Origin of the sequence: Burkholderia sp. Ed8 (assembly GCF_040761425.1) — a bacterium.
GTDB lineage: Bacteria > Pseudomonadota > Gammaproteobacteria > Burkholderiales > Burkholderiaceae > Burkholderia > Burkholderia seminalis.
Window position 1 is genome coordinate 509282 of sequence record NZ_CP142885.1, and the last position, 54673, is coordinate 563954.

The window sequence follows — 54673 nt, forward strand, 5'->3', positions numbered from 1 at the left end:
CCGGCTTGCGGGCACGCCGGCGCCGCCGAACGCGCCGCCGGTCCCCGGTATTCCCCGGCCCGCGCCGTCCGCATATCATTCGCACATCGCGCACCTGCAGGCCGCAGGCGCGGCATACAGGGATTCTCGATGGACACCAAACGATCGCGGCCGGGGCTCGTCGCCGCGCTGCTCTGGGCGGCGCTGTATCTCGCGACCGGCTACATCTCGCACGAGTTCAACGGCCCCGTCCGGCTGACGGGCTATATCTGGCTGCCGGCCGGCGTGACGGTCGGCGCGTTCATGCTGCGCCCGGTGCGCGACTGGCCGACGCTGGCCGGCGCGTTCCTCGTCGGCCAGCTCGCGCTGACCGCGATCGAACACGGCAGCCTCGTCAACGCCGTGCTGTTCACGGTCGACGAGGTCGGCGCGGCCGCGCTGGCCGTCTGGCTCGTGCAGCGCGTGCGCTTCTCGCTCGAAGGGCTGTACTTCCTGCGCTCGGTGATCCTCGCCGGGCTGATCGCGGGCGTCGTCGGCGCGATCGGCGGCGCGGCGTGGTACACGACGGTCAAGGGCGCGCCGTTCTTCGACGTGTGGTCGGTGTGGGCCGCGTCCGATTTCGTCGGCGTGCTGCTGGTCACGCCGGTGCTCGCGTCGTGGTCGCGTTTTCGCGCGCACCGCTCCGGCGACCACGAGCGCTTCGACCTGATGCTCGGCATCGTCGCGTTCGCGCTGCTCGGGCTCGTCGCGCTCGCGATCTTCGACGGCGACACGTCGCGGAAATTCGGCACGGGCGCCGGCTTCGCGCTCACCTATGTCCCGCTGTTCCTGGCCGTTGCGGTCACGCTGCTGCTCGGCGGCCGCGCGGGCTCGTCGTCGGTGCTGGTGCTCGCGCTGATCGTGATCGAGCAGACCGCGCAGGGCGACGGCCCGTTCTCGTCGTTCCACGAACACTACGGCAGCGCGCTGCTCGAAGCGCAGCTTTATCTCGCGGTTGCATCGCTGCTGGTGCTGGCGGTCAGCACGCTGAAGACGACCCGCGAACGCGTGCACGAGCATGCGGCGGTGCTGCAGAACAACATGGAGCTCGCGCTCGCGAGCGCCGGCCAGATCGCGTACGTGCTCGATCCGGAGTCGGGCCGGATCGACTGGAGCGGCGACGTCGAGCGCGTGTTCGGCGTCGGCGTCGACGCGTCGCAGATCGCGAGCGTGCCGCTCGTGCTCGAACGCGTGCAGCCGGGCGACCGCGAAGCACTGAGCGACTACTGGAACGCGGAGATCGCGGGCGAGGACCGCGCGTCGCTGTCGCTGCGCATCGTGCTGCGCGACGGCGGCACGCGGACGATCACCGACCACGGCGCGCCGCTGCTCGATTCGAACGTCGACGTGACGGTGGTCGCGGGCGTCTGGCAGATCGAGCGCGTGTGGCCGGCGGACGAATGAGCGGGCACGCGTCATGACAGGGCGTACGGGCGTCCTGCTGATCCATGGGCTCGGTGGCACGCAATACGATCTCGGTTCGCTGCACAAGGCGATGCGGCGCGCGGGCGCCGACCCGCACATGATCACGCTGCCGGGGCACGGCACGCGCCCCGAGGATCTGGTCGGCGTGCGCGCGGAGGCGTGGCTCGACGCGGTGACCGAACAGTATCGTGCGCTGGAACGCGAGTACGACACGCTGCATGTCGCGGGGATGTGCATGGGCGCGCTGGTCGCGCTGCTGCTGTGCCACCGCGTGCAGCATGCGCGCGGCCGGCTCGCATTGCTGGCCGCGCCGGTATTCATCGACGGCTGGTCGACGCCGTGGTATCGGTCGCTGCGGCACGTGCTGTATCGCGTGCCGGGGGTGGCGGAACGGATGCGCGTCGAGGAAGGCGATCCGTTCGGCGTCAAGAACGCGACGATCCGCGCGATCGTGAAGAAGAAGTTCGAGCGGCAGGACGGTTTCCACTATGCGTGGGTGCCGCTCGCGTGCGTGCGGCAGGTCGACCGGATGCGCGACTGGGTGCGCGAGGCCGCGCCAGGCACGCCGTGCCCGACACTCGTGCTGCATGCGCGCGAGGACGAACTGACGAGCCTGCGCTCGGCCGATTTCCTGCTGGAGAAGATGCCCGACGCGCGCGGTATCGTGCTGGAAAACAGCTATCACATGATCTGCGCGGACAACGATCGCGACGACGTCGCGCGGCACGTGCTCGAATTCTTCGGCTTCGATCCCGTGCATGCGGTGAGCCCGGCGATGGCGCGCAGGCTGGGGCGGCTGGAATCCTGATACCTGCTCACGCCGCTTCCGGCCGGCGGGCGAGCCGCTCGCGGACCGCCGGCGACGCCAGGCATGTCGCCACCGCCTCGTAACCGGGCGCGCCCGGGTAAGGCGCCACCCGTGAAGGCGGGCTGTGATTGGCCGGGCACAACAGGATGGTTTCGTCGGGGCCGACGGCCGCCAGGTCGAGGATCGCCGACGAGCGCGTGAGCAGGAACAGCGGCCGCCTGCCGGCGGCGGCGCGTTCACGCAGATGGGCCATCAAGGCCAGTTGCGTGGAACGGTCGAGATCCTGCTCGATCATGTCGACGACCAGCGTGCGCGGGCCTTCCGCTTCGAGGTTGACGAGCAGCGCGGTCAGCGCTGCCGACGGCGTGGCGCCCCTGTCGGCGAGCGAGGTCAGCGCTCGGTCGACGCACGACTTCAGCGCTGGATCGGCGCGCACTGCCGCGCATGCCGCCGCACAGTCGTTTTCCAGCCGATCGAGCCCCACGAACACCGCACCGGGCAGCGCGTCGGCCAGCCGAAGCGCGAGCCGCGTCTTGCCGCTTCCCAGCGAGCCGATGATGTAGTTCAGCGGCCGGATATCGCGACACTCGAACCATTCGCCGCCCCACGGCCACGGCAGGCTGAACGCGACGCCGGTACCCGAATCGTCGAGCAGCCGCGTCAGCTCGCCGCCGGCAGGCATCCGGCCGCGCGCGAGGCCGGCGCGGATCGCGCGCACGCGGTCCATCTTGCGCACCAGATCCTGAACGCCGCGATCGAGCGCGGCTTCGTGTGCCGCCAGTGCGGCATCGAGGCTGCGCGCATCGCCGTCGAGCACGTCCGCCACCTGCGCGAGGCTGAGGCCGAGCTTGCGCAGTGCCGCGATGTCGGCGGCGCGGGCGAGGTCGTCCGGGCCGTACGCGCGGTATCCGGCCGGCGTGCGCTCCGGCATGACGAGGCCATGCTGCTCATACAGCCGCAGCGCCTTGGTCGAAACACCAAGCTGCGCGGCGGCCGCGGATGCGTTCAAACGGGGCGTGGACCTACCCATCCGTCACCTCTTTGCGGTCGATTGGTTGCGTCCAGCATAAAGGCGACCCCAAGGGCCGGGTCAAGCGCGATGGCGCGGCCGCTCAGTCGGCGGCCGCGAATTCCTCCCGCAACGCCCGATACAACCGCCGATACCGCGTGAGCCGCCCCGCCAGCCGATCGACCGACGCCGAATCGGGCGCGACCGTCTCCGTCACCGGCGGCGCGACGCAGACTGCCTCGAGCGGGTCGCCCGTCGCCGCCAGTCGCGCCAGACGCGCGGCGCCGAGTGCCGCGCCGACGGCACCGTCCGCATGACGCTGCATCGCGAGCCCGGTCGCATTCGCGCACAGCCGCGCCCAGAACGCGCTCTTCGAGCCGCCGCCGATGAACGACACCGTGTCGAGCGTCGTGCCGGCCGCACGCAGCGCGTCGTAGCCGTCGGCCATCGCGAACGCGACACCTTCCATCACCGCATAGGCGAGGTCGTCCGCGTCGTGCTCGTTGGACAACCCGAAGAACACGCCGCGCGCATGCGCGTCGTTGTGCGGCGTGCGCTCGCCGCCGAGATACGGCAGGAACAGCGGCGCACGCGCCGGATCGGCGTGCTCGGCGCGCGCGGCCAGCGCGCCGGCGGTCGTGCCGTGCGCGCGCGCGAGCCAGTCGAGGCTCGCGGCGGCCGACAGGATCACGCTCATCTGGTGCCAGCGTCCTTCGATGCAGTGGCAGAACGCGTGCACCGCCGCATCCGGGTTCGGCGCGAAGCGGTCGTTGCCGGCGAACAGCACGCCGGACGTGCCGAGCGACAGGAAGCCGCTGCCGGCGCCCGTGACGCCCATGCCGACCGCCGACGCCGCGTTGTCGCCGGCCCCGCCGGCGATCGTCACGGGCCCCGCGATGCCCCATTCGCGCCGCAGCGCATCGCGCAGTTGCGCGGCCGGCGCATTGCCTTCGACGAGGCGCGGCATCTGCGCGCGCGACAGCTCGGTCGCGGCGAGCATCCGGTCGGACCAGTCGCGGCGCGCGCAGTCGAGCCACAGCGTGCCCGACGCATCGGACAGGTCGGACACGAATTCGCCGGACAGGCGCCAGATCAGGTAATCCTTCGGCAGCAGCACCTTGTGCACCGCGCGGAACACGGCCGGCTCGTACTTCGCGAGCCACAGCAGCTTCGGCGCGGTGAAACCCGGCATCGCCATGTTGCCGGTGATCGCGCGCGACTCCGGCACCAGCGCCTCGAGTTCGACGCATTCGGTGCCGGCGCGCGTGTCGTTCCACAGGATCGCGGGCCGCAGCACCTGGTCCGCGCGATCGATCAGCGTCGCGCCGTGCATCTGCCCGGACAGCGCGATGCCGCGCAGCGCGGCGAAGCCGGCCGGATGCGCGGCGCGCACCGACGCGATCGCATCGAGCATCGCGTGCCACCACGCCTGCGGGCTCTGTTCGGACCAGTGCGGATGCGGGCGGCTGATCGACAGCGTGGCCGAGCCGGTCGCGAGGGGCACCGAGCCGGAATCGGTGAGGAGAACCTTGACCTCGGACGTGCCGAGATCGATGCCGAGAAATGTCACGTATGAAGCGTCCTGTCTGGGGCGCGCGGCGGCGCGCGTCGCGGGAGCGGCGCGTCGTCGTCGCGGCCGTGCGGTTCGTTGAGGCGATGCAGCGCGCGGAACTTCGACGGCGGCACCTGTTTCATCGCGAGAAACTGACGGTTGAAGTTCGACAGGTTGTTGAAGCCGACCCGGTAGCAGATGTCGGTCACCGTCAGGTCGGAAAACATCAGCAACTCGCACGCCTCGTTGATGCGCAGCCGGTTCAGGTAGCGCACGAACGACGAGCCGGTATGGCGGCGGAAGAACCGCGTGAAGGTGCTGACGCTCATGCCGGCGAACGCGGCGACGTCGGTCTCGCGCAGCACGCCGGGCAGGTTCTGCTGCAGGTACGACAGCACCTGGTTGATGGTCGACGACATGTAGTGCTGCGCGTCGCTGCGGTAGCCGGGGCCCGCGAGCACGCGCCGCTCGCGGCACGACGACAGCCGGTCGAACAGCGACATCAGGATCTCGACGCGCCGGCAGCCGTGCGCGTTCGCGAGCTCGAGCATCAGCGGCGCGACCTCGATGCCGATGCGGTCGGGAAACTGCACGCCACGCGCCGCGTCGTCGATCAGGTCGATCACCGGCTGCAGCTCGCTGAACGCGCCGACCATCTTCTCGATCGCATCGCGCGAGAACTGCAGCACGACGTCGCGCGACGGCACACGCTCGCCGTCGGGGAGTTCGCTGACCCAGTTGTGCGGCAGGTTCGGCCCGGTGACGATCAGGTTGCCGGGGCCGAAATCGCCGATATGGTCGCCGACGAACACCTTGCCGTGCGACGCCTGGATCAGATGAATCTCGTATTCGGGATGAAAGTGCCACTTCGCGACCGAATGCGGATAGTCGTGGACCCACGCGCGGAACGATTCGTCGCGGTGGGTGGGAACGATCTCGAGATCCGGGTTCATCGTGTGCTCCGTCGGGCGTGCCGGCGTGCTACGAGCGGGACATCGACCAGCCCGTCGCGGCAGGCGGCGTGGCGCGCGTCGCGGCCGCCGGCGGGGCCGCGTGCGCGATCGGGTTCGCGTCGGGCAGCGTGACGTTGCGCTCGGTGCCGGCGTCGAACAGGTGCAGGGCTGCTTCGTCGAAGCGCAACGCTACCACGGCGCCCGGGGCCGGTGCCATCGGGGCCGGCACGAGGGCCGCGCATGGCTGGCCGTGCCAGTCGAGCGTGACGAGCGCCTCGGCGCCGAGCAGTTCGACGAGTTCCACGGTGCCGGTCAGCGCGAGCGTGCCGGGGGTCGAATCGCTTTCGGCGACGAGCCGCAGGTGATTCGGGCGGACCGCCACCTTGACCTGCTGGCCGTCCTGCAGCCGCGCGAAGCGCGACGACGCGAGCGGCCAGCGCGTGCCGTTGCAGTCGAGCACCACGGTCGCGCCGTGGCGCCCGATCGTGCCGTCCGCGAAGTTCATCGCGGGCGTGCCGACGAACCCGGCGGCGAACACGGTATGCGGCTGGCCGTACAGCTCGGCCGGCGTACCGATCTGCTCGATGCGACCGCCGCGCATCAGCACGACGCGGTCCGCGAGCGTCATTGCCTCGAGCTGGTCGTGCGTGACGTACAGCGTCGTCGTCTTCAGCCGCCGGTGCAGCCGCTTGATGTCGCCGCGCAACTGCGTGCGCAGCTTCGCGTCGAGGTTCGACAGCGGCTCGTCGAACAGGAACACGGCCGGCGTCTTGATCATCGCGCGCGCGATCGCCGCGCGCTGCTGCTGGCCGCCCGACATCGCGCGCGGGCGGCGCTCGAGCAGCGCGTCGAGGCTCAGGATGCGCGCGACGTCGCGCACGCGGCGGTCGATCTCGTCGGCCGGCACCTTCAGGCGCCGCAGGCCGAACGCGATGTTGTCGTACACCGTCATGTGCGGGTACAGCGCGTAGTTCTGGAACACCATCGCGACATTGCGCTCGCGCGACGGCAGGTCGTTCACGACCGCATCGCCGATCACGAGTTCGCCGCCGGTGATCGCCTCGAGGCCCGCGATCATCCGCAGCATCGTCGACTTGCCGCAGCCGGACGGGCCCAGCAATACGATGAATTCGCCGTCGGCGATCTCGAGGTCGAGCGGATGCAGCACGGCGGGGCCGCCGTCGTAGTGCTTCGACAAAGCCTTGCAGGTGATCTGGGCCATGGCTCAATCCATTTCGATCTGAATCTTGACGTCGCGCGGCTGGCCGCTCGCCGCTTCCTCGAACGCGCGCACGCCTTCGGAAAACGGGAACGTGCGCGAGATGAACGGCTTCACGTCGATCGCGCTGGACGCGATCAGCGCCAGCGCGCGCGGGAAGATGTTCGCGTAGCGGAAGACCGATTCGATGCGGCCTTCCTTCGCCTGCAGCGCGACCACGTCGAGCGGCACGGGGGCGACCGGCATGCCGATCAGCACCGCGCAGCCGCCCGGGCACATCAGGTCGACGAGGCCCGCATAGGCGTTCGCGCTGCCGCTTGCCTCGAACACGACGTCCGCGCCCCAGCCGCCGGAGGCTTCCGCTACGGCGTCGGCAAGCGGCCGCGTGCGCACGTCGACGGTCGTGACGGCCGGGTTGCCGGCGAACAGCGCGAGCTTCTCGGGTACGACGTCGGCGAGGATCACGCGCGCGGCGCCGCCCGCGAGCGCGCCGAGCGCCGTCATCGCGCCGATCGTGCCGGCGCCGATCACGACCGCGAGGTCGCCCGGCTTCATCGCCGCCTTCTTCGCGGCCTGCAGGCCGATCGACAGCGGCTCGACGATCGCGCCTTCGGCAAACGACACGTTGTCGGGCAGCCGGTACGTGAACGCGGCCGGGTGCACGACGAACGGCGTCAGGCAGCCGTGGACGGGCGGCGTCGCCCAGAAGCGCACGTCGGGATCGAGGTTGTAGAGCCCGCGCAGCGTCGCGGGCGAATCGAGGCGCGGCACGCCGGGCTCCATGCACACGCGGTCGCCGACGCGCAGGTGCGTGACGGCGGCGCCGGTCTCGACGACGGTGCCGGACGCCTCGTGGCCGAGCACCATCGGCGCGTCGACGCGAAACGGGCCGATGCCGCCGTGAACGTAGTAATGCACGTCGCTGCCGCAGACGCCGACCGTATGCACCTTGATCCGGACATCGCCGGGGCCGACCTGTTGCGGCAGGTCGATGTCGCGCAGCGCGAGCTCGCGCGTGCGTTCGAGTACGAGCGCTTTCAACGTTTCCTCCTTATTTTCCCTTGACCATCGAATTGAGCAGGCGGCTCAGCATGCCGACGAACACGAGCGGCGGCAGCGCGAGCAGCACCGTCGACGCATTGATCACGCCCCACGGCACTTCCTGGCCGAGCGACGTGAACGCGGACGCGACCACCGGCAGCGTCGCGCTGCGCGACGACGTCAGCGCGAGCGCGATCATCAGTTCGTTCCAGACCAGCACGAAGCTGAACACGATGCCGCCGAGCAGCGTGCTCGCGCACACCGGCAGCGCGATATGCCAGAACACCGCGTACGGGCCGTAGCCGTCGAGCGCGGCGGCTTCCTCGATCTCGCGCGGCAGCCGGCGGAACACCGGGATCGACAGCCACGTGATGGTCGACAGCGTGACCAGCAGGTACGTGACGATCATCGACAGCTTCGTGTCGTACAGCCCGAGATCGACCCAGATCGCGATCAGCGGCAGCGCGACCGCGACCGGCGGCAAAAAGCGCAGCGACAGCAGGAAGAACTGGATGTCGCGCTTGCCGCGCACCGGGTAGCGCGCGATCGCATACGCGGCCGGCACGCCGAGCACCGCGCCGATCAGCACGGCCGCGCCGACGATCGCGATGCTGTTGCCGAGCCCGATCAACACTTCGGGGCTTGACAGCACCTGCTCGTAGTTCGCGAGCGTCGGCGTGAAGATGAAGCGCGGCGTCGGCGTGACGATGTCGAGCAGGTGCTTGAGCGAATTGAGCACGGCCCAGAACAGCGGAAACGCGGCGACGAGCAGGATCGCGCCGGCGATCGCGACGGTGGAAACGGCGGCGGGGCCGCGGCGAGCCATCAGTCGTCCCATTTGTTGACCCTCTTCCAGATGAGCGTGAAGACGAGCGTGGTCGCGACCATCATCAGCACGGCCATGCCCGACGCATACGACACCTTGCCGGCGAGGCCGATGCCCTGCTGGTACGCGTAGAGATCGAGCGTCTCGGTCGCGATGCCGGGGCCGCCCTTGGTCATCACGTAGATCAGGTCGAACGAACGCAGCGACTCGACCATCTTGATGAACACGAGGCTCACGAGCGGCGCCTTCAGCATCGGCAGCGCGATGTACGCATGCACCTGCCACGTCGTCGCGTAGTCGAGCCGCGCGGCTTCGAGCGGCTCGGGCGGCAGCGTCTCCAGCAGCTTCAGGATCACGACCGCGAAGAACAGCCCCCATTGCCATACGTCGACGAGCGCGACCGCGTACAGCGCGAGATGCGGATCGGCGAGGAACGCGGTGTTCTCGATGCCGAGCGTACCGAGCAGCCAGCTCAGGATGCCGGTGAGCGGCGCGTACATGAACTTCCAGATGAACGCGGCCGACACGCGCGGCAGCAGCACCGGCATGATCAGCACCAGCGACGCAAGACGGCGCCAGCGGCCGTGCACGCGCTCGAACAGGAACACGGCGAGCGCGATTCCGACCAGCACCGCGCCGGCGACCGTGACGACTTCCCACAGCACCGACACCTCGATCGCGTTCAGGAAGCGGCGGTCCGACGCGAGCCGGACGAAATTGCGCAGGCCGACGTATTCGCTGTCCGGGTAGCGCAGCACGCGGTTGCGCAGCGCGAGGTTGATCGCGGCGACGGTCGGGACGAGGCTCAGGACCGCGAGCAGCGCGAGCGTCGGCGCGAGGAATACCCACGGCAGGCTCGTGCGGTCGCGGCGCGCGCGGCCGTGCCGGGCCGCAGGAGGGGAAGGGGCAGGGCGGACGTCGAGCGCGCGCCCGCCCGCGCCGTCATTTGCGAGCGCCATGTTCGAGCGCATCCTTCGCGTACTGGGCCGCGTCGTCGAGCGTGCCGCGGATATCCGTCTGCGTGCCGGTGAACACCTGTTCGAGCGCGATGCCGAGGTTGTCGCCGATGTCCGGCCACTGCGGCGTGCGCCAGATCGTCACCTGCGTGACGGGGTTGGTGTCGTTCAGTCCGGCCTGGATCTGCGGCGCGACGTGCTGCTTGAAGTACGGGCTGCCGATCGTGCTCGAGCGGTTGTAGTCGCTGAACACGCCGTTGCGCAGCCGCGCCTGTTCCTGGTCCTTGCTGGTCGCCCACGCGATGAAGCGGCCGGCGGCCATCCGCGTGCAGTCGTCCTTCGCGCCGACCGCCGAGATCGCGAAGCCGTGGCCGTACGCGGCCGACGGCAGCGGCGCGGGCGGGCGCGTGTAGCCGACCTTGCCGGCCACGCTCGACTTGCTCGCGTCCTCCATCCAGTCGGCGAACGGCGTCGATTCGATCATGAACGCGACCTTGCCCGAGCGGAACGCTTCGAGCGCGTTGCTCCAGTCGTAGGTCGCGGCGCCCGGCGGCGCGTACTTGAACAGGTCGCTGTAGAGCTGCGTGGCCTTCACGGCGGCCGGCGAGTTGAACGCGGGCTGGCCGCCCTTGTCGGTCCATGCGCCGCCCATCCCGAGCATGAACGGCGACCAGCGCCACACGTTCATCCCCGAGCCGCGCTGGCCGCGCGCGACCCAGCCGTACAGCTTCGGCGGCGCGTTGAGCTTCTTGATCGCGGCGACGAGCTGGTCGAGCGTCTTCGGCACCGGGATGTGCGCGGCGTCGAGCAGGTCGCGGCGGTAGAACAGGAAGTCGCCGCCGCCGATCAGCGGCGCGAAGTACGCGACGCCGTTGTAGCTCGCGACCGCGCGGCGGCCGGGCAGGAAATCGTCGTAGTCGTATTCCTTCGGGTAGTACTTGAGGAGCGGCACGATCCAGTTGGCCGACGCGAATTCGGCGACGTTTGCCTCGTCGACGTAGTAGATCTGATAGGAACCCGCGCCGGTCGACGCGTCGAGCCGCGATTTCGCGCGACGGTCGTTCTCGCCGAAATAGCTGATCTCGACCCTGGTGCCGCTCTTCTTCTCGTAGTCGGCCAGCGACTTCTCCATCACCGACAGGCCGAGGCTCTTCTGCGCGAGCACCCGAAGGGTCGGCACCTTGCAGGCTTGCGCGGCCGCGACGCCCGGCAGACAGGCGCCGAGCAGCAGGCCGGCTGCGACGATTCGCATCTTGTTCACCCGTGTCTCCTTGATTCTGCTTGTTCGAATGCCGTCGATGACGGCAGGAACAATGGTGTGACGCGGGCGATGCGATCACCACATCAAAAGAGTTTGGAAACCGATACTTTTTGCTCAGGGTCGGTCGTGCGATGCACAAAATGTGGTGGTCGGGCGGGAAGCGGGCCGGAGCCGGGCCGGTGCCGGTGTACGTGTCCGGCGCGGTGCGCAAGCTCGCGATCGCCCGGATCGAGGAACTGGAGGCGCTGCGTCACGCCACGGTCGGCACGCAGCTGAAATTCGATCGCGCCGGCGCCGTGCGCGCGGTGGTCGTGCAGGGCGCCGGCGGGAGAGGAACGGTGTCCGTGACGGAGTACACGGTGCTCGGCTTCGGCCCGCCGCTCGAACAGGTTGGACGCGAGCGGTGCGCATGAGCGCGTAACGGCGCCGCGTTACGCCGGGAAGCGCTCGCGGTCGGATGCCGGCACGAGGTTGTCGGGCCACTGCAGCTCGAAGCGCGTGCCGCCCGCGCCGGTCGGCACGCAGATGGCCTCGCCGCGGTGCGCATGCGCGATCGCCGCGACGACGGCGAGCCCGAGGCCGGTGCCGCCGGGTTGCGTATCGTCGATCCGGCGGAATGCCTGGAACACATGGGGCGCGAAATCGGCCGGGATGCCGGGGCCGTCGTCCTCGACGCTCAGCCGGCACATGCCGTGCTCGACGCGCGTCCGGATCCGGATCGCGCCGGGCACCGCATGGCGGCGCGCGTTCTCCAGCAGCGCCAGCAACGCCTGGCGGATGCGGACCGGGTCGCAGCACATGCGCCGCGTATCGAGATCGAGCTCCGGATGCTGGCCGGCGGCCTGCAGCGTGGGCGCGAACACGTCGACCACGGCGCGCACGTCGGCGGCGAGGTCGGTGTCGCGGATCTCGATGCTCAGGTGGCCGCTGTCGGCGAGGCTGACCACGCGCAGATCCTCGATCAGCCGCGTCAACCCCTCGACCTGCGCGAGCAGGCTGCGGTACAGCGCTTCGTTCGGCGTGAACACGCCTTCGGCGAGCCCCTGCAGCCGGCCGCGCAGCACGGTTACGGGCGTGCGCAGCTCGTGCGCGATCGCCGCATTCCAGAAGGTCTGCTCCTCGGTCACGCGCTGCAGCTCGCTCGCGAGCGCGTTGAAGTTGTCGGCGAGCAGCGCGGCTTCGCGCAGCGAACGGTCGCCGGCGACGGCGCGCGCGCGGAGGTCGCCGCGCGCGACGCGGCGGATGCCGTCCGTCACCGAGTTCAGCGGCACGAGGATGCGGCGTGACAGGTTGATCGCGACGACGACCGAGATCAGCAGGCCGACCAGCGTGGTCGAGACGATCCACACCCACTCCGGTCCGCTCGGGAGCCAGCTCTGCGGCTTGAAGTACTCGGGCGAGTACTGGTACAGCAGGTAGTAGAACGCGTAGGCCGTCACGACGATCAGCACCGTGATGCCGAACGCGATCGCGCCCATCGTCAGCGCGATCTGGCGGCTCAGGCCATCGAGTTTCACTCGCCGCTCCACAGTTTGTAGCCGACGCCGCGCACGCTGGCGGGCACGCCTTGTACGCCGAGGTCGTCCAGTTTCTTGCGCAGCTTGCTGACGTGGCTGTCGACCGTACGTTCCAGCGCATCGCCTTCCGGCAGGCAGGTGGCCATCAGCTCGGCGCGGCTGAACACGCGGCGCGGCGCGCGCGCGAGTTGCGCGAGCAGCTTGAATTCGGTGAGCGTCAGCACGAGCGTGTGGCGTGTGCCGCCGACCTCGACCGTCGCTTCGTGGTGTTCGAGATCGATCTCGAACGGCGCGGCGCGCAGCACGCGCTGTTCTTCCTGGCGCGAGCCGGCCATCGACCGGCGCAGCACGGCCTGCGCGCGCGCGACGACTTCGGCCGGGTTGAACGGCTTGACCACGTAGTCGTCGGCGCCGATGCGCAGCCCGGTCAGCTTGTCGATGTCCTGGTCGAGCGCGGTCAGCATGATGACCGGCGTGTCGCCGCGATGGCGGATCTCGGCGAGCACCTTCCAGCCGTCGACGTGCGGCATCTGCACGTCGAGCAGCACGAGGTCCGGCTTCAGCGACAGGTGGAGTTCGAGCGCGCGGCGGCCGTCGGCGGCGTGCACGGTGCGCAGACCGTTGCGCGCGAAGTAGGCGGTCAGGATCTCGGCGATCTCGGGCTCGTCCTCGGCGATGAGGACGAGCGCTTGCGCGCCCTGGCCGGCGCCGGGAGATGAGGAAAATTCGGGCATGGCCACTCGTTCAGATCCATCGGGGTTCCATCGAGTCGCCATACTACCGCACGGTCCGGTCGATCGAACGAAGGCGGGCAACGCGCCCGGAACAGGTGGGCGAGCGTGCAAGCGTGACGCACGGCACCGCGTGTGCTGCTACGGTTTGCTCGCGTGTGTAAAGAAGTCACGACGGAAGTCCTGGCGCCGGGACTGGAACGCGCGTGCTCATGCAACGGGCACGCGCGTTCGTGCGTCAAATCCGACCCAGCAGCACCAGCACGACGACGATGACGACGATGAGCCCGACCGAGCCCGATGGCCAGTAACCCCAGCTTCGGCTGTGCGGCCATGCAGGAAATGCGCCGATGAGCAGCAGAATCAGAACGATGATGAGGATCGTACCGAGCATCGCATCCCTCCAGAATTTATTCGACACGGTGCTGTCGCAATTTGCGTACCGCGCCGCCGGGGCCGATGCGTCCGTGGGGCGCCGCTGCCGCATCGGACGATGCGCGGCGGGCGGCCGGGATTACGCGCCGGCGTCCGTGTCGGTGGCGTCCGGCCAGAGCAGGGCCTGGGCGACGACGACGTGATCGCCGTTGAAGGTGGCGGCGGGCGATCCGTACAGGCGATAGCCGAGCGCCAGTGCATCCGATACACGGTGGCAAAACGTGGCGTCGTCCTTGCCCGTCAGCAAGCGATAGCGGGGCAGGTCGTTGGGCGGGGAATGCGACATGGTCTGGACTCCTGTGAAGGGGGCGGATCGGGCAGTATAAGTCGGACAAATCCGGGGCCGCCCGCGAGGGCAGGTGTATTTCCGTCATGAATGTCGGTTCATTCAACAAATAAATTTCAAAAATGCTGCCCCGCTGGCTATGCTGAATCCTTCACTCAGGCGGGCATGCGATGGCTGAACTCTTTCTGGTACGGCACGGGCAGGCATCATTCGGCACCGACGACTACGACCGACTTTCCGCTGCCGGCGAGCAGCAGGGCGCGTGGCTCGGCGAATACTTCGCGCGGCAGGGCCTGACGTTCGATCGCGTGATCCGCGGCACGATGACCCGCCACGCGCAGACGGTCGACGCGATCCTGCGCGGGATGGGCCGCGAGGGCGTGCCGGTCGACCGCCATCCCGGCCTGAACGAATACGACTTCCACGGGCTGTTCGCGGCGGCCGCGAGCGACTATCCGGACGTCGCGCGGCTGGCCGCCGGCTCGATGAAGGAGCACTTCCGCGCGCTCCGGCAGGTGCTGCAGCTGTGGACCGAGGACAAGCTCGGCGACGCGGCCCCCGAAACCTGGTCGCATTTCCAGCAGCGCGTCGCCGACGCACGCGCCGCGATCCGCGAGGGCGGCGGTCAGCGCGTGCTCGCGGTGAGTTCCGGCGGCCCGATCGCGGTGACCGTCCAGCAGGTGCTCGCGGCACCGCCGTCGAGCGCGATCGCGCTGAACCTGCAGATCCGCAACAGCAGTCTTTCGCAGTTTTTCTTCAATGCCGATGCGTTCCACCTCGCGTCGTTCAACGGCATCCCGCATCTGGAGGATCCCGAACGGCACGCGTGGCGAACCTACGGCTGACCCACGAACGATCGCGACGATGACGAACCCTTCCCAGCAACTCGACGTAGCCCGCCTGACGCGCTATCTGGAAACGCATGTGCCGGGCTTCGAAGGCCCGGTCGACACGGAGAAGTTTGCCGGCGGCCAGTCGAATCCGACTTTCCTGCTGAACGCGAAGAGCGGCCGCTATGTATTGCGCCGCCAGCCGCCGGGCGAACTGCTGAAGTCCGCGCACGCGGTCGACCGCGAATTCCGCGTGCTGACCGCGCTGTCGGGCACCGCGGTGCCGGTCGCGCGCCCGTATCACCTCTGCGAGGACCGCGACGTGATCGGCAGCCTGTTCTACGTGATGAGTTTCGAGGACGGCCGGATCTTCTGGGATCCCGCGCTGCCGGAACTGCCGCGGGCCGATCGCGCGACGTGCTACGACGCGCTGCTGCGGACGATGGCCGCACTGCACGACGTCGATGTCGACGCGGTGGGCCTGGCCGACTACGGCCGCCCCGGCAACTACTTCGAGCGCCAGATCGGCGTGTGGACGAAGCAGTATCGCGCGGCCGAAACGGGGCGCCTCGACGCGATGGAGACGCTGATCGACTGGCTGCCGAACGCGTGCCCCGAGGATACGGGCCGGCCGGCGCTGGTGCACGGCGATTTCCGGATCGACAACCTGATGTTCGCGCATGACGGTTATCGCGTGCAGGCCGTGCTCGACTGGGAACTGTCGACGCTCGGCAACCCGCTCGCCGATCTCGCGTATTTCTGCATGTGCCTGCGGCTGCCGTCCGGCGGGCAGGTGCGCGGGCTCGCGGGCCAGGATCGCGCGGCGCTCGGGATTCCCGACGAAGCGGCGATCGTCGCGCGCTATTGCGAGCTGCGCGGCATCGCGCCGATTCGCGACTGGCACTTCTACCTCGCGTTCAGTTTCTTCCGGCTCGCGGCGATCGCGCAGGGCGTGAAGGCGCGCGCGCTGCAGGGCAACGCATCGAGCGAGCAGGCGCTGCGTGTCGGCGAAATGGCCGGCCGGCTCGCCGAACTGGCGGTCGGCGTGATCGACGCGCATCGCTGAGCGCGCCAGGGTCGCCGGGCGGCGACACGACAATCCAATCAATGGAGGAGCACAGCAACATGGCAACGAACCTGTTCGACCTGACGGGCAAGATCGCACTGGTGACGGGCGCAAGCCGCGGCATCGGCGAGGAAATCGCGAAGCTGCTCGCGGAGCAGGGCGCGCACGTGATCGTGTCGAGCCGCAAGCTCGACGACTGCCAGGCCGTGGCCGACGCGATCGTCGCGGCGGGCGGCCGCGCGGAGGCGCTGGCGTGTCACGTCGGGCGCCTGGAGGATATCGCCGCGACGTTCGAGACCATTCGCGGCAAGCACGGGCGGCTCGACATCCTCGTGAACAACGCGGCCGCGAACCCGTATTTCGGGCATATCCTCGATACCGATCTCGCCGCGTACGAGAAGACCGTCGACGTGAACATCCGCGGCTACTTCTTCATGTCGGTCGAGGCCGGCAAGCTGATGAAGGAACACGGCGGCGGCGCGATCGTCAACACGGCGTCGGTCAACGCACTGCAGCCGGGCGACCGGCAGGGCATCTACTCGATCACGAAGGCGGCCGTCGTCAACATGACGAAGGCGTTCGCGAAGGAATGCGGGCCGCTCGGCATCCGCGTGAACGCGCTGCTGCCGGGGCTCACGAAGACGAAGTTCGCGGGCGCGCTGTTCGCCGACAAGGACATCTACGAGACGTGGAAGGCGAAGATCCCGCTGAAGCGCCACGCGGAGCCGCGCGAGATGGCCGGCACCGTGCTGTACCTCGTGTCGGATGCGGCAAGCTACACGAACGGCGAATGCATCGTCGTCGACGGCGGCCTGACGATCTGAGCGCGCGATGAAAATCGACAGCTACGCCGGGCAGGCCGTCATGATCACCGGCGCCGCGAGCGGCTTCGGCGCGTTGCTCGCGAGCGAACTCGCCGCGATGGGCGCGCGGCTCGCGCTCGGCGACCTGAACGGCGACGCGCTCGAACGCGTGGCCGCGCCGCTGCGCGCGGCCGGTGCCGACGTGATCGCGCAGCGTTGCGACGTGCGCGTCGAAGCGGAGGTGGCTTCGCTGGTGCATGAGGCCGCCGCGCGCTTCGGGCGGCTCGACGTCGGCATCAACAACGCGGGCATCGCGCCGCCGCTGAAGGCGCTGATCGATACCGACGAAGCCGATCTCGACCTGAGCTTCGCGGTGAACGCGAAGGGCGTGTTCTTCGGGATGAAGCATCAGATCCGCCAGATGCTCGCGCAGCGCGAAGGCGTGATCCTGAACGTCGCGTCGATGGCCGGGCTCGGCGGCGCGCCGAAGCTCGCCGCGTACGCGGCGTCGAAGCATGCGGTGGTCGGGCTGACGAAAACGGCCGCGCTCGAATACGCGCGCCACGGCATCCGCGTGAACGCGGTGTGCCCGTTCTACAGCACGACGCCGATGGTCACCGACAGCGATATCGGCGAGCGCCAGGACTTCCTCGCGCAGGGCTCGCCGATGAAGCGGCTCGGCCGGCCCGACGAAATCGTCGCGACGATGCTGACGCTGTGCGCAAAGGAAAACACTTATCTGACCGGGCAGGCCGTCGCCGTCGACGGCGGTGTCTCGGCCTTCTGACCGAACGGAACACGACAATCTCGAGGAGTCGATCATGGACTTTGGCTATACCCCGAAAGTGGAGGCGCTGCGCGAACGCGTGAGCGCGTTCATGGACGCGCACATCGTGCCGCGCATCCGCCAGTGGAACGAGGAAGTGCACGCGGGCCGGTATCCGGTGTCGTTCATGGAGGAACTGAAGGAGCGTGCGAAGGCGGAAGGGCTGTGGAACCTGTTCCTGCCGCACCTGAAGGACGACGAGCCCGGCACGGGCCTGACGAACCTCGAATACGCGCCGCTCGCCGAGATCATGGGGCGCGTGGGCTGGGCGTCGGAAGTGTTCAACTGCAACGCGCCGGACACCGGCAACATGGAGCTGCTGCACATGTTCGCGACGCCCGAGCAGCGCGAACAGTGGCTGCTGCCGCTGCTGCGCGGCGAGATCCGCTCGGCGTTCGCGATGACGGAGCCGGACGTGGCGTCGTCGGATGCGACCAACATCACGACGCGCATCGAGCGCGTGGGCGACGAATACGTGATCAACGGCCGCAAGTGGTTCATCACGAACGCCGCGCATCCGAACTGCAAGATCTTCATCGTGATGGGCAAGACCGATCCCGACGCCGAGTCGCACCGGCAGCAGAGCATGATTCTCGTGCCGCGCGACACGCCGGGCGTGACGGTCGTGCGCAACATCACGGTGGTCAACCACTACGCGCCGGAAGGGCACTGCGAGATCACGTTCGACAACGTGCGCGTGCCGGCGCGCAACCTGCTCGGCGAGGAGGGCAGCGGCTTCGCGCTCGCGCAGGCGCGCCTCGGGCCGGGGCGCATCCACCACTGCATGCGCTCGATCGGCGCGGCCGAACTGGCGCTGGAGCTGATGGTCGACCGCGCGCAGTCGCGCGTCGCGTTCGGCAAGCCGTTGAACCGGCATGGCACGGTCGGCGAATGGATCGCACGCTCGCGCATCGAGATCGATCAGGCGCGCCTGCTGGTACTGAAGGCCGCATGGATGATCGACAAGGTCGGCGCGAAGGCCGCGCGCAAGGAAATCTCGATGATCAAGGCGCTCGTGCCGACGGTTTATACGGACGTGTGCGACCGCGCAATGCAGGTGTTCGGCGCGGCGGGGTTGAGCCCCGATACGCCGCTCGCCGACCTGTGGACGTGGGGCCGCGCGCTGCGCTTCGCCGACGGCCCGGACGAGGTGCACCTGCAGGCGATCGCGCGGATGGAGATCAAGGACGGCGAGCCCGGTTCGACGGCGCCTTACCTGACGCCGCCGCCACGCGGCTGAGCGGCGGCACGATCGGCCGGGCGACATGGACGAACGAGCGGCGCGCGCCGTAAGATGCCGGCAAGGAGATCCGGCGATGCGCTTGACGAAGATTGATCTGAACCTGTTCGTCGTATTCGAGGCGATCTACAACAAGCGCAACCTGACGCGCGCGGCCGAGGTGCTGAACCTCACGCAGCCGGCCGTCAGCAATGCGCTGGCGCGGCTGCGCAAGACGCTGAACGATCCGCTGTTCGTCAGCACGCCGGCCGGGATGATGCCGACGCCGATGGCCGAGAACATCGTCGGCCGCGTGCGCGAGGCGCTGCAACTGCTCGATTCGAGCGCGCACGAAGGCGACGTGTTCGATCCGGCGTCTTCGGAGCGCGTGTTCCGGCTCAGCATGAGCGACCTGACCGAAGCGCTGCTGCTGCCCGCGCTCGGCGAGCTGCTGCAGACGCATGCGCCCGGCATGCACGTGCGCAGCTACACGATGGATCGCCGCGAAGTCGCGACCGCGCTCGCGAACGGCTCGGTCGACATCGCGATCGACGCGCCGCTGATCGGCGATCCGCATCTGCACCAGGCGTTGCTCGTGCGTGACCGCTACGCGTGCATGATCCGCGACGATCATCCGTTCAGGGGCGACACGCTCACCATGGACGACTACCTGTCGATGGGGCACATCCACGTGTCGAGCCGCCGCAAGGGCAGCGGGCACGTCGATGCGGAACTGACGCGCCTCGGGCTGCGCCGCAACATCCAGATGCGCGTGCAGCACTACATGGTCGCGCCGCTGATCGCGATGCGCGGCGATCTCGCGCTCACCGCGCCGCTGCGGCTGCTGCAGCGCTATCCGGCGCGCATCCTCGAACTGCCGTTCGAGATGCCGGGGCTCGACTACTTCTGCTACTGGCACCGCAGCGCGGATCAGGACCAGGGCAGCCAGTGGCTGCGCGAGCAACTGATGACGCTGATGGGCGGAATCGGCGACGTGCGGTGACGTAGCCGGGCAGCAACGGCCACTCGGCATCGCCCTCGACGTGTCGTCATGCTCGGCTTCGTGGCCGAAGCTGCGGCTCATCCCGTAGCACGACGATTCGACCGGCGGCGCCTCTCCGATGCGTCGCGGCGCCTACGCCGAACCGCTTACCCGCGTGTGCCGTCGCCACCGGTTTCCTCCGTGAACAACGCGAGGCCGGCAAGACTGGCTGCGCAGCAGGCCATCACATACCAGGCAGGCGCATAGAAGCTGCCGGTCGCACGCCACATCATGCCGACGATCAGTTGCGCAAAGCCGCCGAAGATCGTGACGCCGAGCGCATAGATCATCCCGAGCGACGTCGCGCGCACTTCGGGGCGCAGTGCCTCGAGGATCATCACGAAACAGGCCGGACTCGACAGCGTCATCAGGCCGATCAGAAGGGCGACGACGATGATGGCGGTCGTCACCGACGGCCACGCGTGCATCGCGTAAAAGGCGGGTAGGACGAGCAGGGCCGACACGACGCAGACGCTGCGCACCAGCGGCTTGCGGCGGCGGAGCCGGTCCGCGAGCCGTCCCGCGAACGGCGAGCCGGCCAGCAGCACGACGCCGGCCGTGCAGCCCGACAGCAGCGATACCGATGCCGGCATACCCGTCGTCAACGTCAGGAACGACGGCAGGAAGAACACGATCGTGTACATCGTCGACGTGCCGCCGATCACGAGCAACGTGCCAGCCGCGATCAACCGCCATGGAATGCGCACGCGCTCGCGCATAACACCGGATGTCGCGTGCGGCAGCGTGTCGTCGAGGTGACGCCGCAGGTAGAATCCAACCGGCCCGATCAGCAGGCCGAGCATGAACGGCACACGCCAGCCCCACGCATGCAGCGCGTCGGGCGACAGCGTGCGTGACAGCGTCAGCGCGACGAGTGCGCCGACGAGTGCCGCTCCGCCCTGGCTCGCCATCTGCCAGCTCACGAGTTCGCCGCGCCGGCGGGTGCCGCCCGATTCCATCAGCAACGTCGTCGCCGCGCCCACTTCGCCGCCGGCCGAGAAACCCTGCAGCAGACGCCCGACGACGATCAGCAACGGCGCCGCGATGCCGATCTGCGCGTAGGTCGGCGCGAAACCGATCAGCCCGGTGCCGAGCGCCATCAACGCGACGGTCAGCACGAGCGCCGGCTTGCGCCCGACGCGATCCGCATACGCGCCGATCGCGACACTGCCGAGCGGCCGCGCGACGAAGCCGACGCCGAACGTCGCGAGCGACAGCATCAACGCGCCCGTGTCGCTCGAGGCGGGAAAGAACAGCTTGCCGATCAGTGCCGCGAAAAAACTGTAGACGGTGAAATCGAAAAATTCGAGTCCGTTGCCGAGTGCGGCCGCGACGATCGTGCGGCGCATCGGGCGCTGTCCGGCATCCGCCGGGAGGGCGGCCGTGCGATTCAGTGTGTTCATCGAAGAGCGGCCATGGTCAGAAGTTGTGATACATGCCGAGCGACATCGTGACCGGCGTCGTCCCGGTGCGCGGCGCGGTGCTGCCGGGCTCGGTCGGCAACGGATTGCCGTTCAGCAGGACGGTCGAGATCCCGTAGTTGCGGATGAAACCGGCGCGGGCATAGAGGCCGGTGCGCTTCGACAGCAGGTAGTCGTAGCCGAGCATCACGCCGAGCGCCGAGTCCTTCGCCGGCCGGCCGGTTGCGTCGCGCACGCCCGACGTGTCGCGGTAGACGACCGACGCGCGGATCGCATTGACCCCGAACGGCACGATCGTGCCGACCGTGTAGACGCGCGCGATACCGTCGCCGGCCAGCTTCGGCGCGTACTGGTTGAAGGACGCGGACAGCACGAGCCGCCCGGTGTCGTGGACGACGCCGAATCCGTACAGGTCGTTGCGCACGGTGCTCGCGCCATTGACGCCCCAGGCCTGGTTGTAGCTCGCCGCCAGATAGGTGGTGCCGTTGTACCACTGCAGCAGCACCCCTTGTGCGGAGGCGGCCGGTGCGCGTCCGGCCACGTTGCTCGGGGCGAGCATCAGCATCAGCGACGTGGTGCCGGCGACGATCGGCGTGCGGTAAGTGATCGCGTTGTCGATGCGCGCCGGCAACTGTGTCGCGCCCGGGCCGAGGTCCGAGTTGTAGCCGACGCCACGGCTCGTTTGCACCGCCGCCGCACCGAGCCACGTATAGACCGAGTTCGTGCCCACCGTGCCGAACACGTCGATGAACAGCGGCAGTGCCGTTCCGATCTGCTTGCCGAAACGCAGCCGGCCGTAGCTGTCCGACGACAGGCCGACCCAGGATTGCCGGTTGTAGGTCGATTGCGGGTCCTGCTGCGCACCGCTGTTGGCGAGAAATCCGCTCTCGAGATTGAACTCGGCGCGCCAGCCGCCGCCGAGGTTCTCGCGGCCGAACAGGCCGAACTTCGACGTCCACTCACCGCCGCTCTGCGTCTGCCACAACGAGCGGCCGCCGACCGTCTGGTAATTGATCCCCATGTCCACCGAGCCGTACAGTGCGACGCCTTCCGCCATGCGGCCGTTGTACTCGGGGACGGCGGCGAGCAGCGTGTCCTGGTACGGCACGGCACGCGCGTGGCCTGCGCCGAGTGCAAGGCAGGCGGCGCTCAGTGCAATTCGTTTTTTCATTTGGATTCCTTATCGTGATGGCAGCGGATACGTCGCCTTTCCCCGCACGCGCTCGTCAGATGACCTTCAGGTAGCGCTCGGCGACCCCGGCGAGATAGGCCGCGCCCCAACTCAGCGCGGTGTCGTTGAAGTCGTAACCGGGGTTGTGCACCGAACAGCCGCCTTGCGAATCGACGCCGTTGCCGAGCAGCACGTAGCAACCCGGCACGCATTCGGTCATCCACGAGAAGTCCTCGCTGCCCATCACGCCGTCGGGCAAGAGCGTGAGCGCGCCGTCGCCGGCCAGCGCCGCGATGGTCTCCACCGCGAGATCCGACGCGGCAGGGTTGTTGTCGACGACGCGCGAGATCGATTGGTAGTCGACCTGCGCGGTCATGCCGTACGCTTGCGCATGCGTGTCGACGATCCGGTGGATTCGCGCCTCGATTTCATTGCGCGTGGCCGCGTCGAGTGCGCGCACCGACAACTGCAGCGTTGCGCTGTGCGGAATCACGTTCGGCGCGGTGCCTGCGTGAAACGTGCCGACGGTCACGACCGCCGGCTTCGCCGGGTCGATGTTGCGGGAGACGATCGACTGCAGCGCGGTGACGATGTATGCGCCCGCGACGATCGGATCGCTGGCGAGCTGCGGCATCGCCCCGTGGCCGCCATTGCCGGTCAGCGTGATCGTCACCGAATCGGACGACGCCATCATCGGGCCGTAGCGCAGCGCGAAATGACCGACCGGCACGCCCGGCGCGTTGTGCAGCGCATACACTCGCTCGCACGGGAATCGCTCGAACAGACCGTCGTCGATCATCCGCTTCGCGCCGCCGAGCCCTTCCTCGGCCGGCTGGAAGATCAGGTTCAGCGTGCCGTCGAAACGCCCCTGGCGGGCGAGATAGTGCGCCGCGGCGAGCAGGATCGCCGTATGGCCGTCGTGCCCGCACGCGTGCATCGTGCGCTCGACGGTGCTCGCATACGGCAGCCCGGTCGCCTCCTGGATCGGTAGCGCGTCCATGTCGGCGCGCAGGCCGAGCGTGCGCGCCGATGCGCCGCGCCGCAACCGGCCGACGACGCCGGTCCCGCCGACACCGGTCGTCACGTCATAGCCCCATTCGGCCAGCCGTTCGGCGACGAGCCGCGCGGTGCGGGTTTCGGCGAAGCCGAGTTCGGGATGGGCGTGGATGTCGCGCCGGATCGCGATGAATCGGGACTCGGACTCGCGGATGGCCGCGAGCACGTGAGCAAGGTCCTGCGTCATTGATGAGCTCCATGAGATCGGCCGCCTCGCGACCGTCACGGCCAAGCATAGGGAGACCCACCCGCTCAAAAAACTCACCAATTTTGATATAAATAACTTCCGGTGATACATTCCACATCATGAAAACCCATCAATTGCGCGCACTCGTCGCCGTGGCGACGGCCGGCAGCATCAAGGGCGCCGCAGCCGCGCTGCACGTGACCCAGCCGGCGGTCAGCAAGGCGATCCAGGAGATGGAGAACGAGTTCGGCGTGCCGCTGCTCGAGCGCATGCCGTGGGGCGTCGTGCCGACGCCGGAAGGCGACGCGCTGCTCGGGCGTGCGCAGGCGGTGGTCCGCGAGCTCGAACGGGCGCGCGAGGACATGGCGCACATGAAGGGCTTGCGCGACGGCCGGCTCGTGATCGGCTTCACGCCGATCGTCGCGGTGACGGGCTTCGCGGATGCGTATGCGACGTTTCGCCGTCACTGGCCGCACGTCGAGTGCGAACTGCGTGAGCTGACGTTCACCCAGCTCGCCGAGCAGTTACGCAACCGGACACTCGACCTCGCGTTTGCGGCCGTCACGGGCCCGCTCGCCGAATCGGCCGACGTGAAGGCGATTCGCGCCTTCGACACCGTGTTCGTCACGCGCGAGAACGGACGTTTTGCCGGCGCGACGTCGCTCGATGCGCTGCGCGAAGCGGAGTGGATCCACGCCGACGCGAGCGAGAGCTTTCCCGCGTACATCCGCGATCTGCACGAGCGGGCGGGGCTGCCGCCGCCGCACTGCGTCACCCGCTGTACGTCGTATGCGCTGTTCTACAGCCTGCTCTTGACCACCGACGCCGTCTTTTCGTGGACCCGGCACTCGCTCGCCGAGACCGTTTTCGGCCAGAAGCTGACGCCGTTGCCGCTGCCGATGTCACCGCCGCCGCTTCAACTGTACCGGCTCACGCCACCGGGGCTGCAGCTGACACGGCCCGCCTCCGACTTCCTCGCGTATGTCGAAACCGCATTCGCATCGCAGCCGGTCGTCGGGAAGGTTCCGTCGCGTTGATGCTCGGCAACTGCGGGTTGCTCGGCGACGCGCCTAGAAAGAATCGTCGTCGAAGTGCGACGAAGCCGGCCGGCGCTTCATGTCCTTCAGCCAGTCGCGGACGTTTTCCGGATCGTCGAACTCGCGCAGCGTCACGGTCAGGTCGTGGTTGCTGCGCTGCATCGCGGCGATGTCGCGCGTGAGCGTGCGCATCACGGTATCGGGCGCCAGCTTGACCGATGGCGCGATCCCGTAAGTTCGCCGGAAGTCGTTCTCGACGTGCCGGATCTCCTGATCGAGCTCGCGAATCTGCTCCTCCAGGATGCCGTTGTAGCGGGTCAGCCGGTCTTCGCTCAGGCCGTCGATCGCGCGCCGGTCGATCTGTTCGATCTCCAGCTGCAGTTCCAGCAATTGCAGCAGGTTGCCTTTTGCATACGCGTGGTTGACCCGCTGCATCAGCACGGTCTTGCGTGCCTGCTCCTGCGGATCGGTTTCGCGATCGGGGTGCAGCGCGCTCGCGAGCTTGCGATAGACCTCGCGGATCGACTTGCTCGATTCGGCCTGCTCGGCTTCGCGCCTCGCCGCCGCGGCCGATTGCCGGGGTGCTTTCCTGCGTTTGGCGCGCTGTGCCTCGCGGGCCTCGTGGGCGGCCATGTCGCGCTCGAACTGTTCGTCCAGCTCGGCTTGCATGCGCTCGGCGAGTTCGTCGGGCGACAGCATGTCGAGATCGTCCGCCGGCGCCACGTCGGGAGTCGGCTCCGCATGCTGCTTCGCCGGTGCGCGATCGGCCGCCGGGCGGTCGTCGTCCGATTTGGCGTGCCGGTTGTAGATGATTTTCAACTGCGCGTCGTCGCTGAAGTCGAGCAGGTTGCGCGCCATGCCGGCGATCAGCGCGGACAGCGTGCGCTGCTCGGCCTTGCTCAAGCCCTTCTGCAGGAACGCGTCGTCGAGCAGATTGAGCAAGCGGATCCGCAACGCGGTCGACGCCTGTTCGAGCGGCAGCAGCCCGTCGACGAATTTCTTCTGGAACGCGGGCATCACGGCGTCCCACGCGCCGAGCCGCTCGCGCCGCTGCTCGATCTGCTTGACGAGCGTATTGAACGTTTTCTGGGCTTTCGACAGGCTGGCTGCTTCGTGGCCGGGTGCGATGACGACCGCGGCACCGCGACGTGCGGTCATGATGAAGGTTCTCCGGCCGCGGCGGGAGGCGCGGCAGGCCGGTATTTTAGCCGGACGCGCGGCGAGCGGCCCGGCGGCGTTCTGTCCCGACGCAACCGGCCGCGCGCGTTACGGCTTCACGGTCGCCACCGCCGGCGTGCCCGCTTCCGTAGCCGGTGCGCCGTTCGATCCGTAGGCCGCCTCGGCGTGCTCGCGTTCGGCGAGGCGCTTGGCGGCCAGGCGTTCCTGCGCGGCGACGATGTCGCCCGGATAGTTGTCACCGTCGGCGGCGATCGGCACGTAGCCGACCGATTCGAGGTCGAACAGCTCTTGGCGGACCTGGGCGCGCGTGAGCGTCGAGTGCGACGACTGCGCGTACGACACGGCCGGCGCGGCGAGCAGAGCGGTGGCGGTAGCGGCGACGGCGGCGATGGTGACGATGACGGATTTCACGGTTTCCTCAGACGGTTTCGTTACGGTCCTGCACGCATTCGCTTGGCTGAACCGACGATGCAAGTTTAGGAACCCGCACCGCCCGGATAAATGGAGAATCCGTTCCAGCAGTGTTTCAGAACGAGTAAGAATGAGCCGCGCGGCGCCGGCGCGTCAGTCGCCGAACAATTGCCCCTGCCCCGAGATCACGCGCTCGAAATCGTCCCGCAGGAACGGCAGGATCGCGTCGGCGACGGGCTGGAGCTGGCGGCTCAGGTAGAACGCATAGTCGATCGGCGAGCGCATCGTTTCGAGCGGCTCGGGGCCGGCCGTCGTCATCACGTAGCTGATCCAGCCGCCGCGCTGATACTGCAGCGGCCGGCCCTGCGCGTGGTTGAACTCGTCGGCGATCCGCGCGGCGCGCACGTGCGGCGGCACGTTGCGTTCGTATTCGCGCAGCGGCCGGCGCACGCGCTTGCGGTAGACGAGCTGGTCGTCGAATTCGCCGGCCAGCGTGCGCCGCACGTAGTCGCGGATGAAATCCTGGTACGGCTCGCGCCGGAACACGCGCCGGTACAGCTCGCGCTGGAACTGCTGCGCGAGCGGCGTCCAGTCGGTGCGTACCGTCTCGAGCCCCTTGAAGACGAGGTCCTCGCCGCCGCCGGCCGCGGCCGCGAGGCCCGCGTAGCGCTTCTTGCTGCCTTCTTCCGCGCCGCGCACGGTCGGCATCAGGAAGCGGCGGTAGTGCCGCTCGTACTGCAGTTCCAGCGCGCTCTCGAGCCCGAAGCGGTCGCGCAGGTGCGCCTGCCACCAGCGGTTCACGTGCCCGACGAGCGCGCGGCCCTTCGCGCCGGCCTCGTCGTCGTCGTGCGCGCGGCCGAGCCACACGAACGTCGAATCGGTATCGCCGTAGATCACTTCGTAACCCTGCGCCTCGATCAGCTCGCGCGTGCGGTGCATGATCTCGTGGCCGCGCATCGTGATCGACGACGCGAGGCGCGGGTCGAAGAAGCGGCAACCCGTCGAGCCGAGCACGCCGTAGAACGAATTCATGATGATCTTCAGTGCCTGCGACAGCGGCGCGTTGCGCTGCCGCTTCGCATCGTCGCGGCCTTCCCATACGCGGCGCACGACATCGGGCAGGCAATGCGCGGTGCGCGAGAAACGCGCGCCGAGAAAGCCGGGCACCGAGGCGTCGTCGCCGGGGTTCGCGAGTCCTTCGATCAGGCCGACCGGATCGATCAGGAACGTGCGGATGATCGACGGATAAAGGCTCTTGTAGTCGAACACGAGCACCGAGTCGTACAGCCCGGGGCGCGAATCCATCACGAAGCCGCCGGGGCTGTTCTGTCCCGTCACGTCGCCGAGGTTCGGCGCGACGTAGCCGAGCCGGTGCATGCGCGGCAGGTACAGGTGCGTGAACGCCGCGACCGAGCCGCCGGTGCGATCGGCCGCGAGGCCCGTGACGCTCGCGCGTTCGAGCGCGAAGGACAGCAGGTCGGCCTTGTCGAAAATGCGCGTGACGAGCTCGCAGTCCTTCAGGTTGTAGCGTGCGAGCGCCGGCTTGTCGTGATCGAAGCGGCGCTGGATCTCGTCCATCCGCTGGTACGGGTTGTCGATCGACTTGCCTTCGCCGAGCAGCGCTTGCGACACGTACTCGAGGCTGAACGACGGAAAGGTCCACGTCGCGGATTTCAGCATGTCGATGCCGTCGAGGATCAGCCGGCCGGCCGCGCCCGCGAAGAAGTGGTCGGGCTGCTGGCCGTGCGCCCGCCAGTCGAGCACGCTGCCGCCGCGCCCGAGCTTCAGCGGGATGCCGTATTGCTCCGCATGCGCATGCAGGATGCGCAAGTCGAACTGCACGAGGTTCCAGCCGATCACCGCATCGGGATCGTGCGCGTCGAACCATTCGTTGAGCCGCGCGAGCAGCGCGGGCCGGGTATCGCAGTAGTCGAGGTCGAAATCGAGGGGGCCGGCATCGCCGCTTGCATCGCCGTTGGGCGGGCCGAGCATGTAGACCTGGCGTTGCCCGCAGCCTTCGAGCGCGATCGAATACAGTTCGCCGTGGACGCTGGTTTCGATGTCGAGCGACACGCAGCGCAGCGTCGGGCGGTAGCCGTCGGCGGGCTTCAGCTCGGCGACTGTCAGCGTGCCGTCGCGGCCGGGCTGGCCGCGAAACTGCACGGACGCCGTGATGAAGCGCTCCATCGCGTAGCGGTCGGGCGGCTGCACGTCGGCCTCGTAGACGTCGACGCCGGCGGCGGCCAGGCGCTTCTGGAGCGCGGACAGATGACGGTAGCGCTTGCAATAGAGGCCGACGACCGGGCGCTGCCGGAAGTCGCGCAGCGCGAGCGGACGCAATTCGGCTTCGCGCTCGCCGGCCAGCGCGCGTTCGGCGAGTGCCTGCTGTTCGGCCGGAATGAACGCGACGGCTTCCTGCGGGCGCAAGCGCACGCGGCGCGGACCGTGTTCGGTTGCCAGCCAGAACTCGATCTCGATGCCGGATGCGGTGTCCCGCCAGTGGCGGGTGAGGATGAAACCCTGCTCGAACGCCGTCAAAACGCTTGCTCGTCGTGAATGCCCAGGCGGCGGATTTTAGCGCCTGGCCCGGGTTCACGCTCGCGCCGGCCGCGCGCGAAGCCGGCAGCGCTCGAACGGTTCGCGTTCCGCGGCGGCGGGTTGCCTGCCCGGTTGCGGATCGTCCGTGCTCAACCGAACTGCGCGCTCAGCCATCCTTTGGCCCATTGGGTCGCGTAGGCGACTGCATCATCGCGCGCATCGAAGCCGGCGAGATCGCCGCTGGCGTGCACTTCCCGTTCATCTCCGTCCAGGAGAATCGTGGTGATCCGCGCATGCGCGATGTATTCGCCGTCCGCCCTGCGCGGTGTCGGGTCGATCCGGAAACGTGTCGTGTCGAAGCGCATGGGCGCCTCCCTGTCGGGTTACCGCGAGTGGGCTGGCGCGGGAGGGGGAAGAATGGACCGGCAAACCGGATGCCGCCCGCAGGGAGAGGAGAAAGCCCGCTGCTCCGGAACTGCTTCGGAGCCACGCTCAAGCGACGGGACAGGAAGGGGGCATCACGGCCGCTCGACGGCGCCGGGGCGATCGGTCGCGGTGAGGGGCCCGATCGAATTCAAGGAGGGACGCGGCGCAACGCGCCGGAATCGGCCGCCGGTCATCCGTCGCCTCGATCGTACGCCGTTCAATCCGTTTGTATAGCGAAATTTCGAGCGGATTTCCGCAGCCGCGACGGGCCTTCGCGCCGCGGCGACGGCATGCACGGCAGCGGTAGCGCGTATAGTGGAGCAAGCGCTGTTCAGTGGTTCGCGTCGACACGAGCGAGATCGGCAACGTACCTCCGGAAGAAACGGCGTGCCCATGAAAATCGATCGCAGTGCCATTCCCTGTTATCTCGTCCTGCGTGCCGGCTGGGCGCCGTACGTATTGAATGAAGATCGCCGGGTGCTTCGCCGCGAGGCGAGCCCGCTGTTGCGGGCGTTTGCACGGTCGCGCGGCCGGTTCGCGCATGTCGACGGCGTCGCATGGAACATCTTCTCCGACACCGAGGGTCTGTCGGCGATCGAGCGTCGCGAGACCGCGTTCTTCGCGTTGATCAACGGCACCGAAACCGAACATCAGTTGCGCTTGCTGGCGTCCCTCTGAGCGTGTCGTCGGGACGGTGCGAACGACGGCCGCGCGTTCCGCCCCTCGACCGAAAGCGCTTGACACACCTGTTGACGAGGCGTACTGTCGGCCGCGTAAGTATTCAAGAAGCGCGATTGCTGCTCATCATCGACCGCAGCCTGCGGTATTCGTTGTCCTCTCCCTCCTTGATTATTTTTTTGTGTCCGCGTCTTTTCGGATGCGTGCGCTCGTCCATACTTTCAGGAGATCTAACATGGATAACGGTACCGTCAAGTGGTTCAACGACAGCAAGGGTTTCGGCTTCATCACGCCCGACAGCGGCGGCGACGATCTGTTCGCCCACTTCTCCGAGATTCGCGGTGAGGGCTTCAAGACGCTCGCCGAGGGCCAGAAGGTCAGCTACGAGACGAAGACGGGCCCCAAGGGCCTGCAGGCAGCGAACATCACCCCGCTGTAATTCATTGCCCGGGTGCGTCAGCATCGTTCATGAGGCGGCGCGTCGTCGCCGCTTCACGGGTGACGCACCGCCGTCGAACTCGCGCGCATGCCGATCCCGGGCATGCATCGCCGTGCGCGTGTTCGGCCGCGCGCGCGATTTGACGCGTCACGCTCATCGGATCGCGCAAGCGGTGCGGCAGGAGAACCCGCATGACCCGAAGTCAGTCCCGCAGCAACAAGCCGCCGCCGCGCGCCAAGCCGGCCATCATGCTGCCCAGGCTCGGCACCGCATTGAACTGGGTGCCGCCCAAACCCGCCGCACTCACGAAATCGCGCCCGAAGAAGCGCTTGCCGGCGCCGTAATCGCGATCCGGATCGGATGGCGCGGCGAGTGTCGGCTTCGTGGCCGGACACCGTGTGCCGTCCGGCTGCACCCGCGCGCCTGGTCGCGCGCAACCCGGAATTAGTTGGGCGTCCGACAAACGATGCGCGTATGATGGGTTCATTCGAGCCGGCATCCGCCCACCGGCCGCTCGCCCCTCCTAATACCCGCTTGCTGCATCGCCCCGCCTCCGCGCTGCAACGTTGTCCCATTCACCCTACCTGCCCGCCCCGCAACGGGGATGCAGGCCGGATGTGTTCGCCCATGCGATGCGCCGTGGCCGAACGCCAGGAGTTCGTCATGAGCATGCATATCTACCGTGGATTCGAGATTTATCCACTGATTTACCCTCACGTGCCGGCGCCCAATGGCAGCCCGCACAACTACGATGCCGGTTTCGACGCGGCGGTCAAGATTTGCCTTCGCGGCACCGACGATACGCTGACCCGCAGCCAGACTTTCATGGTGCGTGAGCGTCGCCCGTTCGACAACGCCGGCGACGCGCGTCGCGCTTCGCTGCGCTTCGCCGAGAGCATCATCGACAGCAATCGCGACAAACAGGATTTCTTCGCCGCCTCGCTTTGATGCGACGCGGTCGGGCAATGCAATGCGTGATGAATTCGGAGAGCGAAATGATTGTCGATGAACTGCTTGGATTGATCGGACGACGCGAGGTGACGTGGACGGGCACGGCGGTGCCTGCCGGAGTCGCCGATTCGGCGCTGTGCCATCAGCAGGAACTGCAGATGTTCGCGGCGGTACGCGCACTGTCGATCGGAGCCGGATATTCGGAATTCGAGTCGGACGGGATCGCGAGTGCCGTCATGACACGGCTTGGCTAGTTTTGCGTTCCCCCTTTCCCTTTTCCTTTCCCTGAAACAGGACCCTGATGACAACCATTACGCTGAAGGTCAACGAACCGATCGATGTCGCGCTGCGGCGATTCCGCCGCGGCATCGAGAAAACCGGGCTGATCCGGGAGCTGCGCAGTCGCACCGGCTATGAAAAGCCGACGACCGAACGCAAGCGGAAAAAGGCCAGCGCCGTGGCCAGGCAGCGCCTGCGTGCGAAGCGCATGCTGCCGCCGCGCAAAATGTACTAGGAGAACATCGTGTACAACATGCCGGCCGAGGCACCCCCGTTCTTCCCGTTGACGAAATGTGAAGTCGATCTCGATCGGCAGAAGGACATGGTGACACTGCTGCCGAGCTTCTATGCGTTCGGATGCGAGTACACCAGCCGCGGTTTTCTGATCGGGCGGGACGATGCGTTCAAGCTGATCGCCGCGCTCGAGAAGGCGCTCAGCGTTCAGGGGTGAGGTGGGCGGCGGCTCCGCACCGTCCTCGTCGCACAAGCCTCTCTTGCTCGATCGCGTCACCGTGCCCGGCTCGCGCCGCGAACCTCGGCAGTACCCGCCGACACGCTGGCCGCCCACATCGCCGTCCCAAGGCAAGCCGTTGCGACGATCGCCGTCGCGGCCGGCACCCTCGGCATGAACGCCGGAAAACTATGCGCGATGCAGCGTTTCGAGCACGGCCGATGACGGCCGCTCGCCAGCGCCATGGCCCTTCGACTGCAGCCCGGGCATCATGCCGACGACAAAGTCGATGAACGCTCGTACCTTGGCCGGAACGTGACTCCGGCTGGGGTAATAGACATAAAGCGGGAACGTCTCGTCGCTCCAGTCCGTCAGGATCGGCTCCAGCGTGCCGGCACGCAGGTGCGCGTCGATTCCGAGGTCGATCAGCTGGGCGATCCCGAAGCCTGCAACGCACGCGCCGATTTTGGTTCCCGCATCCGTGACGGTCAGATTCCCGTTGACAGCCACTTTCACTTTCTCGTTGTCGCGCCAGAATTCCCAGTCGAAGGGCCGACCGGTAGCCGGATCGATGGCCAGGATGCATTCATGGCCGTCATCGACCAGATCCTGCGGCGACCTTGGCCGGCCGCGTTGCGCCAGGTAGGACGGCGCGGCCACCGTCAGGACCCGCGGGCTGTACAGCCTGCGACAGACCAACGTGGAAACGGACGGCGGCCCGAATCGTATCGCGAGATCGAAACCGTCGCTAACCAGATCCGACAGGTCGTTCCGGGTTTCCAGCTTCACATGAAGCGCTGGGTAATCCTTCATGAACTGGGCCAGCTCCGGCGCCAGCACAAGTCGAGCGAACGCCGCGTCGCACGCCACACGGAGCGTTCCGTTGACGACCGAGGTCTGGCCGGCGGCTTCGGCGGTCGCCTCTTCGATTCCCTGGAGCAACGGCCGCACTTTCGACAACAGCGCGTGGCCAGCGTCCGTCACTTCGACGTGCCGGCTGGTGCGATGCACGAGCTTCGCGTGCAGGCGGTCTTCCAGTCGCTGAATGGCGCGACTGACCGCCGGCTGAGTCCTGCCCAGACGGGATGCCGCACGGCCAAAGCTCCCGGATTCGGCGATGGCCGCAAGCACGAGCAAGCCGCCGACAAGTCCTCCGTCGAGGTCTTCCATGATCCATGAGTTCCTGTAATGGCAGCGATAAACGGGCCGCCGTAGCCGAGGCGAGGACGATCGCTCACTATACGAGCCGTTCACTCTCGAGGAAAGCCAGTCATGACCCAGACCCAAGCCGTCGTCGCGTTGATCGAGGATTACTTCAATCTGGCTTACGAGCCGAAGAGCCGTGACTTCAACAAGGTCTTTCACCCGAGCTGCCTGATTCAGTGGCTGGACGAAGGCCGGCTGCGCACGCTGTCGTCGTCGGAGTACGAGGCGCTCGTCAACGGGAGGCCGAGCCCCCGGTCAAGCGGCGCACCCCGAGACGACGCGATCCTCTCCATGGCGCACGTCTCGGACGGCCTTTCGACGGCCACGGTGCGGGTGCGGATCGGAAGCCGGCTGTTCAACGATCACTTCGTCATGCACAAGGTGGATGGCAGTTGGCTGATCGCCACCAAGGCGTCCGCCATCGTGCATACGTTCGACTGAAACGTGGCGTAGCGCCGCGCGGCTGACGCGCGCCCGGGTCCGGAGCGCGCGCCGACACCAACGAACAAAACCCCGGGAAACGCGTCGATTTCCCGGGGTTTTCATGTCGTCGAACATGGATCGACCCGCAGCCGGAGCCTGAAAGGCGGGCTCGAACCTTCCCTCTCAAACATGCCCTTCATGTTCGATCGGCGCGCCATGCCCGGCCCGCGCCGCAACGATGATCGGCATGCCTGACATCCTGGCCGCCCGCTTCGCCCACATCGCCGTCAGGATCGGCACGAGAATCGCCGTCACGAGGCAAGCCGTCGCGACGATCGCCGTCGCGGCCGGCACCATCGGCTTGAACTTCGGAATCATCTCGCCGATGATCGCTGGGTTCGCCACGGCGGCGCCCGCCGTCGACGACGCGGCGAGCCCGGCTGTCCCGTTGCCGCCGCCCACGAACTTGTCCGCGAGAATCAGCGGCACGCCCGTCACGACGATCACCGCGAGCCCGAGCGCGATGCCCGGCAGCCCGCTCTTCGCGATCACGTTGAGATCAATGCCGTTGCCGAGCGCAAAGCCGAAGAACGGGATCAGCGGATGCACGCAGCGCCCGAACAGCTCGCGCAGGTCTTCATCGAGGTTGCCGAGCGTGAAGCCGATCAGGAACGGCAGCACCGCGCCGACGAAGAGCCGCGTCTCGAATACCGCGACGCCCGCCGCGCCGAGGATCAGCATGCTGACGAGCGGCCCCGATTCGATCGACATCAGCACGAACGCACCGGCTTCTTCCTTGCTGCCGTACTGCTGCATCACGGCCGCATAGAGGCCGCCGTTGGTCATGTCCATCGACGTCGTGATCGCGAGCAGCGACAGGCCCGCGAAGAGGCCCGTGCGGATGCCGTCGTCGGGGATGAACCGTGCGGCGATCAGGGTCGCCAGCCACGCGACCACGATCTTGGTCGCGAGTAGCGTGCCCGATTTGCGCAGCACGACGCCCGTCGCGCGCAGGTTGATCGTCGCGCCCATGCAGAAGAACCAGACGGCGAGGATCGGCACCGTGCCCGCGATCAGGCCGTTGGTGAACGAGCCGAAGTACTTCCCGGCGTTCGGCGCGAACGTGTGCACGCACGCGCCGAGCAGCATCGGGACCAGCATGAGCCCGCCCGGTATGCGGTCGATGGCCTGTTTCAGCTTCACGTCTCCTCCGTGGACGTCGATGCGTCCCGTTGTCGAATGATGTCTGCTGACTGACTATAGGACATGATTCGGAACGTCGGTCCGTTTGTATTGTTTGAAACGGTAATCGTATACCCGTATCACTATAAATGGCTGATAAAAAAGGAAATTGCGCTGTCGTTGTGCGGCGAACTATTTTCGGATCGACGTTCCGAATTTGCGGAATCTGTGCTTCAATTCATCGCATGACCACCGCCGGCACGCGCGTCGGCGGCGTCTTCTTCCCCAACGGAGAGCCGGCATGGAAGTGCGACAGGGCATACACGGCGAACACGCGAAGACGCTCGATACGGCCGGCCTGCGCCGGCATTTCCTGGTGGAGAACGTGTTCGCTCCGGACGCGTTGTCGCTCACCTACAGCCACATCGACCGGATCATCGTCGGCGGCGCGTGGCCGGCCACGCGGCCGGTCGAGGTGCCCGCGGCGCTCGGCGCGGCGATGGGCGTGAGCCATCTGCTGGCGCGTCGCGAACTGGGGGCGATCAACATCGGCGGCCCCGGCTGGGTCGAGGTCGACGGGCAGCGCCATGCGGTCGGCACCGAGGCGGCGATCTACATCGGGCAAGGCGGGCAGGGCGTCGTGTTCGGCAGCGACGATCGCACGCGTCCCGCGAAGTTCTACCTGAACTGCGCGCCCGCGCACACGGCCTGGCCGACACGCACGATCACGCTCGCGCAGGCGTCGCCCGAAACGCTCGGCGATGCGGCCACGAGCAACCGCCGCACGATCTACAAATTCATCGTGCCCGACGTGCTGCCCACCTGCCAGCTGTCGATGGGGATGACGAAGCTCGAGCCCGGCAGCCTGTGGAACACGATGCCGTGCCATACGCACGAGCGCCGGATGGAGGTGTATTTCTACTTCAACCTCGCCGACGATGCGGCCGTGTTCCACCTGCTCGGCGAGCCGCGGGAAACGCGTCACGTCGTCGTGCACAACGAGCAGGCGGTGATCTCGCCGAGCTGGTCGATCCATTCGGGCGTCGGCACGAAGGCGTACACGTTCATCTGGGGCATGGTCGGCGAGAACCAGGTGTTCAAGGACATGGATCACATCGCCGTTGCGGACCTGCGCTGACACCATGAAACGCGATACGCCCGATCTTCCCGCCGTCGACGCGCGCCCCGCGCGCGCCGGCCTGTTCGACCTGACCGGCAAGGTTGCGATCGTCACCGGCTGCAATACGGGGCTCGGCGCCGCGATGGCCGTCGCGCTCGCGTCGGCCGGGTGCGACATCGTCGGCGCGAACCGTTCGGCCCCGGCCGAGACCTCGGCGCGCGTCGAGGCGGCCGGCCGGCGTTTCGCCGACGTGCGCGCCGACCTGTCGACGCTCGAACCGGTCGAGCGGATCGTCGGCGGCGCGGTCGATGCGTTCGGTCGCGTCGACATCCTCGTCAACAACGCGGGCATGATCCGCCGCTGCGATGCGCTCGAATTCACCGAAGCCGACTGGGACGCCGTGATCGACGTGAACCTGAAGAGCGTGTTCTTCCTGTCGCAGGCCGTCGCGCGGCAGATGGTGAGGCAGCGGCGCGGCGGCAAGATCGTGAACGTCGCGTCGATGCTGTCGTTCCAGGGCGGCATCCGCGTACCGTCGTACACCGCATCGAAAAGCGGCGTGCTGGGGCTCACGCGCCTGCTCGCGAACGAATGGGCCGCGCGCGGGATCAACGTGAACGCGATCGCGCCCGGCTACATGGAGACCGACAACACCGCGCAACTGCGCGAGGACAGCCGGCGCAGCGACGAAATCCTCGGACGCATCCCGGCCGGCCGCTGGGGCGTGCCCGACGACCTCGCGGGCGCGGCCGTGTTTCTTGCGTCGCCTGCGTCGGACTACGTGCACGGCCACACGCTCGCCGTCGACGGCGGGTGGCTCGCGCGCTGATCGCGCTTCGCGGCGGACGCGTTATGCTCTCCCGATTCGCACTCACGGATTCACGGACATGACAGCAACGCCCAGGCAGCGCAAAGGCGATCAGGCGAACCTCGGCGCCGAAGCCGACCCGTCGGCGGCCGGTGCCGCCGAAAAGGCCGATTCGGTCGCGGCCGTCGGCAAGGTCTTCACGATCCTCGCCGCGCTCGGCGATCGCCGCGAGATCGGCATCAGCGAGTTGTCGCAGCATCTCGGCATGTCGAAGACCACGGTGCATCGCTTCCTGCAGACGCTGAAGACGCTCGGCTACGTCGCGCAGGCAGGCGAGACCGACCGCTACCGCCTGACGATCCGGCTGTTCGAGCTGGGCAGCAAGGCACTGGAGAGCGTGGACCTCGTGCGCGAGGCCGATCTCGAGATGCGCCGCATCGGGCAGCTGACACGCGAAGCCGTGCACCTCGGTGCGTTCGACGAGGACGCGATCATCTACATCCACAAGATCGACGCCGATTACGGGCTGCGCATGCAGTCGCGGATCGGCCGGCGCAATCCGTTGTACAGCACGGCGATCGGCAAGGTGCTGCTCGCCTGGATGACACCCGACGAAGCGCGCGCGGTGCTGGCCGGCATCGAGTTCAGGAAGTCGACCGCGAAGACGCTCGCGTCGGCGGATGCGGTGATGAGCATCCTGCCGCACGTGCGGCAGCAGGGCTACGGCGAGGACAACGAAGAGCAGGAAGACGGCCTGCTGTGTCTCGCGGTACCCGTGTTCGACCGTTTCGATCGCGTGATCGCGGGGTTGTCGCTGTCGTTCCCGACGATGCGTTGCGGCGCGGACACGAAAGCGCATTATGTCGCACTGCTGAAGGAAGCCGGGCAGGCGATTTCCGCGCGGCTCGGGCATCGCCCGCACGCGGCGGCCGTCGAGGCGGCCGCGGTCGTGCACGACTGAACACGCCGCGGGCGGCGCTACAATCGGTGCCGCGCCGGTCGCGCACCGGCGAACCCCGAACACGACGACCTGAAGGACGAACCATGCGAATGAACATGTGGATGCGCACGTGCATCGCGCTGCTGGCGATCGGCGCGAGCCTCGTCGCGAACGGCGCGCAGGCAAAAAGCGCGGTGGATTGCGGGAAGCTCGATGCGGCCACGAGCGGCCCGGACGACAACTTCCGGCCGCCGGCGTCCGGCACGGTCATCGGCGCCGGGCGCGCATATTTCTACTCGGCACCCGACGCGCAGTGCATGACGAAGCGAACCTTCATTGTCCCGGGCGATTCGGTGACCGTCTACAAGTCGCACGGGCGCTGGTACAACATCATGTACGTGAACGGCAAGACCGGCGACGACTTCGAGGGCTGGGTCGAACTGGGCCGCGTACGTCTCGGCGGTCAATACGGCGCACAGTAACCGCCGGCGGTGCGTGTCGGGCCCGGTGCCGCTACGACGACACCCAAGCGAAATCGCGTTTCAGGTTCTCCGCGCGCTGCGGCCGCCGATACAGATAGCCCTGCGCATACTGAATCCCGATCGCATGCAGCGCGCGATGCTGCGTTTCCGTCTCCACGCCTTCCGCGATGATCTTCAGGTCGTAGTGGTGCGCGACGGCCGCGATTCCCTCGATCAGCCCTGCGCCGCCGTCGTTCAGCTGGGCGACGAACTGGCGATCGATCTTCACGTAGTCGAACGGAAAACGCGACAGCACGTCCAGATTGCTGTGATGCGTGCCGAAATCGTCGATCGCGAACTTCGCGCCTTTCGACCGGAGCGCGTTGAAGACCTCGGTGGTCCGCGCGTTCTTCTCGAGCAGGATGCGTTCGGTGACCTCGAGCACCAGCGTGAAGCCCGGCGGCAGCGCGCGGATCGCTTCCTCGACGACGGATACGAAGCGCGCGCGCTCGAGATCCTTCGGCGCGATGTTCACCGCGATGCGCAGCGGCGCGGACGGCGTCAGCGCGGTCAGTTCCGACACGGCCGTCCGCAGCACGAATTCGGTCACCTTCGGCAGTACCGTGCTCGCTTCCACCTGCGGGATGAACACGGCCGGGCTGATGACTCCCCACTTCGGATGCTGCCAGCGCAGCAGCGCCTCGACACCGACCGTCCGGCGCGTCTGCACGTCGACGATCGGCTGGTACACGACGTGAAACTCGTTGCGCCTGAGCGCATGGCGAACGGCCTTCAGCAACAGCCGCCGCGGCGCCATCGCCAGCAGGTAGGCGGCCATCACGAGACCGTCGGTCAACAGCACGATCGTCATGCCGATCAACCGGTAGTGGCCCTGGACGTGCGAGGCGTACTGAGCCGATGCGGCGACCGACACCGTGAAGGGCCAGCGTTGCGACGCGATCGTGGTGCCGCCGGCGGGAGCGTGGTCCGATTCCGGCGCGAACTTGCCTTGCTGGTCGAGACGGCCCGATCCGGCGATCGACAGCGTGGCGGATTCCGTCCCGCTGCGGGCGCTCGGCGCGAGTGCATCGACCACGTAGTCGCCTTCGATCAGGTACAGGACACCCGCGCCACGCGCGGTGGCGCGATACACGGCCAGCACCGGAATGCCGCGCTGAAACGGCGTCTGGCGCAGCAGCGTGACGATCGTCGCGCCCGGTTCGGGCTCGCGCGAGTATGCGTCGAGCGGCAGGTCGATCGCACCGAGCGCCGACGAGCACATGACGCGGCCGTCGTTCACCAGCGCGACGGCGCGCAGGTAGCGCAGGCGAGTGCCCACTTCGGCCAGCGTCCGGAATACCGACGCGCAAGGGCGTCCGACGAGCGCGGTCAGCTCGTCCGCATGTCGCAGGCGGACGCCGTCGAGGATGCGGTTCACCGTCGCCACGATGTCGTTCGCGACGACGCGTTCCTGCGTGGTGACGGCATCGCGTGCGTAGCGATCGGCCAGTACGATCGCGCAGGCGGGCACGAGCACGCAAACGATTACCGCGACGAAAAAGACCGCCCGCGGCCATGTACCGCTACGCTGGAAAACGGACTTCGAGCCTGGTATGAGCGCCGACATTCCCGCGGTTGCCCTTGATGTTGTACGCATGGAGAGGCATGTCGAACCGGTCGGTGCGCATGCGTCATGCCTGGTCCGGGCGATCCGGTTCGCGTATCGGCATCGCGATGCGAACCGGCGCGACGATCGCGCTGGGCAGCGGCGGCAGGCCCGTCGCGATCGGCCATTCGGTCCGACGGCTCACGTCTCTGACGAGTGCATTTTGCGCATCCATATTGACGTAGCACACCGAAAAACCCCCGGCCGCATGGTCATGCGGCCGGGTCGAAAGACACCGTCTCTTGGCACGAGGATGGTGCGCGGCAAGTATATGATGTGGCGCGCTATTACGAAATATTATTGATTAAAAATTGGTGCAGTTTTGTGATTGCGTCTAAAAAAGAAACATTGCCGCGACATACCGTTTTAGGCGGGTCGCCGCGAGCGCGCGGGGGCTGTTCGCGCGTCATGCCGGAGTTTCGCAATGATGGAAGAAGATACCGCTCCTACGACGGTCATGGTGACCGATGGCGCTGCCGCCGCGGATGGCGGCTCGCTGTGGATCCAGATTTCGATCGACGGACAGGTCCGCAACTATCTGCTCGATCGCGCACTCGCGTCGCGCGGTACGCCGCGCTACGACACCATCTGCGGCGCGCACGGGGTACTGTCGAAAGGAGAGCGAAAGGAATTGCGGGGATGGCTGGCGCGCATCGCCGACCCCGCGATGTGGGCGGGCATCGTCAGCACGTTCGTGGAGGTGCTGTCGCGGCCTGACGCGGAATGAGCGGCGCCGGCGCGGCGCCGGCCGCGACTCAGAAATCGTTGCGCATCTTGTGAAGCAGCGCGCCGGGCGACTGGTGCGTGTCGACCGCGGTCAGGACGTCGGTCAGGAACCATGGCAGGTTCAATTGCGTATCGGAATCGCCGACGCATACGCGGATCGGCGGCGCCTTCGACGGCGAGCGGACGTCCTGCGTGGCCTCCCGCGACGGCACGCAGTTTTTCGCGTGCGCCTGAACGGGAACCGGCGCGGCGGCGCCGGGGAGCGCGCCGGCGTCGGCCGGCACGCTGACGGCGGCAAGCAGGGTCAGGACAGCAGCAGCGGTAACGCGTTTCATGAGGATTCTCCGGCGATGTCCGTTCGACCGTGCCGGCGGGCGCGAGTTCGTCAGCCGCGCGCGACGCGGGCCGCCCGCAGCGGCTGTCGGGCGCGCCACTGCTGAGGCGATTCGCCGGTCCAGCGCCGGAACGCGCGCGTGAATGCGCTGTGTTCGGAATAGCCGAGCAGCCAGGCGACTTCCGCGAGCGTCAGCCGCGGATCGTTCAGGTGGTCGATCGCGAGCCGCCGCCGCGTGTCCTCGCGCAGGGTCCTGAAATTCAGCCCGAGTTCGGCCAGCCGGCGATGCAGCGTGCGCGACGACACGTGCAGCGCCGCCGCGATCGGCTCGATGCCGGCTTCGCCGTGCGTCAACAAGCGCGCGACGGCTTCGCGCACCGACTGTTCGAGGTCGTCGGCCTGCCGCAGCTCGGCGAGCAGCGCGCTCGCCTGGCGCTCCATCATGTGCCGCAGCGCGTCGTCCGGCCGTTGCAGCGGCTGCGTCAGCAGGTGCAGCGGAAACGCGAGACGGTTCACCGGCTGGCCGAACCGCACCGGGCAGCCGAAGTAGTCGAGGTACGGTTGTGCGTCGCGGGGCGGCGGATGCATGAAGCAGACTTCGTCGGGCCCGTGGCGCGTGCCGGTGATATTGCGCGCGAACTGGACGATGGCGGTCAGTGCCACTTCGTCGACGAGCGGGCCGAGCGGCTCGGGCGCATCGTGCCATTCGATCGCGACCGACGTCGCCTCGACGCGCACTTCCATGCGCGCGACGTTCGCGATCAGGTGTTCGTATTGTTGCCAGCGCGCGAGCGCGGCGCCGGCATCGCGGCACGCATGCAGCGCATAGCCGAGCGCGCCGAGATGCGCGGGCGTGATCCGCTGGCCGACGTGCAGGCCGAGCAGCGGATCGTCGAGTGCGCGGGCCGCGCGTTCGAGCAGGCCGCGCCAATGCGCGCTCGCGTACAGCGTCAGCCCGCGATCGTCCTCGGGCGGCCGCGCCTCGCCGAGGACGCGCGGAGCATCCTGGCCCTGCCCGGACAGATAGTCGAACAGCAGCCGCACGTAGGTGCTCGAGTAGTAGACGCGCTGGGTCGCGAGCGGGGAGGCGGCGGGCATGGCGGAAAGTGTCAAGTAATCGTCGGCAAGTGTCAACGCGAGCGGACCCGTGCGCGACCATACTGCGCGGCAGTTCCCGATCGAGGCCGCCGACATGCCGAACGAGTTGATGACGTGGCTCCACGCGTTCCTGGGTAACGACGTGGACTGGAAGCAGGTGCTGTTGATCGGCATGACGCCGGTGTTCCTGATCGCGTTCGCGATCGAATATGCGGTGATGACCGGGCGCGGCCGCCGCGAGCCGTTTCGCTGGAAGGAGATCGTCGCGAACCTGTCGCTCGGTGCCGGCTACCAGGTGGCCGAGACCGTGATGGGGCTGCTGTTTACCGGCGCGATCTTCGCGTGGGTCCATCGACACCGGCTGTTCGACGTGCCCGTGAACGGCTATACGGTCGTGCCGATTTTCGTCGTCGTGGAATTCTGCTACTACTGGTTTCATCGCACGTCGCATCGCGTGCGCTGGTTCTGGGCCGCGCACGTGCCGCACCACAGCAGCGAAGTGATGAACTTCACGACGGCGATGCGGCAGTCGCTGCTGAATGCGTTCGTCGGCGTGTTCGTGTTCTACCTGCCGCCCGTGTGGCTCGGCATCCCGCCGGCCGTCGTGCTGTTCCTGCTCGCGGTCGATCTCGCATATCAGTACTTCGTGCATACCGAAGCGATCGGGCGGCTGCCGCGCTGGTTCGAATACGTGTTCGACACACCGTCGAACCATCGCGCGCATCACGGCCGCAATCCGCGTTATATCGACAGGAACTATGGCGGCGTGCTGATCATCTTCGATCGCATGTTCGGCACGTATGTCGAGGAAACGGAACCGGTCGACTACGGGATCACGCAGCAGATCCGTTCGTACAACTTCCTGGTGCTGAACGTGCACGAATTCGTCGACATGTGGCGCGACGTGTTTGCGCCGGGGCCCGTCATGCAGCGTGTGAAACACCTGTGGATGCCGCCCGGGTGGGAGCGGCCGGGGCATCGGCCGATCCACACGTGGCGCGTCGAGCGCAAGCGCGAGGAAGACGCGATGGCGCCGCGCGACGCACCGGCGGAGGGTGCGACGGCAACGGGGCGCAAGATCGTACAAGCCGCCCGGACGCGTTCGGGCTAAGCTGGGCGTTTTCCTCGGCGAAAGGCGTGGCGGGCGATGACAAGGAAAATGTTCTGGGACGATCCCTACCGGACCACGCTGGATACCGTCGTCACGCATGTCGACGGCGATCGCGTGCGGGTCGACGCAACCATCTTCTTCGCGTTTTCGGGCGGCCAGGAAAGCGACGCGGGATCGCTGGGCGACTATCCGGTGATCCGCGCCGACAAGCAGGGCCTCGACATCGTCTATACGCTCCCGCATGATCACGCGCTGCGCGTCGGCGATCGTGCGACCTGGCGCATCGACTGGGCGCGCCGGTACCGGCTGATGCGCCTGCACTTCGCGGCCGAAATGGTGCTGCAACTGGTCTACCGGCTCAGGCCCGGCATCGAGCGCATCGGCGCGCATATCGCGCAGGACAAGGCGCGCATCGACTTCGCGAGCGACACGAGCCTGTCGCCGCTGTTCCCGGAGATCGAATCGGCGGCCGCCGACCTGTCGAGGCGTGACCTGCGCATCGTGACCGACTTCAGCGATGTCGATGCACAGCGCCGGTTCTGGGCGGTCGACGGCTTTGCGACGATGGCCTGCGGCGGCACACACCCGGCGACGACCGGCGAGATCGGCATGCTGACGCTCAAGCGCAAGAACATCGGGAAGGGCAAGGAGCGGATCGAGGTCATGCTGCTCGATCCTCAGGTAGCGAGCGGGCACGCGATGATGCGACTTGCGTGACCCGCACCGCGCCTCATCCTCGCGTCACTGATACCCGTAGCACTGCTTCAACCCCGCGTAGTCGTAGAAGTGGCTGGCTGGCGCGATCTTCGCGCCGTCGCACGCAGCCTGAAAATCCGTCTCGCGCTCGTTGTACAGCATCTTCACGATCAGCCGCGACCCGTTGCGGTAGACGTCCCACTGCAGGTTCGCCGCCATCGGCGACACCTGGTCGCCGCGCCACGGGTTGTTCGCATAGGTGTACGTCTGCGCCTGCGGCGTCGGCACGAACACGTTCTTCAGGTTCATGACCGATGCGAACGGAATCACGATCTCCGCGTGCGTGAAGCGCAGCTTCGCGGCGCGCGTCAGGTCGCCGCGGGCGATCGCGTCGACTTCGCCGAAGAAATCGTCCTGCAGCACCTTTGCCATCCGGTACGTGACCGGGTTCGCTTCCTGGATGCCGGGCCCCTTCTGGTAGTAGTCCTCGGCATCCTGCAGGTACGCGAGATACTGCGCCTGCTCCGCGCCGATGTACTTCTCCATCGTGACGCCGCCGGTTTCCGCGGTCATCGCGGGCGCGACCTGCAGCAGGTTGTACAGCACGTTCACCGCATCGACGGCCGTCGCGATCCTCGTCTTTCCGTCACCCTTCAGCGTATTGGTGAACTTGCCGTCCGTCGACGTGAACGCGTAGGTTCCCGTGTTCGCGAACGTGTAGCCGTCGCTGCCGAGCTTGGCGATGAAGGCCGGCGACACGAGTGCGGACAGCACCGTCTGCGCGACGTCGGCCGCCTGCGGTGCGGCCTTGATCGCCTTCAGCTTCGCGGCGACCGTCGCGTCGTTCGCATAGGCCTGGTACGCCTGGCTCGCCTGATAGGTCGCGTAGTACGGATCGCTCGTATCGGTGACGAGATCGGTGGCCGGTTTCAGCGAATGGAAATACAGCAGGAAGCGGTTGGTGCCGGCCGGCTGCGCAACCGGCGCGCTCGCCGGATAGCCGGACGGCGCGGCCGGCAGCGTGATGGCGGATGCCAGCGCCGGCTGGGCGGCGACGAGCGCCGCCGAGAAATACGTCGAGCTGTCCACCGCGCGATCCTGGCCCGAGTTGACGACGACGACCTGCCGGGTGCCCGCCGCGAACAGCGCGGGCAGCCGCTGGGCGAGACGGGCGGCGAGCTGCTGGTGTTCGCGGATGCCGGTTTGCGTGAGGTTGCCGTATCCGGGCGTCGAGATACCCTGCACGCCGTAGCCGAGCAGCGCGTTGGCCTTCATCATCGCGTACGTGTCGGCCTTGAGCTGCATGCCGAGCGCGGTCAGCGCGCCGTCGGCCTCGGCCTTGAGCAGCATCGCGTAGATCGCGCCGTCGTACTTGAAGCCCGACAACCCGCGCGAGCCGTGGCGCGCGACGAGTTCGGTATAGACGGGCGCGTAGCCGGCGGGCGGCGCTTCGTACGTCGCGGCGTCCTGCTGCGGGCGGTACGGTGTCTTCGTCTGGTAGTAGGTCGCGGGCGCCGGTGTCGGCGTGGGCTGCGGCTGCGGCGCGGGCGTCGTGCCGCCGTTGTCGGCCGAGGTGGCGGGCGGCGTCGATTCTTCCCCGCCGCAGGCGGCGAGCAGCAGACAGGCGATCGTGAGGGCGGCGGCGGTGCGGGTCGGGCGTGTCATCGTGGCGAGCGGCGGACGGACGCATGCGGATGCGCGCCGTTCCGTTTCCGGGAGAGTGGGATCGAGCCCGGAAGTGTGGCAAGCGACTTTGACAGCGGAATGTCAGGGTTCGGTCGGGCAATCGTCGGATTGCCGCCGGATCGGCGCCGGCCGGTCGCCGCCGGCCGCCGTGCCGACGTTCAGTGGAGCCCGGCCGATGCGATCGAGCGCACGGTGTCGGTGATGTTCACGCAGCGCGACAGGCCGAAATGCTCGGCTTCGCGGCGCTCCGGTTCGCTGCTTGCGATCGCGACCGCGCGTTCGGGCGGCACGCCGAGCGCCTGCAGCGCGACGTCGAACGGATGCTGATTCGATCTGGAGTCCTGCTGATCTGAATCGGTGACGACGACCGAGAAGCGGTCGAGGTGCGCGCGGCCGAACTGGCCTTCGAACATGTCGCTGAGCCGGGCGGCCGGCAGCGTCGTGACGAGACCGAGTCGATATCCTTCTTCCGATGCGCGATCGAGCCACTGGATGATCGCGTCGCGCTGATGGCGCGATTCGCGCGAATCCGGTGTTGCTTCGATTTGTGCGAATGCTGCGTCGAGACGGGTGACGATGGCTTCGATGACCACGGTGATTCCTCTTCAGAGACGTGATGATCCGTTCGCCGACGGGAATGCCACACACCTTAGCGTTCATCTTGAAAATAAGACCAATTAATATTTATAGGTGACTCATATGATATGGCTTATGAATGAGGTGGCGCGCCAGAGCGGGCGCGGGGTGCGGGCCGCATGATGTTTCCCGCGCGCATGACGTCGCATCGACGGCGTTCGACGTGATGCACCAGCGTGGCGCGCGGTTTGAATGCATTCGGCATATGCATATAAGAAAACGGCATATCGAGCGATGGCCGCCCGGCATGCCGTCTTGCGATGCCGCGTGCGTGCCGTCGATCAGTGCAGCTTGATCGACGGCTGGTTGCGGCTTTGCAGCCAGTGGCTCAGCGACTGGAACAGCGCGCGCTTCGCGCCGACCACGCTGAACAGGTGCTTGCGATACAGGAACTTGTACAGCCCGATCGCGGCGAGCCCGTCGACGATCAGCGAGCGCGAGCGCACGCTGATGTCGGCCTGGTACACGGCGCCCGCATCGTGGAACGTGAAGCCGGCCACCGGCTTGCCGGCGATGCGCCGCGCGAATGCGTTGACCAGATACACGGCCTGCTGGTGCGCGACCTGCGCACGCGGCGGCAGGAAGCCGCTCGCACCCGTCGACGGGCACGCGGCGCAGTCGCCGAACGCGTACACGTGCGGATCGTCGGGCGTCTGCAGCGTGTCGGTCACGATCACCTGGTTCGAGCGGTTGAGCGCGAGGTCGCCGATGTCCCGCAGGATCGCGGGGCCCGCGACGCCGGCCGCCCAGATCGTGATGTCGCTCGCGAGCCGTTCGCCCGTCGCGGTCGTCACGGCGTCCGCGCCCACTTCCGCCACGCGCGTGTCGGTCAGCACGTCGACGTTCAGCGCGCGCAGTTGCGCGTGCATCTTGCCGGAGAGCCGTGCGTCGAGCGCCGGCAGGATGCGCGGGCCGCCTTCGATCAGCCGGATGTGCACGTCGCGTGCGGACACCAGCGCCTTGAAGCGGTACGTCGTCAGCTGCTGGACCGCGTGGCGCAGCGCGGCCGCCAGTTCGACGCCCGTCGCGCCCGCGCCGATCACGTTGATGCAGATCGGTGCCGCGCGCCGCGCGGGCTGCTGCTCGGCCAGGTGATTCGCCTTCGTGCAGGCCGCGAGGAACTTGCGGCGGAAATCCTCGGCCTGGTCGAGGTTTTCGAGCGGCAGCGCATGGCGGGCGGCGCCCGGCACGCCGAAGAAGTTCGTCACGCTGCCGACGGCGAGCACGAGGTCGTCGTAGCCGAGTTCGCGCCGCGGCAGGACTTCGGTGCCGTCCGCGTCGTGCACGGCCGCGATCGTCGCGGTGCGTGCCGCACGGTCGACCTGCTGCAGCGCGCCCTGCACGAAGCGGAAGCCGTGGCGCTTGGCCTGCGCCGCGTATTCGATCGTGTGCGAGGCCGGATCGCGATGGCCCGATGCGGCTTCGTGCAGCAGCGGCTTCCAGAAGTGCGTCGGATAGCGGTCGACGAGCACGATGTCGGCCTGGCCGCGGCGTCCGATCGTATCGCCGAGACGCGTGGCGAGCTGCAGGCCGCCAGCGCCGCCGCCGACGATCACGATGCGCGGCAGGCGCGGTGCGCGGTCCGTTGCAAGGTTGGGCGTGGTGTTGTCCATGTGGGGCTCCCGCTGAATGACGATTCGGATGACATTGCTCAAGAACCGACGATATAGTTTGGCACCCACTCGAACAATTTAATGTTTATAAGCGACTCATATGTATTCACTTATAGGAAAGACCGCGACGTTCCGGCAGCTGAAGGCGCTGGACATGATTGCGCGGCTCGGCAGCGTGTCGCGCGCGGCCGAGGAGCTGAACCTGACGCAGCCGGCCGTGTCGCTGCAGGTTCGCCTGCTGGAGGAGGCCGCGGGCGCCGCGTTGCTGCAGCGGGTGGGGCGCGGCGTGCAGCTGACCGCGGCCGGCGAGATCGTGGCGCGTTATGCGCGCGAGATCCTGCATCTGTGGAGCGAGGCCGGCGACGAAGTGGCCGCGTTGACGGGCGATCTCGGCGGCACGTTGCGGATCGGCGCGATCACGACGGCCGAGTACCTGATCCCGCCGCTGCTCGTCAAGTTCACCGCGACGCGCCCGCACGTGAAGACGTATTTCAAGGTCGGCAATCGCGACGACATCATCCGCATGCTCGCGACGCATGAAATCGATCTCGCGGTGATGGGCAGCGCGCCCAAGGAACTGCGCACGCACGCGGTCGAGTTCGCGAAGCATCCGATGGTGTTCGTCGCGGCGCCCGGCCATCCGCTGATGCAGCGCAAGCGCGTCGCGCTGAAGGATCTCGAATCCGCGCACCTGCTCGTGCGCGAACGCGGCGCGGGCACGCGCTCGACCGTCGAGAGCCTGTTCAAGAACGCGGGCCACCGGTTTCATGTGGGCTCCGAACTGTCGAGCAACGAGGCGATCAAGCAAATGGCCGAAGCGGGGCTCGGCATCGCGTTCCTGTCGTTGCACGCGTGCGCGCTCGAGCTGCGCACGGGGCTGCTCGGGCAACTGCCGTTCCCCGGCAACCCGATCGAGCGCGAATGGTATGTGGTCACGCTCGCCGACCGGCGCATCTCGCAGGTCACGGGGCTGTTCCGCGACTTCCTGATCAAGCAGGGCGCGCCGGTGATCGACGGCGCGACGGTGGCGCCGCACGATCGGCGGCGCAAGTAGGCGAACGCATCGACTGCCGGTCAGACGAGCCCGAAGTCGTCGTTGCTGTCGGGAATCGACGCGAGCAGCCGTTCGAGCCGGTACCCGCCGACGACGCGCAGGCACCAGGCGGCGATGGCGGTGAGGCGAGTGCGCGGGCGGGGATCGGACGCTGGGCGGGCGGCGCTGGCAGGCGAAGGCGCGACGAACGTCGCGCGCAGCGGGCAGGAATGGGGCATGGCGGGCTCCGTAGGTGTCGGATGGGGCGATCGTAAGCGCCGCGGCGCCCGCTGGCGCGCACGCAAGGATCGTCCCGAGCAGAAACGGATGATCTTTTTCCGCTCGGTGCCGGGACGGCCGTCCAGGCCCGGCGCGCGGCCCGAAAACGCGTCACAATGCGCGTTCGAACCACGAATGGGTGGAGCCCAGCCATGAGCGATCCGATTCCCGCCGCGCCGCCGGACAACGGCGTGCCGGTCAGTTTGCGTTCCAGCCGCGGGCTCGGCTGGCGGGGCTTCGGCGCGGCGCTGCTCGACATTCGCGCCGGCACGTACCGGATTCCGGCCGCCGAGCATCACCGCATCGGCGTGCATATCGGCGGGCCCGTCCGCGCGGATTGCGTGTGCGACGGCGAGCGCGTGTCGCGGATCCAGGCGCACGGCGATGTCGACGTGATTCCGGCCGGCCTGCCCGGCCAGTGGACCGACAGCGCCGACTGCCGGATCCTGCACATCATGCTCAGCGACATGTTCGTGCGACGCACCGTCGAGCACCTCGAACTGAAGCCGTCGCACGCGCAGATCCGCCGGCGGCTGCAGGTGCGCGACCCGCGGCTGCAGCACATCGCGTGGGCGATGGCCGCCGAGCTCGAAGCGGATGACGCGTCGGACCCGCTCTATGCGGAAAGCCTGTGCACGGCGCTCGTCGCGCGGCTGGTCGACGGCCAGCCGGCGTTCCGCGAACGCCGGCGCACGCTGGCGCCGAAGGCGGCCGCGCGCGTGATCGACTATGTCGAGGCGAACCTCGAGCGGCGCATGACGCTGGCCGAACTCGCGGCGCTCGTGTCGATCAGCGTGCCGCATTTCAAGGTGCTGTTCCGCGAAACGCTCGGGATGCCCGTGCACCAGTACGTCGTGCGGCGCCGGGTGGAGCGCGCGAAGGCGCTGCTGCTCGAAGGCCGGCTCAGCATCAGCCAGATCGCGCTCGAAGCCGGGTTCGCGCACCAGAGCCACATGGCGAACTGGATGAACCGCGTGCTCGGCGCGACGCCGACGGAGATTGCGCGCTCGGGCGCGCGGGGCCGGTTGCGGCTGGCTTATGACGGGGAGGACGACGTGAAGCCTGCGCGCCGATAGCGGCCCGGCGGGCGGATTGCACGAACGGCGCTCGCATCCCGTCATCCTTTCCTGCGCGATTCATCCCTCCCTGCGCGCCTTTCCGGCCGCGCATGCCGACAATCACGACACCTTCATCCCCCAGGAGCGGATCGTGTTCGTGATCTTCGGAGCATCAGGCAACGTCGGCCTGTCGACCGTGACGACCTTGCGCCAGGCCGGCCATGCCGTGCGCGCGGTGCTGCACGACGCGCGTCATCGTGACCGTTTCGTGCAACTCAGCTGCGATGTCGCGATCGCGGACCTGACGGACGAGAATGCCGTCGCCGCGGCGATCGACGGTGCGCAGGCCGTGCAGATCCTGTGTCCGGTGCCGGTCGCCGATCCCGATCCGGCCGCCACGATGACGCGGACGATCGACGTGGCGGCCGCCGCGCTCGCCGCGAGCCCGCCGCCTGCGCTGCTCGCGTTGTCGGACTACGGAGCGGAGCTCGAAGGCAATACGGGTATCACGCGTCTGTTTCATGATTTCGAGGAACGTCTGAAGACGATCCCGACGCGATTGACGCTGCTGCGCGCCGCCGAACATCTGCAGAACTGGGCACGCGTGCTGCCGGTCGCGCTCGGCGCCGGCGTGCTGCCGAGCTTCCACCATCCGGTCGGCAAGGTGTTTCCGACGGTGTGGGCGCCCGATGTGGGCGTCGTCGCGGCGCGGCTGCTGCTCGATGCGCCGGAAGGCGGCAACGGGCCGCGCATCGTCAGCGTCGAGGGGCCGCGACGCGTGAGCGTGACGGCGATCGCGGAGACCCTCGGCGCGGCGGCCGGCCGTGCGGTCGTCGCGCACGAACTGCCGCGCGAGACATGGCAGGCGACACTGCTGCGCGCCGGGCTCGGCGAGCGCCATGCGCAGCTGATCGTCGATCTGTACGACGTGCACAACGCGGGGCGGATCGACGTCGAGGCCGACGTGTCGGAGCGGGCTTACGGGACGACGGCACCGGAGGACGCGCTCGCGCAACTGGTGCGCCGGCATGCGCGTTGAGTGAAGCAGCCGCACGCGGCGCGCATCACGCGGGCCGGCGCACCTTGTTCAGCACCGCATACGCCACCGACCCGATCACGATCCCCCAGAGCGCGGACCCGAGCCCGAGCCACGTCATCCCCGACGCGGTCGCGAGGAACGTGATCATCGACGCTTCGCGGTGGTGCTCGTCCTCGAAGATTCCGTGCACGTTCGCACTGATCGCGCCGATCAGCGCGAGCCCCGCGAGGATCGCGACGAACGCCTTCGGCAGCGCGAAGAACACCGTGACGATCGTGCCCGCGAACAGCCCGCCGAGCAGGTAGAACGCGCCGTTCGCGAGGCCGGCGACGTAGCGCCGGTCCGGATCCTCGTGCGCGTCCTTGCCGGTGCAGAGCGCGGCGGTGATCGCGGCAACGACGATCGTGATCCCGCCGAAGCACGCGACGACGAGCGACATCACGCCGGTCGCGGCGATGATCGGGCGCGCCGGTGTGGGATAGCCGGACACGCGCAGGATCGTCATCCCCGGCAGGAACTGGCCGGTGAGGCTGACGACGACGAGCGGCAACGCGAGGCTGAGCGTCGTGCCGAGCGTCCATTCGGGGGCGATGAAGACCGGCCGCGCGAGGCTCGGCGACACGTTGCCGAGATGCGTCATCCCGAGCAGCGTCGCGAGCGCGGCGCCCGTCAGCAGCACGAGCACGATGCTGTAGCGGGGCAGCAGGCGCCGGAAGATCACGTAGGCCGCGATCATGCCGAACGCGAGCACGGGTTGCGCCGACGCGGCGGAGAACGCATGCATGCCGAACGGCAGCAGGATGCCGGCCATCATCCCGCACGCGATGCCGCGCGGGATGTGGCGCACGAGCCGGTCGAAGTAGCCGGTGACGCCGATCAGCAGGATGATGACGGCGGCCGTGATGTACGCGCCGACGGCCTGGTTGAGCGTCAGTTGCGGAAACAGGCCGACGAGCAGCGCGGTGCCGGGCGCCGACCACGCGGTGACGACCGGTACCTTCAGCCTCCAGCTCGCGAACAGGCCCGATACGCCCGCGCCGATCGAGATCGCCCAGACCCACGACGACACCATCGCATTGGACGCGTGCGCGGCCTGCGACGCCTGGAAGAAGATCGCGAGCGGGCCCGCATAGGAAATCAGGACCGCGAGAAAGCCCGCGGTGATCGCGGACACGGACCAGTCGTTGCCGATCGTGCGGATCGCGCCGGGCGGGGAGTTCGGTTGCATCGTCGTCGGGAAATGCGGCGCGCGGCCGTCGGGCGGAGCCGGGGCGAATGATTGTTGGAAGCCCCGGATGAGCCGCCATTCTGGCCATTGCCGGCCCGGTTGGCAATTCGCCGGCGAAGATCGACGTTGTCGGCTTTTCGTAAGGATTGGCGCGAAAGCGGAGGGATCGCCGGCCGTCACGTACTGATCTGCAGCACCGTGTCGACCACGGCCACCTTCACGCCGCTTCCGGTCGACAGCGACGCCGTGCCTTCGTCGAACGGATGCACGGGCGGGTCGGTCGGCGTCCACGCATGGCGCGCGAGCAACGCGCGATACCCGCCGCGGATCACGAAGCCGCCGCATTTGCGCGCATACGCGTCGCGCCGCATCCGGTATGCACGCGGCAGGTCGTACCACGGCAGCTTCGGCAGGTCGTGATGGACGAGGTGATAGTTGTTGTTCAGGTACAGCAGCCGCATCGCGAAACCGGCTTCGTTGATCGTGATGCGCGCCTTCGGATGCCGCGCGGCGCGGTGCTCGTACAGCGAGCGGATCATCGCGAGCGACAGCGCGGGCCACGTGACGGCCAGCAGGTAGTACCACCACGGCACGCCGATCGCCCATTGCAGCCATGCGAGCAGCGCGATCACGCAGGCGGCGTGCGTCGCCCACATCGGCAGATAACGGAAGTCGCCGCGCCGGAACGCGGCGAAGGCATCGCCGGCGGTCGCCGCGACGGAGAGCGGCGGCCCGACGACGATTCGTCCGATGAAAGTCTTGCGCGCGACCGTCAGCACACGGCGCCAGCGTGGCAGCCGCGCCCAGCGTTCGCGTGTCACGTAGTTCGTTTCCGGATCGACGCCCGGCACGGTCAAATCTTCGTCGCGATGATGGTCGAGGTGGGTGTCGCGATACAGCGTGTACGGATACCAGACCGTCAGCGGCGGATAGCCGAGCAGCTTGTTGATGAACGCGGAGCGCGTCGGATGGCCGTGCAGCAGTTCGTGCTGCAGCGACATGTGCCATGCGCCGAGCAGGATCAGCGGCGGTGTCGCGGCCGCGAGCGGCAGGCGCCCGTCGCGCACGAGCAGCAGCACGGCGAGCCAGCCGCCGTAGATGACGGCGACCAGCAGCCAGGTCGGCCACTCGGTGCGGGCGGTGAAGCGGGCGTCGAGCGCGGCAATCGCGCGCGCATGATCGACGTCGAAGTATTCGGCCATGGCGTTGAGGCGGGATGGATCGGGCAGTGCGGGGAACGAGCGGTGGAACCGGGGCGCTCGGCCCGGGTGCGCTGGTGTCTCGCGGATCACGGTCGGCCCGCCAGGCATCGCGCAGGGTGCGGCGCCGGCAGGCCCGCCAACGGTAACCGGCGGGCGCGCCATGGCCAACCAATCGATTCGTATTTGCTTATCGGCGGGCGGCCGATAAGCATCGGGGCCGCCGCCGATGCGTAGAATGCCCGCATGAGCCCATCGATCGCCGTACTCCCGATGTACAACGTGACGCCGCGCCACGCCGCCCTGTGGCGTGCGCTGTTGCGCGATACGCTCGATGCGTTCGCGCAGGCGGGCGGCCCCGCCGACGTCGTGCTGCCCGACGATCCGTTCGACGACCTGCACGCACTGTGGCGGCGCGACGATCTGCTGCTGTCGCAGACCTGCGGCTATCCGTACCGGATGCTCGGCCTGCGCGACGTCGTGCGCTTGATCGCGACGCCCGCCTTCGACGCGGACGGCTGCGACGGCGCGCGCTACAGCAGCGTGCTGGTCGTGTCGGCGCGTGTGCACACGGGCGGCGCGACGACGCTCGCCGCATGCCGGGGGCTGCGCGCCGCATTCAACGGCGAGGATTCACACAGCGGGATGAACGCATTCCGGCATGCGGTCGCGCCGCATGCGCACGACGGACGCTTCTTCGGCGCGGTCACGCCGTTCGGCTCGCACGTGAACGTGCTGCGTGCGCTGGCGGCGGGCGAGGCCGATTGCGCGTCGATCGACTGCGTGACGTTTGCCTATGCGCGCGATGCGTGGCCCGATCTGCTGAAGGACATCCGGGTGATCGGCACGACGGCCTCCGCGCCGGGATTGCCGTTCATCGCGTCGCGGGCACTGCCGGAAACGCAGGTCGGCGCATTGCGGGAGGCGCTCGATCGGGCGGTGGCCGCCGATGCGGAACGGGCGCGCGTGCTGCGGCTGAAGGGATTCGAGCGGCTGTCGCCGGCCGACTACGACACGATTGCGCGGTTCGCGGAGGACGCGGCCGCGCACGGCTATCCGGAACTGGCGTGAAGCACGGCGCGGC

Annotated in this window: 59 protein-coding genes and 1 pseudogene; 29 read left to right on the top strand and 31 right to left on the bottom strand. The window is 67.9% G+C overall.

Features of this window, described 5'->3' with window-relative positions; translation table 11 throughout:
• Nucleotides 1-129 precede the first annotated feature (129 nt).
• Entirely contained in the window at nt 130-1422 is a 1293-nt protein-coding gene (locus VXM69_RS02380) for an MASE1 domain-containing protein (RefSeq protein ID WP_367188925.1), read from the top strand.
• 13 nt (nt 1423-1435) lie between these two features.
• Nucleotides 1436-2251, top strand: coding sequence for an alpha/beta hydrolase (locus tag VXM69_RS02385; protein ID WP_367188926.1), 816 nt, complete (start codon nt 1436-1438; stop codon nt 2249-2251).
• 7 nt (nt 2252-2258) lie between these two features.
• Here VXM69_RS02385 and VXM69_RS02390 read toward each other — a convergent pair whose 3' ends face one another.
• The 8 genes from VXM69_RS02390 to VXM69_RS02425 form a co-directional block, all read right to left on the bottom strand.
• Nucleotides 2259-3281 (bottom strand): MerR family transcriptional regulator, encoded by a 1023-nt coding sequence (locus VXM69_RS02390; RefSeq protein ID WP_367188927.1) that lies wholly within the window; start codon nt 3279-3281, stop codon nt 2259-2261.
• A gap of 82 nt (nt 3282-3363) precedes the next feature.
• Nucleotides 3364-4830 (bottom strand): xylulokinase, encoded by a 1467-nt coding sequence (gene xylB / locus VXM69_RS02395; RefSeq protein WP_367188928.1) that lies wholly within the window; start codon nt 4828-4830, stop codon nt 3364-3366.
• On the bottom strand, nt 4827-5765 hold the full coding sequence (locus tag VXM69_RS02400) for an AraC family transcriptional regulator (protein WP_049030664.1): 939 nt from the start codon (nt 5763-5765) through the stop codon (nt 4827-4829). Before VXM69_RS02400 ends, xylB begins: the two co-directional genes overlap by 4 nt.
• A gap of 28 nt (nt 5766-5793) precedes the next feature.
• Nucleotides 5794-6987: an ABC transporter ATP-binding protein gene (locus VXM69_RS02405; RefSeq protein ID WP_059556368.1), complete on the bottom strand. Its 1194-nt coding sequence runs from the start codon at nt 6985-6987 to the stop codon at nt 5794-5796.
• 3 nt (nt 6988-6990) lie between these two features.
• Nucleotides 6991-8025, bottom strand: a complete 1035-nt coding sequence (locus tag VXM69_RS02410; protein WP_367188929.1) for an NAD(P)-dependent alcohol dehydrogenase — start codon at nt 8023-8025, stop codon at nt 6991-6993.
• A gap of 10 nt (nt 8026-8035) precedes the next feature.
• Nucleotides 8036-8863: a carbohydrate ABC transporter permease gene (locus VXM69_RS02415; RefSeq protein WP_322082585.1), complete on the bottom strand. Its 828-nt coding sequence runs from the start codon at nt 8861-8863 to the stop codon at nt 8036-8038.
• Entirely contained in the window at nt 8851-9810 is a 960-nt protein-coding gene (locus VXM69_RS02420; protein WP_226103857.1) for a sugar ABC transporter permease, read from the bottom strand. The genes VXM69_RS02415 and VXM69_RS02420 overlap by 13 nt, the downstream gene beginning before the upstream one ends.
• Nucleotides 9794-11068, bottom strand: coding sequence for an ABC transporter substrate-binding protein (locus VXM69_RS02425; protein ID WP_069705933.1), 1275 nt, complete (start codon nt 11066-11068; stop codon nt 9794-9796). Before VXM69_RS02425 ends, VXM69_RS02420 begins: the two co-directional genes overlap by 17 nt.
• 179 nt (nt 11069-11247) lie before the next feature.
• Here VXM69_RS02425 and VXM69_RS02430 point away from each other — a divergent pair.
• Nucleotides 11248-11481, top strand: a pseudogene (locus tag VXM69_RS02430) (hypothetical protein); the annotation flags it as partial.
• An 18-nt stretch (nt 11482-11499) separates the two neighbouring features.
• Here VXM69_RS02430 and VXM69_RS02435 read toward each other — a convergent pair.
• From VXM69_RS02435 to VXM69_RS02450, 4 genes are all read right to left on the bottom strand, one after another.
• The gene (locus VXM69_RS02435; RefSeq protein ID WP_034189708.1) at nt 11500-12585 is read right to left on the bottom strand and encodes an ATP-binding protein; all 1086 of its coding nucleotides are present in this window, start codon (nt 12583-12585) and stop codon (nt 11500-11502) included.
• Entirely contained in the window at nt 12582-13319 is a 738-nt protein-coding gene (locus VXM69_RS02440; protein ID WP_034189707.1) for a response regulator, read from the bottom strand. Before VXM69_RS02440 ends, VXM69_RS02435 begins: the two co-directional genes overlap by 4 nt.
• Before the next feature lie 235 nt (nt 13320-13554).
• Nucleotides 13555-13710: a DUF3309 family protein gene (locus VXM69_RS02445; protein ID WP_034189706.1), complete on the bottom strand. Its 156-nt coding sequence runs from the start codon at nt 13708-13710 to the stop codon at nt 13555-13557.
• Between the two features lie 120 nt (nt 13711-13830).
• Nucleotides 13831-14037 carry a DUF1737 domain-containing protein gene (locus VXM69_RS02450; RefSeq protein WP_049032069.1) on the bottom strand — a complete coding sequence of 69 codons (207 nt, stop codon included), beginning with the start codon at nt 14035-14037 and terminating at the stop codon, nt 13831-13833.
• Between the two features lie 170 nt (nt 14038-14207).
• On the opposite strand from VXM69_RS02450, the gene VXM69_RS02455 reads away from it, so the two are divergent.
• The 6 genes from VXM69_RS02455 (at nt 14208) to VXM69_RS02480 (ending at nt 19784) form a co-directional block, all read left to right on the top strand.
• Nucleotides 14208-14882, top strand: coding sequence for a histidine phosphatase family protein (locus VXM69_RS02455; RefSeq protein ID WP_034189704.1), 675 nt, complete (start codon nt 14208-14210; stop codon nt 14880-14882).
• A gap of 19 nt (nt 14883-14901) precedes the next feature.
• Nucleotides 14902-15933 carry a phosphotransferase gene (locus VXM69_RS02460; protein ID WP_049032068.1) on the top strand — a complete coding sequence of 344 codons (1032 nt, stop codon included), beginning with the start codon at nt 14902-14904 and terminating at the stop codon, nt 15931-15933.
• A 59-nt stretch (nt 15934-15992) separates the two neighbouring features.
• On the top strand, nt 15993-16757 hold the full coding sequence (locus VXM69_RS02465) for an SDR family oxidoreductase (protein WP_034189702.1): 765 nt from the start codon (nt 15993-15995) through the stop codon (nt 16755-16757).
• 7 nt (nt 16758-16764) lie between these two features.
• The gene (locus VXM69_RS02470; RefSeq protein ID WP_124670711.1) at nt 16765-17523 is read left to right on the top strand and encodes an SDR family NAD(P)-dependent oxidoreductase; all 759 of its coding nucleotides are present in this window, start codon (nt 16765-16767) and stop codon (nt 17521-17523) included.
• Between the two features lie 34 nt (nt 17524-17557).
• The gene (locus VXM69_RS02475) at nt 17558-18802 is read left to right on the top strand and encodes an acyl-CoA dehydrogenase family protein (RefSeq protein ID WP_059556363.1); all 1245 of its coding nucleotides are present in this window, start codon (nt 17558-17560) and stop codon (nt 18800-18802) included.
• A 76-nt stretch (nt 18803-18878) separates the two neighbouring features.
• Complete coding sequence (locus VXM69_RS02480; protein ID WP_034189699.1) at nt 18879-19784, top strand: LysR family transcriptional regulator; 906 nt, start codon at nt 18879-18881, stop codon at nt 19782-19784.
• Nucleotides 19785-19930: 146 nt separating this feature from the next.
• Here VXM69_RS02480 and VXM69_RS02485 read toward each other — a convergent pair whose 3' ends face one another.
• Genes VXM69_RS02485 through VXM69_RS02495 form a run of 3 tightly spaced genes read right to left on the bottom strand, consistent with a single transcriptional unit; the run spans nt 19931 to nt 23658 of the window.
• A complete protein-coding gene (locus VXM69_RS02485) occupies nt 19931-21226 on the bottom strand; it encodes an MFS transporter (protein WP_367188930.1) in 1296 nt (431 codons plus the stop codon).
• Nucleotides 21227-21242: 16 nt separating this feature from the next.
• A complete protein-coding gene (locus VXM69_RS02490; RefSeq protein WP_049032063.1) occupies nt 21243-22415 on the bottom strand; it encodes a porin in 1173 nt (390 codons plus the stop codon).
• Between the two features lie 55 nt (nt 22416-22470).
• A complete protein-coding gene (locus VXM69_RS02495; RefSeq protein WP_059556361.1) occupies nt 22471-23658 on the bottom strand; it encodes a M20 aminoacylase family protein in 1188 nt (395 codons plus the stop codon).
• 119 nt (nt 23659-23777) lie between these two features.
• Here VXM69_RS02495 and VXM69_RS02500 point away from each other — a divergent pair, with 119 nt between their 5' ends.
• On the top strand, nt 23778-24695 hold the full coding sequence (locus VXM69_RS02500) for a LysR family transcriptional regulator (RefSeq protein ID WP_034189695.1): 918 nt from the start codon (nt 23778-23780) through the stop codon (nt 24693-24695).
• 33 nt (nt 24696-24728) lie between these two features.
• On the opposite strand, the gene VXM69_RS02505 is transcribed toward VXM69_RS02500, so the two are convergent.
• The 4 genes from VXM69_RS02505 to VXM69_RS02520 all read right to left on the bottom strand — a co-directional run bounded on the left by VXM69_RS02505 (nt 24729) and on the right by VXM69_RS02520 (nt 29188).
• Complete coding sequence (locus VXM69_RS02505; protein ID WP_049029916.1) at nt 24729-25853, bottom strand: J domain-containing protein; 1125 nt, start codon at nt 25851-25853, stop codon at nt 24729-24731.
• 108 nt (nt 25854-25961) lie between these two features.
• Nucleotides 25962-26285, bottom strand: coding sequence for a DUF4148 domain-containing protein (locus tag VXM69_RS02510; RefSeq protein WP_034189693.1), 324 nt, complete (start codon nt 26283-26285; stop codon nt 25962-25964).
• A gap of 153 nt (nt 26286-26438) precedes the next feature.
• Nucleotides 26439-28823, bottom strand: coding sequence for a DNA polymerase II (locus tag VXM69_RS02515; protein ID WP_034189692.1), 2385 nt, complete (start codon nt 28821-28823; stop codon nt 26439-26441).
• Between the two features lie 149 nt (nt 28824-28972).
• The gene (locus tag VXM69_RS02520; RefSeq protein WP_049035401.1) at nt 28973-29188 is read right to left on the bottom strand and encodes a hypothetical protein; all 216 of its coding nucleotides are present in this window, start codon (nt 29186-29188) and stop codon (nt 28973-28975) included.
• 454 nt (nt 29189-29642) lie between these two features.
• Between VXM69_RS02520 and VXM69_RS02525 the strand changes: the two genes are divergently transcribed.
• Together VXM69_RS02525 and VXM69_RS02530 are read left to right on the top strand one after the other, a co-directional pair.
• The gene (locus VXM69_RS02525; protein ID WP_034189690.1) at nt 29643-29927 is read left to right on the top strand and encodes a hypothetical protein; all 285 of its coding nucleotides are present in this window, start codon (nt 29643-29645) and stop codon (nt 29925-29927) included.
• Nucleotides 29928-30162: 235 nt separating this feature from the next.
• Nucleotides 30163-30366, top strand: a complete 204-nt coding sequence (locus VXM69_RS02530) for a cold-shock protein (RefSeq protein WP_034189689.1) — start codon at nt 30163-30165, stop codon at nt 30364-30366.
• Nucleotides 30367-30568: 202 nt separating this feature from the next.
• Here the strand turns inward: VXM69_RS02530 and VXM69_RS02535 are convergent, their stop codons facing one another.
• The gene (locus VXM69_RS02535) at nt 30569-30853 is read right to left on the bottom strand and encodes a hypothetical protein (RefSeq protein ID WP_154233781.1); all 285 of its coding nucleotides are present in this window, start codon (nt 30851-30853) and stop codon (nt 30569-30571) included.
• Between the two features lie 176 nt (nt 30854-31029).
• On the opposite strand from VXM69_RS02535, the gene VXM69_RS02540 reads away from it, so the two are divergent.
• The 4 genes from VXM69_RS02540 to VXM69_RS02555 are packed head-to-tail and all read left to right on the top strand — an operon-like array spanning nt 31030 to nt 32047.
• The gene (locus tag VXM69_RS02540) at nt 31030-31314 is read left to right on the top strand and encodes a hypothetical protein (RefSeq protein WP_034189783.1); all 285 of its coding nucleotides are present in this window, start codon (nt 31030-31032) and stop codon (nt 31312-31314) included.
• A 47-nt stretch (nt 31315-31361) separates the two neighbouring features.
• Nucleotides 31362-31571 carry a hypothetical protein gene (locus VXM69_RS02545; protein WP_034189782.1) on the top strand — a complete coding sequence of 70 codons (210 nt, stop codon included), beginning with the start codon at nt 31362-31364 and terminating at the stop codon, nt 31569-31571.
• A gap of 47 nt (nt 31572-31618) precedes the next feature.
• On the top strand, nt 31619-31831 hold the full coding sequence (gene rpsU, locus VXM69_RS02550; RefSeq protein ID WP_034189687.1) for a 30S ribosomal protein S21: 213 nt from the start codon (nt 31619-31621) through the stop codon (nt 31829-31831).
• A 9-nt stretch (nt 31832-31840) separates the two neighbouring features.
• On the top strand, nt 31841-32047 hold the full coding sequence (locus VXM69_RS02555; protein WP_034189686.1) for a hypothetical protein: 207 nt from the start codon (nt 31841-31843) through the stop codon (nt 32045-32047).
• 189 nt (nt 32048-32236) lie between these two features.
• Here VXM69_RS02555 and VXM69_RS02560 read toward each other — a convergent pair whose 3' ends face one another.
• Entirely contained in the window at nt 32237-33217 is a 981-nt protein-coding gene (locus VXM69_RS02560; RefSeq protein WP_059556356.1) for a LysR family transcriptional regulator, read from the bottom strand.
• 102 nt (nt 33218-33319) lie between these two features.
• On the opposite strand from VXM69_RS02560, the gene VXM69_RS02565 reads away from it, so the two are divergent.
• Nucleotides 33320-33694, top strand: a complete 375-nt coding sequence (locus VXM69_RS02565) for a nuclear transport factor 2 family protein (protein ID WP_034189681.1) — start codon at nt 33320-33322, stop codon at nt 33692-33694.
• A 165-nt stretch (nt 33695-33859) separates the two neighbouring features.
• Here VXM69_RS02565 and kdgT read toward each other — a convergent pair whose 3' ends face one another.
• Nucleotides 33860-34879 (bottom strand): 2-keto-3-deoxygluconate transporter, encoded by a 1020-nt coding sequence (gene kdgT, locus VXM69_RS02570; RefSeq protein WP_034189680.1) that lies wholly within the window; start codon nt 34877-34879, stop codon nt 33860-33862.
• Nucleotides 34880-35159: 280 nt separating this feature from the next.
• Here kdgT and kduI point away from each other — a divergent pair, with 280 nt between their 5' ends.
• From kduI to VXM69_RS02590, 4 genes are all read left to right on the top strand, one after another.
• The gene (gene kduI / locus VXM69_RS02575; protein ID WP_367188931.1) at nt 35160-35996 is read left to right on the top strand and encodes a 5-dehydro-4-deoxy-D-glucuronate isomerase; all 837 of its coding nucleotides are present in this window, start codon (nt 35160-35162) and stop codon (nt 35994-35996) included.
• A 4-nt stretch (nt 35997-36000) separates the two neighbouring features.
• Nucleotides 36001-36807 carry a 2-dehydro-3-deoxy-D-gluconate 5-dehydrogenase KduD gene (kduD, locus tag VXM69_RS02580; protein ID WP_124609174.1) on the top strand — a complete coding sequence of 269 codons (807 nt, stop codon included), beginning with the start codon at nt 36001-36003 and terminating at the stop codon, nt 36805-36807.
• A 58-nt stretch (nt 36808-36865) separates the two neighbouring features.
• Nucleotides 36866-37747: a DNA-binding transcriptional regulator KdgR gene (gene kdgR, locus VXM69_RS02585; protein ID WP_069705920.1), complete on the top strand. Its 882-nt coding sequence runs from the start codon at nt 36866-36868 to the stop codon at nt 37745-37747.
• A gap of 95 nt (nt 37748-37842) precedes the next feature.
• Complete coding sequence (locus tag VXM69_RS02590) at nt 37843-38208, top strand: hypothetical protein (RefSeq protein ID WP_226103883.1); 366 nt, start codon at nt 37843-37845, stop codon at nt 38206-38208.
• Between the two features lie 31 nt (nt 38209-38239).
• Here VXM69_RS02590 and VXM69_RS02595 read toward each other — a convergent pair whose 3' ends face one another.
• Entirely contained in the window at nt 38240-39844 is a 1605-nt protein-coding gene (locus VXM69_RS02595; RefSeq protein WP_367188933.1) for an EAL domain-containing protein, read from the bottom strand.
• Here VXM69_RS02595 and VXM69_RS02600 point away from each other — a divergent pair.
• The gene (locus VXM69_RS02600; RefSeq protein WP_367189245.1) at nt 39801-40157 is read left to right on the top strand and encodes a hypothetical protein; all 357 of its coding nucleotides are present in this window, start codon (nt 39801-39803) and stop codon (nt 40155-40157) included. The two genes, VXM69_RS02595 and VXM69_RS02600, sit on opposite strands and share 44 nt — an antisense overlap.
• A 123-nt stretch (nt 40158-40280) precedes the next feature.
• Nucleotides 40281-40580 (top strand): hypothetical protein, encoded by a 300-nt coding sequence (locus tag VXM69_RS02605; RefSeq protein ID WP_059556351.1) that lies wholly within the window; start codon nt 40281-40283, stop codon nt 40578-40580.
• Nucleotides 40581-40608: 28 nt separating this feature from the next.
• Here VXM69_RS02605 and VXM69_RS02610 read toward each other — a convergent pair whose 3' ends face one another.
• Both VXM69_RS02610 and VXM69_RS02615 read right to left on the bottom strand, forming a co-directional pair.
• Nucleotides 40609-40914, bottom strand: a complete 306-nt coding sequence (locus VXM69_RS02610; protein ID WP_034189673.1) for a hypothetical protein — start codon at nt 40912-40914, stop codon at nt 40609-40611.
• A gap of 50 nt (nt 40915-40964) precedes the next feature.
• A complete protein-coding gene (locus VXM69_RS02615; protein WP_124609172.1) occupies nt 40965-42011 on the bottom strand; it encodes an AraC family transcriptional regulator in 1047 nt (348 codons plus the stop codon).
• A 94-nt stretch (nt 42012-42105) separates the two neighbouring features.
• Between VXM69_RS02615 and VXM69_RS02620 the strand changes: the two genes are divergently transcribed.
• Together VXM69_RS02620 and VXM69_RS02625 are read left to right on the top strand one after the other, a co-directional pair.
• On the top strand, nt 42106-43122 hold the full coding sequence (locus VXM69_RS02620) for a sterol desaturase family protein (protein WP_367189216.1): 1017 nt from the start codon (nt 42106-42108) through the stop codon (nt 43120-43122).
• A 36-nt stretch (nt 43123-43158) separates the two neighbouring features.
• Entirely contained in the window at nt 43159-43839 is a 681-nt protein-coding gene (locus VXM69_RS02625) for an alanyl-tRNA editing protein (RefSeq protein WP_034189672.1), read from the top strand.
• Between the two features lie 24 nt (nt 43840-43863).
• Here the strand turns inward: VXM69_RS02625 and VXM69_RS02630 are convergent, their stop codons facing one another.
• From VXM69_RS02630 to VXM69_RS02640, 3 genes are all read right to left on the bottom strand, one after another.
• Complete coding sequence (locus VXM69_RS02630; protein ID WP_367188935.1) at nt 43864-45483, bottom strand: histidine-type phosphatase; 1620 nt, start codon at nt 45481-45483, stop codon at nt 43864-43866.
• Between the two features lie 179 nt (nt 45484-45662).
• Complete coding sequence (locus VXM69_RS02635; protein ID WP_034189670.1) at nt 45663-46097, bottom strand: phosphatase; 435 nt, start codon at nt 46095-46097, stop codon at nt 45663-45665.
• 324 nt (nt 46098-46421) lie between these two features.
• Nucleotides 46422-47753, bottom strand: coding sequence for an NAD(P)/FAD-dependent oxidoreductase (locus VXM69_RS02640; protein ID WP_367188936.1), 1332 nt, complete (start codon nt 47751-47753; stop codon nt 46422-46424).
• Nucleotides 47754-47853: 100 nt separating this feature from the next.
• Between VXM69_RS02640 and VXM69_RS02645 the strand changes: the two genes are divergently transcribed.
• Entirely contained in the window at nt 47854-48807 is a 954-nt protein-coding gene (locus VXM69_RS02645; RefSeq protein WP_034189668.1) for a LysR family transcriptional regulator, read from the top strand.
• 20 nt (nt 48808-48827) lie between these two features.
• Here the strand turns inward: VXM69_RS02645 and VXM69_RS02650 are convergent, their stop codons facing one another.
• Nucleotides 48828-49025 carry a hypothetical protein gene (locus VXM69_RS02650; protein ID WP_367188937.1) on the bottom strand — a complete coding sequence of 66 codons (198 nt, stop codon included), beginning with the start codon at nt 49023-49025 and terminating at the stop codon, nt 48828-48830.
• Nucleotides 49026-49217: 192 nt separating this feature from the next.
• Between VXM69_RS02650 and VXM69_RS02655 the strand changes: the two genes are divergently transcribed.
• Nucleotides 49218-50141, top strand: coding sequence for a helix-turn-helix domain-containing protein (locus VXM69_RS02655; RefSeq protein ID WP_367188938.1), 924 nt, complete (start codon nt 49218-49220; stop codon nt 50139-50141).
• Between the two features lie 133 nt (nt 50142-50274).
• On the top strand, nt 50275-51162 hold the full coding sequence (locus tag VXM69_RS02660) for an NAD(P)H-binding protein (RefSeq protein WP_367188939.1): 888 nt from the start codon (nt 50275-50277) through the stop codon (nt 51160-51162).
• A 25-nt stretch (nt 51163-51187) separates the two neighbouring features.
• On the opposite strand, the gene VXM69_RS02665 is transcribed toward VXM69_RS02660, so the two are convergent.
• Together VXM69_RS02665 and VXM69_RS02670 are read right to left on the bottom strand one after the other, a co-directional pair.
• Nucleotides 51188-52390 carry a benzoate/H(+) symporter BenE family transporter gene (locus VXM69_RS02665; protein ID WP_367188940.1) on the bottom strand — a complete coding sequence of 401 codons (1203 nt, stop codon included), beginning with the start codon at nt 52388-52390 and terminating at the stop codon, nt 51188-51190.
• Nucleotides 52391-52566: 176 nt separating this feature from the next.
• Nucleotides 52567-53592, bottom strand: coding sequence for a fatty acid desaturase (locus tag VXM69_RS02670; protein WP_367188941.1), 1026 nt, complete (start codon nt 53590-53592; stop codon nt 52567-52569).
• 243 nt (nt 53593-53835) lie between these two features.
• On the opposite strand from VXM69_RS02670, the gene VXM69_RS02675 reads away from it, so the two are divergent.
• Complete coding sequence (locus VXM69_RS02675) at nt 53836-54660, top strand: PhnD/SsuA/transferrin family substrate-binding protein (RefSeq protein ID WP_200086951.1); 825 nt, start codon at nt 53836-53838, stop codon at nt 54658-54660.
• Nucleotides 54661-54673: the final 13 nt, after the last annotated feature.

Coding starts and splice junctions, on each gene's coding strand:
- VXM69_RS02380 (WP_367188925.1), top strand. CDS start 130: ATGGACACCAAACGATCGCGGCCGGGGCTCGTCGCCGCGCTGCTCTGG.
- VXM69_RS02385 (WP_367188926.1), top strand. CDS start 1,436: ATGACAGGGCGTACGGGCGTCCTGCTGATCCATGGGCTCGGTGGCACG.
- VXM69_RS02390 (WP_367188927.1), bottom strand. CDS start 3,281: ATGGGTAGGTCCACGCCCCGTTTGAACGCATCCGCGGCCGCCGCGCAG.
- VXM69_RS02400 (WP_049030664.1), bottom strand. CDS start 5,765: ATGAACCCGGATCTCGAGATCGTTCCCACCCACCGCGACGAATCGTTC.
- VXM69_RS02405 (WP_059556368.1), bottom strand. CDS start 6,987: ATGGCCCAGATCACCTGCAAGGCTTTGTCGAAGCACTACGACGGCGGC.
- VXM69_RS02415 (WP_322082585.1), bottom strand. CDS start 8,863: ATGGGACGACTGATGGCTCGCCGCGGCCCCGCCGCCGTTTCCACCGTC.
- VXM69_RS02420 (WP_226103857.1), bottom strand. CDS start 9,810: ATGGCGCTCGCAAATGACGGCGCGGGCGGGCGCGCGCTCGACGTCCGC.
- VXM69_RS02440 (WP_034189707.1), bottom strand. CDS start 13,319: ATGCCCGAATTTTCCTCATCTCCCGGCGCCGGCCAGGGCGCGCAAGCG.
- VXM69_RS02445 (WP_034189706.1), bottom strand. CDS start 13,710: ATGCTCGGTACGATCCTCATCATCGTTCTGATTCTGCTGCTCATCGGC.
- VXM69_RS02450 (WP_049032069.1), bottom strand. CDS start 14,037: ATGTCGCATTCCCCGCCCAACGACCTGCCCCGCTATCGCTTGCTGACG.
- VXM69_RS02455 (WP_034189704.1), top strand. CDS start 14,208: ATGGCTGAACTCTTTCTGGTACGGCACGGGCAGGCATCATTCGGCACC.
- VXM69_RS02460 (WP_049032068.1), top strand. CDS start 14,902: ATGACGAACCCTTCCCAGCAACTCGACGTAGCCCGCCTGACGCGCTAT.
- VXM69_RS02465 (WP_034189702.1), top strand. CDS start 15,993: ATGGCAACGAACCTGTTCGACCTGACGGGCAAGATCGCACTGGTGACG.
- VXM69_RS02470 (WP_124670711.1), top strand. CDS start 16,765: ATGAAAATCGACAGCTACGCCGGGCAGGCCGTCATGATCACCGGCGCC.
- VXM69_RS02475 (WP_059556363.1), top strand. CDS start 17,558: ATGGACTTTGGCTATACCCCGAAAGTGGAGGCGCTGCGCGAACGCGTG.
- VXM69_RS02480 (WP_034189699.1), top strand. CDS start 18,879: ATGCGCTTGACGAAGATTGATCTGAACCTGTTCGTCGTATTCGAGGCG.
- VXM69_RS02485 (WP_367188930.1), bottom strand. CDS start 21,226: ATGAACACACTGAATCGCACGGCCGCCCTCCCGGCGGATGCCGGACAG.
- VXM69_RS02490 (WP_049032063.1), bottom strand. CDS start 22,415: ATGAAAAAACGAATTGCACTGAGCGCCGCCTGCCTTGCACTCGGCGCA.
- VXM69_RS02495 (WP_059556361.1), bottom strand. CDS start 23,658: ATGACGCAGGACCTTGCTCACGTGCTCGCGGCCATCCGCGAGTCCGAG.
- VXM69_RS02500 (WP_034189695.1), top strand. CDS start 23,778: ATGAAAACCCATCAATTGCGCGCACTCGTCGCCGTGGCGACGGCCGGC.
- VXM69_RS02505 (WP_049029916.1), bottom strand. CDS start 25,853: ATGACCGCACGTCGCGGTGCCGCGGTCGTCATCGCACCCGGCCACGAA.
- VXM69_RS02520 (WP_049035401.1), bottom strand. CDS start 29,188: ATGCGCTTCGACACGACACGTTTCCGGATCGACCCGACACCGCGCAGG.
- VXM69_RS02525 (WP_034189690.1), top strand. CDS start 29,643: ATGAAAATCGATCGCAGTGCCATTCCCTGTTATCTCGTCCTGCGTGCC.
- VXM69_RS02530 (WP_034189689.1), top strand. CDS start 30,163: ATGGATAACGGTACCGTCAAGTGGTTCAACGACAGCAAGGGTTTCGGC.
- VXM69_RS02535 (WP_154233781.1), bottom strand. CDS start 30,853: ATGAACCCATCATACGCGCATCGTTTGTCGGACGCCCAACTAATTCCG.
- VXM69_RS02540 (WP_034189783.1), top strand. CDS start 31,030: ATGAGCATGCATATCTACCGTGGATTCGAGATTTATCCACTGATTTAC.
- VXM69_RS02545 (WP_034189782.1), top strand. CDS start 31,362: ATGATTGTCGATGAACTGCTTGGATTGATCGGACGACGCGAGGTGACG.
- rpsU (WP_034189687.1), top strand. CDS start 31,619: ATGACAACCATTACGCTGAAGGTCAACGAACCGATCGATGTCGCGCTG.
- VXM69_RS02560 (WP_059556356.1), bottom strand. CDS start 33,217: ATGGAAGACCTCGACGGAGGACTTGTCGGCGGCTTGCTCGTGCTTGCG.
- VXM69_RS02565 (WP_034189681.1), top strand. CDS start 33,320: ATGACCCAGACCCAAGCCGTCGTCGCGTTGATCGAGGATTACTTCAAT.
- kduI (WP_367188931.1), top strand. CDS start 35,160: ATGGAAGTGCGACAGGGCATACACGGCGAACACGCGAAGACGCTCGAT.
- kduD (WP_124609174.1), top strand. CDS start 36,001: ATGAAACGCGATACGCCCGATCTTCCCGCCGTCGACGCGCGCCCCGCG.
- kdgR (WP_069705920.1), top strand. CDS start 36,866: ATGACAGCAACGCCCAGGCAGCGCAAAGGCGATCAGGCGAACCTCGGC.
- VXM69_RS02590 (WP_226103883.1), top strand. CDS start 37,843: ATGTGGATGCGCACGTGCATCGCGCTGCTGGCGATCGGCGCGAGCCTC.
- VXM69_RS02600 (WP_367189245.1), top strand. CDS start 39,801: ATGAGCGCCGACATTCCCGCGGTTGCCCTTGATGTTGTACGCATGGAG.
- VXM69_RS02595 (WP_367188933.1), bottom strand. CDS start 39,844: ATGCGTACAACATCAAGGGCAACCGCGGGAATGTCGGCGCTCATACCA.
- VXM69_RS02605 (WP_059556351.1), top strand. CDS start 40,281: ATGGAAGAAGATACCGCTCCTACGACGGTCATGGTGACCGATGGCGCT.
- VXM69_RS02610 (WP_034189673.1), bottom strand. CDS start 40,914: ATGAAACGCGTTACCGCTGCTGCTGTCCTGACCCTGCTTGCCGCCGTC.
- VXM69_RS02615 (WP_124609172.1), bottom strand. CDS start 42,011: ATGCCCGCCGCCTCCCCGCTCGCGACCCAGCGCGTCTACTACTCGAGC.
- VXM69_RS02620 (WP_367189216.1), top strand. CDS start 42,106: ATGCCGAACGAGTTGATGACGTGGCTCCACGCGTTCCTGGGTAACGAC.
- VXM69_RS02625 (WP_034189672.1), top strand. CDS start 43,159: ATGACAAGGAAAATGTTCTGGGACGATCCCTACCGGACCACGCTGGAT.
- VXM69_RS02630 (WP_367188935.1), bottom strand. CDS start 45,483: ATGACACGCCCGACCCGCACCGCCGCCGCCCTCACGATCGCCTGTCTG.
- VXM69_RS02640 (WP_367188936.1), bottom strand. CDS start 47,753: ATGGACAACACCACGCCCAACCTTGCAACGGACCGCGCACCGCGCCTG.
- VXM69_RS02645 (WP_034189668.1), top strand. CDS start 47,854: ATGTATTCACTTATAGGAAAGACCGCGACGTTCCGGCAGCTGAAGGCG.
- VXM69_RS02650 (WP_367188937.1), bottom strand. CDS start 49,025: ATGCCCCATTCCTGCCCGCTGCGCGCGACGTTCGTCGCGCCTTCGCCT.
- VXM69_RS02655 (WP_367188938.1), top strand. CDS start 49,218: ATGAGCGATCCGATTCCCGCCGCGCCGCCGGACAACGGCGTGCCGGTC.
- VXM69_RS02665 (WP_367188940.1), bottom strand. CDS start 52,390: ATGCAACCGAACTCCCCGCCCGGCGCGATCCGCACGATCGGCAACGAC.
- VXM69_RS02670 (WP_367188941.1), bottom strand. CDS start 53,592: ATGGCCGAATACTTCGACGTCGATCATGCGCGCGCGATTGCCGCGCTC.
- VXM69_RS02675 (WP_200086951.1), top strand. CDS start 53,836: ATGAGCCCATCGATCGCCGTACTCCCGATGTACAACGTGACGCCGCGC.